General features: G+C 68.7%; 50 protein-coding genes, 2 tRNA genes, 1 pseudogene and 1 riboswitch. Of the genes and pseudogenes, 25 read left to right on the forward strand and 28 right to left on the reverse strand.

The annotated features are described in order from the left end of the window. The first annotated feature begins 87 nt into the window (after positions 1-87). The gene (locus AB0J09_RS07790; protein ID WP_360686985.1) at positions 88-399 is read left to right on the forward strand and encodes a gamma-glutamyl-gamma-aminobutyrate hydrolase family protein; all 312 of its coding nucleotides are present in this window, start codon (positions 88-90) and stop codon (positions 397-399) included. Positions 400-531: 132 nt separating this feature from the next. On the opposite strand, the gene pknB is transcribed toward AB0J09_RS07790, so the two are convergent. From pknB to AB0J09_RS07825, 7 genes are all read right to left on the reverse strand, one after another. Then, on the reverse strand, positions 532-2,385 hold the full coding sequence (pknB, locus tag AB0J09_RS07795; RefSeq protein WP_360686851.1) for a Stk1 family PASTA domain-containing Ser/Thr kinase: 1,854 nt from the start codon (positions 2,383-2,385) through the stop codon (positions 532-534). 83 nt (positions 2,386-2,468) lie between these two features. Continuing rightward, positions 2,469-3,821, reverse strand: coding sequence for a serine/threonine-protein kinase (locus AB0J09_RS07800; RefSeq protein ID WP_360686854.1), 1,353 nt, complete (start codon positions 3,819-3,821; stop codon positions 2,469-2,471). A gap of 21 nt (positions 3,822-3,842) precedes the next feature. Then, the gene (locus tag AB0J09_RS07805) at positions 3,843-5,303 is read right to left on the reverse strand and encodes a penicillin-binding protein 2 (RefSeq protein ID WP_360686857.1); all 1,461 of its coding nucleotides are present in this window, start codon (positions 5,301-5,303) and stop codon (positions 3,843-3,845) included. Next, entirely contained in the window at positions 5,300-6,718 is a 1,419-nt protein-coding gene (locus AB0J09_RS07810; protein ID WP_360686860.1) for an FtsW/RodA/SpoVE family cell cycle protein, read from the reverse strand. Before AB0J09_RS07810 ends, AB0J09_RS07805 begins: the two co-directional genes overlap by 4 nt. After that, positions 6,719-8,011 (reverse strand): Stp1/IreP family PP2C-type Ser/Thr phosphatase, encoded by a 1,293-nt coding sequence (locus tag AB0J09_RS07815; protein WP_360686863.1) that lies wholly within the window; start codon positions 8,009-8,011, stop codon positions 6,719-6,721. It abuts the gene before it with no gap. Then, positions 8,008-8,478, reverse strand: coding sequence for an FHA domain-containing protein (locus tag AB0J09_RS07820; RefSeq protein ID WP_355379658.1), 471 nt, complete (start codon positions 8,476-8,478; stop codon positions 8,008-8,010). The genes AB0J09_RS07815 and AB0J09_RS07820 overlap by 4 nt, the downstream gene beginning before the upstream one ends. Before the next feature lie 17 nt (positions 8,479-8,495). After that, a complete protein-coding gene (locus AB0J09_RS07825) occupies positions 8,496-9,236 on the reverse strand; it encodes a DUF3662 and FHA domain-containing protein (RefSeq protein ID WP_026214157.1) in 741 nt (246 codons plus the stop codon). 199 nt (positions 9,237-9,435) lie between these two features. Here AB0J09_RS07825 and AB0J09_RS07830 point away from each other — a divergent pair. Continuing rightward, positions 9,436-9,518 (forward strand) — tRNA-Leu (locus AB0J09_RS07830). Between the two features lie 474 nt (positions 9,519-9,992). Here the strand turns inward: AB0J09_RS07830 and AB0J09_RS07835 are convergent. Next, on the reverse strand, positions 9,993-11,012 hold the full coding sequence (locus AB0J09_RS07835; protein ID WP_360686867.1) for a hemolysin family protein: 1,020 nt from the start codon (positions 11,010-11,012) through the stop codon (positions 9,993-9,995). After that, the gene (locus AB0J09_RS07840; RefSeq protein ID WP_360686870.1) at positions 11,009-12,358 is read right to left on the reverse strand and encodes a hemolysin family protein; all 1,350 of its coding nucleotides are present in this window, start codon (positions 12,356-12,358) and stop codon (positions 11,009-11,011) included. Before AB0J09_RS07840 ends, AB0J09_RS07835 begins: the two co-directional genes overlap by 4 nt. Before the next feature lie 241 nt (positions 12,359-12,599). Between AB0J09_RS07840 and AB0J09_RS07845 the strand changes: the two genes are divergently transcribed. After that, positions 12,600-13,871 carry an LCP family protein gene (locus tag AB0J09_RS07845; RefSeq protein WP_360686872.1) on the forward strand — a complete coding sequence of 424 codons (1,272 nt, stop codon included), beginning with the start codon at positions 12,600-12,602 and terminating at the stop codon, positions 13,869-13,871. 75 nt (positions 13,872-13,946) lie between these two features. Here the strand turns inward: AB0J09_RS07845 and AB0J09_RS07850 are convergent, their stop codons facing one another. After that, positions 13,947-14,621, reverse strand: a complete 675-nt coding sequence (locus tag AB0J09_RS07850) for a GPP34 family phosphoprotein (RefSeq protein ID WP_360686875.1) — start codon at positions 14,619-14,621, stop codon at positions 13,947-13,949. A 23-nt stretch (positions 14,622-14,644) separates the two neighbouring features. Between AB0J09_RS07850 and AB0J09_RS07855 the strand changes: the two genes are divergently transcribed. Both AB0J09_RS07855 and AB0J09_RS07860 read left to right on the forward strand, forming a co-directional pair. Continuing rightward, positions 14,645-15,250, forward strand: a complete 606-nt coding sequence (locus AB0J09_RS07855; RefSeq protein ID WP_360686878.1) for a transcriptional regulator — start codon at positions 14,645-14,647, stop codon at positions 15,248-15,250. Between the two features lie 65 nt (positions 15,251-15,315). After that, positions 15,316-16,194, forward strand: a complete 879-nt coding sequence (locus AB0J09_RS07860) for a DNA-formamidopyrimidine glycosylase family protein (protein WP_360686880.1) — start codon at positions 15,316-15,318, stop codon at positions 16,192-16,194. Between the two features lie 207 nt (positions 16,195-16,401). On the opposite strand, the gene AB0J09_RS07865 is transcribed toward AB0J09_RS07860, so the two are convergent. Next, the gene (locus AB0J09_RS07865) at positions 16,402-17,820 is read right to left on the reverse strand and encodes an MFS transporter (RefSeq protein WP_360686883.1); all 1,419 of its coding nucleotides are present in this window, start codon (positions 17,818-17,820) and stop codon (positions 16,402-16,404) included. 76 nt (positions 17,821-17,896) lie between these two features. Between AB0J09_RS07865 and AB0J09_RS07870 the strand changes: the two genes are divergently transcribed. From AB0J09_RS07870 to AB0J09_RS07880, 3 genes are all read left to right on the forward strand, one after another. Beyond that, positions 17,897-18,331, forward strand: coding sequence for a helix-turn-helix domain-containing protein (locus tag AB0J09_RS07870; RefSeq protein ID WP_360686886.1), 435 nt, complete (start codon positions 17,897-17,899; stop codon positions 18,329-18,331). Beyond that, entirely contained in the window at positions 18,328-18,651 is a 324-nt protein-coding gene (locus tag AB0J09_RS07875; RefSeq protein WP_360686889.1) for a rhodanese-like domain-containing protein, read from the forward strand. Before AB0J09_RS07870 ends, AB0J09_RS07875 begins: the two co-directional genes overlap by 4 nt. Positions 18,652-18,725: 74 nt before the next feature. Then, positions 18,726-18,842: riboswitch (TPP riboswitch) on the forward strand. Continuing rightward, complete coding sequence (locus AB0J09_RS07880; protein ID WP_360686892.1) at positions 18,832-20,163, forward strand: cytosine permease; 1,332 nt, start codon at positions 18,832-18,834, stop codon at positions 20,161-20,163. It overlaps the preceding riboswitch by 11 nt. Here AB0J09_RS07880 and AB0J09_RS07885 read toward each other — a convergent pair. Then, positions 20,129-20,668 (reverse strand): methylated-DNA--[protein]-cysteine S-methyltransferase, encoded by a 540-nt coding sequence (locus tag AB0J09_RS07885; protein ID WP_360686895.1) that lies wholly within the window; start codon positions 20,666-20,668, stop codon positions 20,129-20,131. The genes AB0J09_RS07880 and AB0J09_RS07885 overlap by 35 nt on opposite strands. Positions 20,669-20,797: 129 nt before the next feature. Between AB0J09_RS07885 and AB0J09_RS07890 the strand changes: the two genes are divergently transcribed. After that, entirely contained in the window at positions 20,798-22,666 is a 1,869-nt protein-coding gene (locus AB0J09_RS07890; protein WP_360686898.1) for a PAS domain-containing sensor histidine kinase, read from the forward strand. Between the two features lie 142 nt (positions 22,667-22,808). Then, positions 22,809-23,240, forward strand: coding sequence for an ATP-binding protein (locus AB0J09_RS07895; RefSeq protein ID WP_360686901.1), 432 nt, complete (start codon positions 22,809-22,811; stop codon positions 23,238-23,240). Here the strand turns inward: AB0J09_RS07895 and yidC are convergent. The 3 genes from yidC to AB0J09_RS07910 all read right to left on the reverse strand — a co-directional run bounded on the left by yidC (position 23,224) and on the right by AB0J09_RS07910 (position 24,320). Further along, positions 23,224-23,865 carry a membrane protein insertase YidC gene (gene yidC / locus AB0J09_RS07900; protein ID WP_360686904.1) on the reverse strand — a complete coding sequence of 214 codons (642 nt, stop codon included), beginning with the start codon at positions 23,863-23,865 and terminating at the stop codon, positions 23,224-23,226. The genes AB0J09_RS07895 and yidC overlap by 17 nt on opposite strands. An 84-nt stretch (positions 23,866-23,949) precedes the next feature. Then, the gene (locus AB0J09_RS07905; protein ID WP_360686907.1) at positions 23,950-24,150 is read right to left on the reverse strand and encodes a DUF6412 domain-containing protein; all 201 of its coding nucleotides are present in this window, start codon (positions 24,148-24,150) and stop codon (positions 23,950-23,952) included. Continuing rightward, the gene (locus tag AB0J09_RS07910; RefSeq protein WP_360686910.1) at positions 24,147-24,320 is read right to left on the reverse strand and encodes a hypothetical protein; all 174 of its coding nucleotides are present in this window, start codon (positions 24,318-24,320) and stop codon (positions 24,147-24,149) included. The genes AB0J09_RS07905 and AB0J09_RS07910 overlap by 4 nt, the downstream gene beginning before the upstream one ends. 95 nt (positions 24,321-24,415) lie before the next feature. Between AB0J09_RS07910 and AB0J09_RS07915 the strand changes: the two genes are divergently transcribed. After that, entirely contained in the window at positions 24,416-25,114 is a 699-nt protein-coding gene (locus AB0J09_RS07915) for a response regulator transcription factor (protein WP_360686913.1), read from the forward strand. Next, on the forward strand, positions 25,114-26,226 hold the full coding sequence (locus AB0J09_RS07920; protein ID WP_360686916.1) for an ATP-binding protein: 1,113 nt from the start codon (positions 25,114-25,116) through the stop codon (positions 26,224-26,226). Before AB0J09_RS07915 ends, AB0J09_RS07920 begins: the two co-directional genes overlap by 1 nt. Positions 26,227-26,245: 19 nt before the next feature. On the opposite strand, the gene AB0J09_RS07925 is transcribed toward AB0J09_RS07920, so the two are convergent. Then, positions 26,246-26,560 (reverse strand): hypothetical protein, encoded by a 315-nt coding sequence (locus AB0J09_RS07925; RefSeq protein ID WP_360686919.1) that lies wholly within the window; start codon positions 26,558-26,560, stop codon positions 26,246-26,248. Positions 26,561-26,870: 310 nt separating this feature from the next. On the opposite strand from AB0J09_RS07925, the gene AB0J09_RS07930 reads away from it, so the two are divergent. From AB0J09_RS07930 to mptB, 3 genes and pseudogenes are all read left to right on the forward strand, one after another. After that, on the forward strand, positions 26,871-27,218 hold the full coding sequence (locus AB0J09_RS07930) for an STAS domain-containing protein (protein WP_360686921.1): 348 nt from the start codon (positions 26,871-26,873) through the stop codon (positions 27,216-27,218). Between the two features lie 360 nt (positions 27,219-27,578). Next, the gene (locus AB0J09_RS07935; RefSeq protein ID WP_360686924.1) at positions 27,579-28,313 is read left to right on the forward strand and encodes a glycosyltransferase; all 735 of its coding nucleotides are present in this window, start codon (positions 27,579-27,581) and stop codon (positions 28,311-28,313) included. A 572-nt stretch (positions 28,314-28,885) separates the two neighbouring features. Beyond that, positions 28,886-29,950: pseudogene (gene mptB, locus AB0J09_RS07940) on the forward strand (polyprenol phosphomannose-dependent alpha 1,6 mannosyltransferase MptB); the annotation flags it as partial. A gap of 331 nt (positions 29,951-30,281) precedes the next feature. On the opposite strand, the gene AB0J09_RS07945 reads toward mptB, so the two are convergent. Then, positions 30,282-32,558 (reverse strand): hypothetical protein, encoded by a 2,277-nt coding sequence (locus AB0J09_RS07945; RefSeq protein WP_360686927.1) that lies wholly within the window; start codon positions 32,556-32,558, stop codon positions 30,282-30,284. A 608-nt stretch (positions 32,559-33,166) separates the two neighbouring features. Between AB0J09_RS07945 and AB0J09_RS07950 the strand changes: the two genes are divergently transcribed. The 4 genes from AB0J09_RS07950 (at position 33,167) to serS (ending at position 37,142) form a co-directional block, all read left to right on the forward strand. Beyond that, positions 33,167-34,372 carry a glycosyltransferase 87 family protein gene (locus AB0J09_RS07950; protein WP_360686930.1) on the forward strand — a complete coding sequence of 402 codons (1,206 nt, stop codon included), beginning with the start codon at positions 33,167-33,169 and terminating at the stop codon, positions 34,370-34,372. A 22-nt stretch (positions 34,373-34,394) separates the two neighbouring features. Continuing rightward, positions 34,395-34,814, forward strand: coding sequence for a DUF4446 family protein (locus AB0J09_RS07955; protein WP_360686933.1), 420 nt, complete (start codon positions 34,395-34,397; stop codon positions 34,812-34,814). A 56-nt stretch (positions 34,815-34,870) separates the two neighbouring features. After that, a complete protein-coding gene (pheA, locus tag AB0J09_RS07960; RefSeq protein ID WP_360686936.1) occupies positions 34,871-35,791 on the forward strand; it encodes a prephenate dehydratase in 921 nt (306 codons plus the stop codon). An 88-nt stretch (positions 35,792-35,879) separates the two neighbouring features. After that, positions 35,880-37,142 (forward strand): serine--tRNA ligase, encoded by a 1,263-nt coding sequence (serS, locus tag AB0J09_RS07965; RefSeq protein ID WP_360686939.1) that lies wholly within the window; start codon positions 35,880-35,882, stop codon positions 37,140-37,142. Here serS and AB0J09_RS07970 read toward each other — a convergent pair. Then, complete coding sequence (locus AB0J09_RS07970; protein WP_360686942.1) at positions 37,106-38,494, reverse strand: hypothetical protein; 1,389 nt, start codon at positions 38,492-38,494, stop codon at positions 37,106-37,108. The two genes, serS and AB0J09_RS07970, sit on opposite strands and share 37 nt — an antisense overlap. 112 nt (positions 38,495-38,606) lie before the next feature. Continuing rightward, positions 38,607-38,810: a cold-shock protein gene (locus AB0J09_RS07975; RefSeq protein ID WP_043619750.1), complete on the reverse strand. Its 204-nt coding sequence runs from the start codon at positions 38,808-38,810 to the stop codon at positions 38,607-38,609. A 250-nt stretch (positions 38,811-39,060) separates the two neighbouring features. Between AB0J09_RS07975 and AB0J09_RS07980 the strand changes: the two genes are divergently transcribed. Further along, complete coding sequence (locus AB0J09_RS07980) at positions 39,061-39,831, forward strand: HAD family hydrolase (RefSeq protein ID WP_360686945.1); 771 nt, start codon at positions 39,061-39,063, stop codon at positions 39,829-39,831. A gap of 39 nt (positions 39,832-39,870) precedes the next feature. Here AB0J09_RS07980 and AB0J09_RS07985 read toward each other — a convergent pair whose 3' ends face one another. Together AB0J09_RS07985 and AB0J09_RS07990 are read right to left on the reverse strand one after the other, a co-directional pair. After that, positions 39,871-40,389: a bacterial proteasome activator family protein gene (locus AB0J09_RS07985; protein WP_360686948.1), complete on the reverse strand. Its 519-nt coding sequence runs from the start codon at positions 40,387-40,389 to the stop codon at positions 39,871-39,873. Positions 40,390-40,394: 5 nt separating this feature from the next. Next, entirely contained in the window at positions 40,395-41,351 is a 957-nt protein-coding gene (locus tag AB0J09_RS07990) for an NAD(P)H-quinone oxidoreductase (protein ID WP_360686950.1), read from the reverse strand. Positions 41,352-41,465: 114 nt separating this feature from the next. Between AB0J09_RS07990 and AB0J09_RS07995 the strand changes: the two genes are divergently transcribed. Beyond that, positions 41,466-43,475: an AAA family ATPase gene (locus tag AB0J09_RS07995; protein WP_360686953.1), complete on the forward strand. Its 2,010-nt coding sequence runs from the start codon at positions 41,466-41,468 to the stop codon at positions 43,473-43,475. A 1-nt stretch (position 43,476) separates the two neighbouring features. Here the strand turns inward: AB0J09_RS07995 and AB0J09_RS08000 are convergent. Next, positions 43,477-43,563, reverse strand: a tRNA-Ser gene (locus AB0J09_RS08000). 51 nt (positions 43,564-43,614) lie between these two features. Between AB0J09_RS08000 and AB0J09_RS08005 the strand changes: the two genes are divergently transcribed. Next, positions 43,615-43,941, forward strand: coding sequence for an STAS domain-containing protein (locus AB0J09_RS08005; protein WP_360686956.1), 327 nt, complete (start codon positions 43,615-43,617; stop codon positions 43,939-43,941). Positions 43,942-43,959: 18 nt separating this feature from the next. On the opposite strand, the gene AB0J09_RS08010 is transcribed toward AB0J09_RS08005, so the two are convergent. From AB0J09_RS08010 to AB0J09_RS08035, 6 genes are read right to left on the reverse strand one after another with little or no spacing between them, the layout of a single operon-like run. Next, the gene (locus AB0J09_RS08010; RefSeq protein ID WP_360686959.1) at positions 43,960-44,805 is read right to left on the reverse strand and encodes an NUDIX domain-containing protein; all 846 of its coding nucleotides are present in this window, start codon (positions 44,803-44,805) and stop codon (positions 43,960-43,962) included. A 12-nt stretch (positions 44,806-44,817) separates the two neighbouring features. Next, positions 44,818-45,561 (reverse strand): M15 family metallopeptidase, encoded by a 744-nt coding sequence (locus AB0J09_RS08015; protein WP_360686962.1) that lies wholly within the window; start codon positions 45,559-45,561, stop codon positions 44,818-44,820. A 5-nt stretch (positions 45,562-45,566) separates the two neighbouring features. Next, positions 45,567-46,046, reverse strand: coding sequence for a universal stress protein (locus AB0J09_RS08020; protein ID WP_360686965.1), 480 nt, complete (start codon positions 46,044-46,046; stop codon positions 45,567-45,569). Positions 46,047-46,059: 13 nt separating this feature from the next. Then, on the reverse strand, positions 46,060-46,296 hold the full coding sequence (locus AB0J09_RS08025) for a hypothetical protein (RefSeq protein ID WP_360686968.1): 237 nt from the start codon (positions 46,294-46,296) through the stop codon (positions 46,060-46,062). Next, positions 46,293-46,703, reverse strand: coding sequence for a hypothetical protein (locus tag AB0J09_RS08030; RefSeq protein ID WP_360686971.1), 411 nt, complete (start codon positions 46,701-46,703; stop codon positions 46,293-46,295). Before AB0J09_RS08030 ends, AB0J09_RS08025 begins: the two co-directional genes overlap by 4 nt. Then, on the reverse strand, positions 46,700-48,505 hold the full coding sequence (locus AB0J09_RS08035; RefSeq protein WP_360686973.1) for an MDR family MFS transporter: 1,806 nt from the start codon (positions 48,503-48,505) through the stop codon (positions 46,700-46,702). The genes AB0J09_RS08030 and AB0J09_RS08035 overlap by 4 nt, the downstream gene beginning before the upstream one ends. Positions 48,506-48,600: 95 nt before the next feature. On the opposite strand from AB0J09_RS08035, the gene AB0J09_RS08040 reads away from it, so the two are divergent. The 3 genes from AB0J09_RS08040 (at position 48,601) to AB0J09_RS08050 (ending at position 51,716) form a co-directional block, all read left to right on the forward strand. Beyond that, a complete protein-coding gene (locus AB0J09_RS08040; protein ID WP_360686976.1) occupies positions 48,601-49,170 on the forward strand; it encodes a TetR family transcriptional regulator in 570 nt (189 codons plus the stop codon). Between the two features lie 121 nt (positions 49,171-49,291). Next, on the forward strand, positions 49,292-50,632 hold the full coding sequence (locus AB0J09_RS08045; RefSeq protein ID WP_360686979.1) for a glycoside hydrolase family 6 protein: 1,341 nt from the start codon (positions 49,292-49,294) through the stop codon (positions 50,630-50,632). Between the two features lie 103 nt (positions 50,633-50,735). Continuing rightward, positions 50,736-51,716: an LLM class flavin-dependent oxidoreductase gene (locus tag AB0J09_RS08050; protein ID WP_360686982.1), complete on the forward strand. Its 981-nt coding sequence runs from the start codon at positions 50,736-50,738 to the stop codon at positions 51,714-51,716. The last annotated feature ends 28 nt before the right edge of the window (positions 51,717-51,744 follow it).

Raw genomic sequence — 51,744 nt, forward strand, 5'->3', positions numbered from 1 at the left:
CCGGCGGTGAGGCGGAGGTTGTAGAAGCCGGGCTTCAAGCCGCTGGTGCTGATCGAGCCCACCCCGGCTGTAACCGCATCCATCGCCGTGGCGTACGGTGCCACCGTGTCCCGCGCGCCCGAGCTCGTCCACGGCATGACCAGCGCCGTCGCTCACGACGGCAAGGGCGTGTTCGAGACGCTGCCCTCGCCCGTGCGGATGACCCGCTACCACTCGCTCGCCGTGCTGCCCGAGACCGTCCCCGAGGTGCTCGACGTGACCGCCCGCACCGAGGACGGCGTCATCATGGGCCTGCGCCACCGCGAGGCGCCCATTGAGGGCATCCAGTTCCATCCCGAGTCCGTGCTGTCGGAGCACGGTCACCGGCTGCTCCAGAATTGGCTGCGCGGAATCGTGTAACAAACGTCTTCCGCCGAGCGACTACCAAGTGAGCGTCCCCGCCGTTGCCCCCGAGCGGCGGGGGCGTTTTTTGTGTGCGCCGGCATCGAAAAGGGCCGCCCGGGAGCCGGGCGGCCCTTTTCGATGCCTCAGTTATCCTCCGAGACCGTTGTCGCCGATCGGGTTGTCGTCGGTCGGCTCGTCGGACGGGACGTCCGTCTGCCCGTCCGAGGGCAGCTCCGTCGGCTGGTCGTTGGGGGGCGGCTGCGTGTTCATGTCGGGACCGGTGGAGACCACGATCGTGATCGTCGTGCCCGGCGGCAGCTTGGTGCCCTCACCCGGGTTCTGCTGGATGACCGTGCCCTCGGGCTGGTCGCTCGGCTGCTCCGAGACCCTGGCCTTGAAGCCGGAGGCCTTGAGCTGGGAGGTCGCATCCTCGACGGTGAGCCCGATCACGCTGGGCACCTCTCCGAGCTCCTTGGGCACGTAGAGGGTGACCGCGCCGCCCTTCTCGATCTCCTCACCGGCCTTGGGGCTGGTGTCGATGACCGTGCCCTGCTTCTTGCTGGAGGTCCTGGTCTTGACCGTGCCGCGCAGCTTGGCGTCCTCCAGCATCTTCATGGCGTCCGCCTGCGGGAGGCCGATGAGGCCGTCGGGGACCTTGACCTTCGCCGGGCCCTTCGACACGTAGAGCTTGACGTTGGACTGCTTGTCGACCTTGGTGCCCTCGGGCGGATCAGTCTTGATCACGCTGCCCTTGTCGACGTCGTCGCTGTTTTCCTGCACGACCTCGACGTTGAGCTGGAGCCCCTTGAGCTGCTGCTCCGCGTACGCCCGCTCCTGGCTGGCCAGCGTCGGGATGGCGACCTGCGTGTCGGACGGCGCGCCCTTGGAGCTGAACACCACGTAGCCGACCGTGATGAAGGCGCCGATGATCAGCAATGGGACGATGATCCACAACGCGGTCTTGACGGCGTTGTTGCCGCCTCCGCCGCTCGCTCGGCGCCGTCCGCCGCGGCCACCGCCGCCGTCGCCGTCGCCGTACTCGTACGGGGGGACCGCGGTGGTGCGCTGCGTGGCCGGGCCCTGGGCCGCCTGGGTCGCCGTCATCATGCGCGTGCCCTGGCTGTGGTTGGTGGTCAGCGCCATCGTCTGGGCGTCGGTCGGCATCCCGGACATCGCCCGCTGGATGTCGGCCCGCATCTCGCCCGCGCTCTGGTAGCGGTGGGCCGGGTCCTTGGCCATGGCCTTGAGTACGATCGCGTCGGCCCACGGGGGGATGTCACGGTCGATCTGCGACGGCGGGATCGGCTCCTCGCGCACGTGCTGGTAGGCGATCGCGACGGGGGAGTCGCCAGTGAACGGCGGCTGCCCTGTCAGCAGCTCGTAGAGCACACAGCCGGTGGAGTAGATGTCGCTGCGCGCGTCGACCCGCTCGCCCCGCGCCTGCTCCGGCGACAGGTATTGAGCCGTGCCGATCACCTGCGCCGTCTGCGTCATCGTGGCCGCGGAGTCGGCCATCGCGCGCGCGATGCCGAAGTCCATCACCTTGACGTCGCCCGCCCGCGTGATCATCACGTTGGCCGGCTTGATGTCGCGGTGCACGATGCCGCCACGGTGGCTGTAGTCGAGCGCCCGCAGGATCCCGTCGACCAGCTCGACCGCGCGCTCCGGCAGCAGCCTCCTGTCCTGACGCAGCAGGTCACGCAGCGTCCGGCCGTCGACGTACTCCATCACGATGTACGGCACGGGCGCGCCGTCGGTGACGTCCTCGCCGGTGTCGTAGACGGCGACCACGGCCGGGTGGTTCAAGGACGCCGCGGACTGGGCCTCGCGGCGGAACCGGGCCTGGAAGGTGTGGTCTCGCGCTAGGTCGGACCGGAGGGTCTTGATCGCGACTATGCGGTCCAGCCGGATGTCTCGGGCACGATACACCTCGGCCATGCCGCCGCGCCCGACGACACCGTCGAGCTCGTAGCGACCTCCGAGTAGCCGAGGCTGAGTCATTTCCTGCACTGTCCCTTACCGTTCATCTTGGGTACCGGCCTGCTCGGGGGGCCGCCGGTGTCCATCATCGACCCCATAGCGCATCACGTCTCCTCTTTGGGCGGGTTTGTAGCACCCGGGTCCGGCGAGGCGGTGGGTGTCGGAGTTTTCTGTGTAGTGGTGGGCTTCGGGGTCGGTGTGGGCGTAGGGGTTCGGGTGGTCGGGGTCGGTTTCGGTGTCGGCTTCTTGGTAGGAGTTGCTGACTTGCTTACCGTAGCTGACCGCGAGGGTATAGGCCTCGGCGACTTGACCGGAACCACAGGAGGTCGCCTGGTGCGCTTCTTCTTCGGCGTGGGCGACGGCTGATCCGGCGTCTGCGCGGCCGATCTGGTCGGCTCCGCCACCTCCGGCGGCGTCTCTACGGATGGGCTGCTGGCGAACGTGATCGCGCTGAGCCCCACCGCGACCGCACAGCCGGCCGCGGCCGCCAGCGCGAACGCCCTCTTGCGACGTCTTCCCCCGGCCGGCTCCTGCAGCGTGGTGGCCTGGTCGAGGTGGTCCGTCTCCTGCCCGTCCTCCGTCGCGGGCTCGCGTACGCGGAAGCCTCCCGGGTCGGTGAGCATGCTGAGGTCGGCGCCCGGCTCGGCGACGCTGGCCAGCGACTCGCGCACCACGTAGGCCCGGTCGGCCACTTCCAGCGCCGTGGCGGGGCGGCGCGCGGGATCCTTGGCCAGCAGCGCCGTGACCAGCTCGCGCACCGGCGCGGGAACGTCCACGCCGAGCGGCGGCGGCAGCTCGTTGAGGTGCTGCAGCGCGATCGCCACCTGGCTGTCGCCGCGGAATGGCGCACGCCCGGCCAGGCACTCGTAGGCCACCACGCCCAGCGAGTAGAGGTCGGTGGCGGGCGTGAGCGGGAACCCCTGGGCCTGCTCAGGGCTGACGTACTGGGCCGTGCCCACCACGGTGCCCGTCTGTGTGACCGGCGCGGCCTCCAGGGCCCTGGCGATGCCGAAGTCCGTGACCTTGATGGCCCCTTCGGAGGTGACCAGCAGGTTGCCCGGCTTGATGTCGCGGTGGATGATCCCGGCGGAGTGCGCGACGTGCAGCGCCTTGGCCGTCTGGTGCACCACGTCGAGCGTCACCTCGAGCCCGATGGCGCCGTTGCGGGCCAGGATGGCCGACAGCGGCTCGCCGTGCACCAGCTCCATCACGAGATAGGCCAGATCGCTCTGCTCGCCGTAGTCGAAGATCTGCGCCACTCCCGGATCGGCCAGGGCCGCGGTGAGACGCGCCTCGTTCCTGAACCGCTCGCGGAAAGTGGGGTCCGCGTAGATGTGGCTACGCAGGATCTTCACCGCAACCTCGCGCCCGAGCAGCTCGTCACGGGCACGCCAGACCTCTCCCATACCGCCTGTGGCGATGCGGGAGAGCAGGAGGTAGCGGTTACGGAGCCGCATGACCCAGCAGGTTACCGTCGCTCACTTGTTCAGCACCGCCTCCAGCACAGCCTTTGCGATCGGCGCGGCGGTGTGGCCGCCGGTCGCCTCCGCGCCGACGTTGGCCGCACCGGACTCGACGATGACCGCGAGGGCCACCTTCGGGTCCTCGGCAGGCGCGAAGGAGATGAACCAGGCGTGCGGCGGCTGGCCGTCGGCAGTCTCCGCGGTGCCCGTCTTACCCGCTACTTGGACGCCTGGGACCTGCGCCAGGTTGGCGGTGCCGTTCTGGACGACGCTGACCATCATCTCACGCAGCTTGCCCGCCGTCTCGGAGCTGACCGCATCGGACAGCTGCTCGGGCTCGGCCTGCTTGATCGTGTCGCCCTTGGCGTCAGAGATCTTGTTGACCAGGTACGGCTTCATCACCTTGCCGTCATTGGCGATGCCCGCGGCGATCATGGCCATCTGCAGCGGCGTCATCCGGTTGCTGCGCTGCCCGATGGAGGCCATCGCCAGGGCCGCCTTGTCCTCCTCGGGGCCGAAGTCGCTGTTGGCCACCGACATCGGCACGGCGACCGGCTGGCCCATGCCGAACTTCTCGGTCTGCTCGTTCATCTTGTCGTAGCCCAGCTCCATGCCGATCTTGCCGAACGGCGTGTTGCAGGACTTCTCCAGCGCGTACGTCAGCGTGACCGAGCCGGAGCCGCAGGCCGCGCCGCCGTAGTTGGGCAGGCTGATGGTCGTGTTGGGCAGCGGCAGCCGCTGCGGCGCGTCCACGTTGGTCTGCGGCCCGCGCGAGGAGTCGTCCTCGAGGTAGGCCGCCGCGGTCACGACCTTGAACGTCGAGCCGGGCGGGTACGTCTGCTCGATCGTACGGTTGAGCAGCGGCTGGCTCTTGTCCTTGGCCAGCTCGTCGTAGCGCGGGAAGACCTTGCCCTTGTCGGTGCCGGACAGCTCGGTGGGGTCGTAGGTGGGCAGCGAGACCATCGCCAGGATCCCGCCCGTCTTCGGGTTGAGCGCGACGAGCGCGCCGCGCTTGCCGCTCTGCCGCAGCGCGTCGTAGGCCGCCTTCTGCGCCTTGGGGTTGATCGTGAGATCGACGTTGGCGCCCTTGGCCGGCTCGCCGGTGAACAGATCGATGCTCCGCCGCAGCAGCAGGTCGGCGCTGGAGCCGTCGAGCAGCTGGTTCTCGGACTTCTCGATCGCGCTCTCGCTCTCGGGCGAGAAGAAGCCGGTGACGTGCGCGTAGAGCTTGGCCTCCGGGTATTCCCTGACGAACTTGAACCGGGGGTCCTTGGTCTCGACGGACTGCGCGAGCACCTTGCCGCCCGCCGTGATGCGGCCGCGCTCGATGGCGTAGCGCTCGTAGAAGTTGCGGGTGTTACGAGCGTCCTTGCTCAGGCCCTCGGCCCGCACGGCCTGCAGGTAGTTCACGTTGATCATCAGGAGCGCGAACATGGCCAGGCAGGCCACGGCCACGCGCTTCAGAGTGCTGTTCATCGCTGGAACACCTGCGTCAGTCCTTCGTTCTGGATCGCCTGGGGCGGAGGTCGCCGTGCCGCGTCTGACATGCGTACCAATAGCGCGATAAGGATCCAGTTAGCCAGCAAAGCGGAGCCACCCTGGGACATGAACGGGGTGACCAGGCCGGTCAGAGGGATGAGGTTGGTCACGCCGCCGACGATGATGAAGACCTGCCAGGCCAGGATGAACGACAGCCCGCCCGCCAGGAGCTTGGAGAACGGGTCACGCGCCGCGAGCGACGTGCGCAGGCCGCGCTCGACCAGCAGGGCGTACATCATGATCAGCGCCATCAGGCCGGTCAGGCCCAGCTCCTCGCCCGTCGCGGCGAAGATGAAGTCGGAGAACGACAGCGGGATCAACTGGGGGTTGCCCTGGCCGAGCCCCGTACCCAGGATGCCGCCGGCGCCGAAGCCGAACAGGCCCTGCATGATCTGGTAGCTCTTGCCGCACATCGGGCTGCCTGCAGGCTTCTGCTCGCAGATGGGGTCGTTGCCGTAGTAGACCGGGTTGGTGGGATCGCCCCAGACGTCGAAGCGGGCACCCACGTGGTCGAAGATCTGCCCGGCGACGAAGGCGCCGCCGACGAAGAGCAGGATGCCGATCAGCACCCACGACGTGCGCTGCGTCGCGATGTAGAGCATCGCGATGAACGTGCCGAATATCAGCAGCGAGGTGCCCAGGTCCTTCTCGAAGACCAGGACGAGCAGGCTGAACCCCCAGGTGACGAGGACCGGGCCGAGGTCCCTGGCCCTGGGTAGGTCGATGAAGAGCAGCCGCCGCCCGGCCAGCGCCAGCACGTCGCGCTTGGCCACCAGATAGCCGGCGAAGAACACGACCAGCGCCAGCTTGGCGAACTCGCCCGGCTGGATGGAGAAGCCGCCGAGGCGGATCCAGATCTTGGCGCCCTGCACCTCGCTGAGGCTGCTGGGCAGCACCGCGGGGATGGCGAGCAGGACCAGGCCGACGGCGCCCGCGGTGTAGGTGAGGCGCTGGAGCATGCGGTGGTCGCGCAGCACGATCAGGGTGATCGAGAACATGACGACGCCGAGACCCGTCCACATGATCTGGTTGGCGGCGGACGCGCCGCCCATCTTGGCGGCCTCCAACCGGTAGATCATCACCAGGCCGAGACCGTTGATCAGGGTCACCAGCGGCAGGATCAAGGGGTCGGCCCAGGGGGCGAACTTGGCCAGCACGAGGTAGGCGGCCAGCATCAGACCGCCCAGCCCCAGGCCGTACGCCAGCATGCCCGCGGGGATCTTGCCGTCGACCGCCAGGCCCACGTTGGCGTAGGCCACCATGACGATCACCACCGCCAGGGCGAGCATGACGAGCTGAGCCACCCGGCGCTTGGCCGGCATCGGGACGGGGGAGACTGCGACTTCGCTCATTTACCGTTGCTTCGTCTTGGTCGCGCTCGCGGATGGCGAGGGCGACGAGCTGGCGGTCGTAGAGGGGGTGTCGCTGCTGTCCTTCTGGTCCTGGGCGAACTGCAAGGCGTTGATCTTCGTCATACCTTCGTCGACGGTGGTGACCGGAATGCCGCTCTTGATTCGCGCCTGGTCGGCCTCGGACAGCTGAGAGAGCTGCCGGCCCGTGGGCTTGCTGACCTCGAAGAGCTGGAACGGGCCCAGCTCTGTCTTGATCCCCTGGAACACGACCACTTCGTCGCCCCTAGCACCGACGAAGAACTGGTCCTGAGTCCACTGGTATCCGAAGTAGCCGCCGACGCCGACGGCGACCACGCCTACGCCAAGCACGGTGACCAGTACGGGCCACAGACGACGCCTGCGCCGGGGCGCCTCGGCGACCGGCTCATCGTAGTCGTCGTCGGTGAGCACCGGCTGGGGTGCGGTCACCGCGCCGGCTCGCCCCGGATGGGTGTCCTGCGGGTTACCGTGCAGCTGGTTCATGCCCGCGGCGCCGACGATGGCGGCCTCGGCGGGCACCTGTTGCCCATCGGTGATTTCCAGGACGTCGGCCAGCACACACGTGATGTTGTCGGGCCCGCCGCCTCTGTTGGCCAGGTCGATGAGCTGGCGCACGACCTCTTCCGGGTCGTCGATGTTGGTGAGCGTGGCGTGCAGCGTCTCCGCGCTCACCACGCCCGACAGGCCGTCGGAACACAGCAGGTAGCGGTCGCCCACCTGCGCCTCGCGGAGCGTGAGGTCGGGATCGACCTCCCCGCTGCCGTCCAGCGCCCGCAGCAGGATCGAGCGCTGCGGATGTGTGGCTGCCTCTTCCGGCGTGATGCGCCCGTCGTCGACGAGCTGCTGCACCAGCGTGTGGTCATGGGTGATCTGGTAGAGCTCCCCACGTCTGAGCAGGTAGGCGCGCGAGTCGCCGACGTGCACCAGAGCGACCTGGGTGCCGTGCCAGAGCATGGCCGTGAGAGTCGTGCCCATGCCTTTGAGGCTGGGATCCCGCCCCACCATTTCGTGCAGCCTGCGATTGGCGTCGCGTACCGCTGCCTCGATGGTGTTGAGCAGGTCACCCCCCTGTTGGGCCTCTTCCAGAGAGGCCATGGCGGCGATGGCGACTGAGCTCGCCACCTCGCCGTGTGCGTGCCCGCCCATGCCGTCTGCGACGGCGAGCAGGCGGCCGCTAGCGTACGCCGAGTCCTCGTTTCCTTCGCGGAGGAGGCCGACGTCCGAGCGGGCGGCGTAGCGGAGTGCGATGGTCATTTGCGCAATTCAATGACTGTCTTGCCGACGCGGATCGGAACACCGAGCGGCACCGGGGTCGGGCGGGTGACTTTCGAGCGGTCGAGATACGTGCCGTTGGTCGAACCGAGATCTTCCACGATCCACTGACCGTCCTGGGGGAAGAGCCGGGCATGCCGGCTGGAAGCGTAGTCGTCTGTGACTACCAGCGTGGCGTCATTGGCCCGGCCAATGGTGATGGGCGTCTCCGTGAGGTTAATGGTGGTGCCTTGCAGCGGGCCACCCGTAACTATGAGCTGGCGTGGCTCGCCCTTCTTACTCTTGGGCTTCGCCACGGGTTTGGCGGGTTTCACGCCTTTGCGTGGGCCCGCGGGAGCCGTACGTGACCCGAACAAGTCAGTCCGGATCACGCCGACTGCGGCAATGACGAAGAACCACAGCACCGCCAGGAAGGCGAGCCGGATCAGCAGCAGCGTGAGCTCGGACATGGACCGTTTGTCTACCCCTAATCGCGCCGGAACACCAGAGTCGTGCGTCCCAGCGTCACTCGCGTGCCGTTCTGGAGCTCGATCCTGCGTACCGGCTGGCCATTGACGAAAGTGCCGTTGGTGGACCCCAGGTCGACGAGAGCCACCGTCTGGCCCTCGACCCGCAGCTCCGCATGGTGCCGCGAGACGCCCGGATCGACCAGACGAAGATCGCAGTCGGTGCCCCTGCCGAGCAAGGTCACCGGTGTGGTGAGCTCGTAGGAACGGTCGCCCTGCGGGTCGTCCTGGGTGGAGACGAGCAGCCTCGGCCGCCCGTTGAACGCGTGCGGCCTCGACGGAGGCAGGTCGCTCGCCGGCTGGCGAATCTCGTCCTGCTCGACCGTCGCACCGCGGATGACGCCAGACCTGATGCGGAACAGTCCCACAGCCAGGTCGCCGGCGGTCTCGAAGCGGACCCGGACCGGTCCCACAAAGGAGTAGCCCTGCTCCTTGGCGTACTCCCTGGCGAGGTTGGCCAGTTCGTGGCTGATGCTGTCGGCGTAGACCTCAAGCCGTTCGCTGTCGGTCGTGGACAGTTCAACCACGAAGTCGTTGGGCACGAGCGTGCGACCTTGAGCGACGATCGCCGCACGCTCATCCATCTCCCGCTGAACCGCGCTGGCGACCTCGACCGGCTGAAGGTCAGATTTGAACGCCCGCGCAAAGGCTCCCTCCACCAAGCCTTCGAGCCTTCGCTCGAAGCGCTGAAGGACTCCCACCGGGTACCTCCCTTCCTCCGTGCATATGATCGCGGCCCCCAGACGCGTCCGGCGCCCGGTTCCCGCTCGTTCCACGTCACGGCGTCCCTGGCGCTCGTCGGCTGTCGCGCCCAGCTCCTCCGCTCCCGTGTCTTATGCGATCGTATCCGGGTTCAGTACCACTGGCTGTTCCGTGCTAGTGTTCTTTCCGCACCCACAAGGGCGGGTGGCGGAACGGCAGACGCGCACGGTTCAGGTCCGTGTGTCCGAAAGGACGTGAGGGTTCAAATCCCTCCTCGCCCACTCGGTGACTGGGGACTCTTGGTCGCAGGCCTTTCAGGCCCGCTCCCTCGGGTCCCCTCGTCATGTCTCCCGGGGGATGACCCCCGGACCCCCAGCGTTTCCCGGGGGAGTTCCCCCGGGACCCCCCTGTCCGGGAGGTTTCCTCCCGGGCCCTCTATCCATTTGTTGCTCGCCGTAGGCTTGTTGCTCGCCGTAGGCTTGCGCAGACCCACACTGGCGAAGTGTTTGCTGGATCGCAAGGGTTGGGGTCTCTCTTTTCAAGAACCTGTTGGTAACGGGCGTGCCTTCTTTGGAAGGTACGCCCGATTGGTTGCAGGGTGCTTTCTGGCTGCTTGATGGTGTGATTTAGACCATATTGTGATGCTGGCTCACCGAAGGACTGCTGACTGGTCGTCGCCTGCTGGGTGAGCGCCGGGCGTGCCGTTTTGGGTGGTACGCCCGGGGCTGCTTGGTTGCTTGTGAACTAGATCACAATTACGCTGCCAGGGTTCTGGTGTCCAGGAGTTCGCCCAGCAGGTCTGTCAGGGTCACCATTCCGATCACCTCTCCTGGCAGGTTCGTCACCAGGGCCAGGTGGGCTCTTGCCTCCTGCAACGCCGTCACCGCCTCTGGGACCTGGGTTGTGCAGGGCAGTGTCGGTACGGGTCTGCAGAGTTCTTCTGCGCTGCGCGTCGGCTGTAGGAGGGCGTCTCGGGCGTGTAGGGCGCCCTTCACGTTTTCCGGGGTGCCCACCAGGAGCCGGAGGTGGCCGCTCTTGGCGGCGGCCTCTCTGATTTCCGCGGCGTCCGCCGACGGCGGGACCATTACCGCCTTGCCGATGGGGACCATCAGGCGTTCTATGCCCTCGTCGTCCAGTCTCAGGGCTCTGGTGAGGAGGTCGTGCTCCTCTCGGTCCAGGAGGCCCATCCTGCCTGACTCGCCCACCAGCATGGCCAACTGGCGGGGGGTTCTGGTGGTCGCCAGCTCGTTCCTCGGCTCGACTCCGAACAGGCGGAGGATGAGGTTCGTGACGCCGTTCAGGGCCGACAGCAGCGGGCGCATCAGCCAGGTGAAGGCGCGGAACGGCAGGGTCAGCAGCATGACCGAGCGCTCCGGGTGGGTCAGGGCCCAGGACTTGGGGGCCATTTCGCCCACCACCATGTGGAGGAAGGTCACCAGGGCCAGGGCGATTGTCAGCGCGATGGGCAGGCGGAAGCCCTCCGGGACGCCCAGGGCGGCGAAGAGGGGTTCCAGAGTGTGTTCTATCGCCGGCTCCGTCACCTGGCCCAGGCCCAGCGTGCACAGGGTGATGCCCAGCTGGGCGCCGGCGAGCATCAGCGAGAGTTGTTTGCCGCCGCCTATGGCGGAACTCGCCGTCAGCCTTATCAGGCGGTTGTTGTTGCGGGAGGCGATCTCCTCCAGACGGTGGCGCCTCGAGGAGACGAAGGCGAACTCCGCCGCCACGAACAACGCGTTGAAGGCCAGCAGCGCCAGGCTGAGGATGAGCAGGGTCATCGTGCCGCCTCCGCGTGCTTGACCGGCGACAGGCGGACCCACTCGGGCACCCTGCGATTGAGGGACATGACCGTCAGCTCCGCCAGGGGTGTCTCTTCGTTCTCCGCGAACGGGTCGGTGTCCGGCTCGATCGGGACCGTCACGGTGTCGCCCTCGTTGGGCATCCTGCCCAGCTTCGCGAGGACCAGGCCCGCGAGCGTGTCGTAGTCGTCGCTCTCCGGGAGAGCCACGCCGGTGGCGCGCTCCACCTCGTCCAGCCTCAGCGTGCCCGGCACCTCCCAGACGCCGCCCGGCTGCTCGACCGCGCCGGCGGGCTCCGGGTCGTTCTCATCGACCAGCTCGCCGACCAGTTCCTCCGCCAGGTCCTCCACCGTGATCACGCCGGCCAGGCCGCCGTACTCGTCGATGACGCAGGTGATGTCGTCCTTGGCCGCGCGCATCCTGTCCAGTACGGCCGGTATCGGCACCGAGTCAGGGATGAGCAGCGCCGGGCGGGTGATGGCGGCGATCTCGCCCTCCTCCAGGCCCGATGAGAGGAGCTCGCGTACGCCTGTCACGCCCACCACGTCGCCGTCCTCGTTGATGACGGGGTAGCGGGAGTGGCCGCACTTGCGCATGATCTCGATGAGGTCCTCGATCGGCTGGTCCGCGCGGAGCACCACGACGCGGGGGCGCGGGACCATGATTTCTTCCGCGGTCCTGTCACCGAACTCCAGGGCCCGCTCCAGGAGGTCCGAGAGCCTCGGCGGCAGCTCGCCGGCCCTTGTGGACTCCTCGATGATGCGGGAGAGCTCCTCCGGCGTGGCGCCGTGCTCAACCTCCTCGACCGGCTCGATGCCCACGCGTCTGAGCAGACCGGTCGCCGCCGAGTCGAAGAACTTGACCACCGGGCCCACCACCGCCAGGTAGACCAGCGTCGAGCTCGCCAGGAACTTGGCCACCGGCTCCGGCCTGGCTATGCCCAGGTTCTTGGGCGCGAGCTCGCCCAGGACCATCTGGACAACGGTCGCCACGAAGACGCCGATGGCGACCGAGAGGCCGGTGACCACGGTGTCGGGCATCCCGCTGTCTCCCAGCCACGGCCGTACGATCGTGGCGATGGCGGGCTCGGCCAGGAAACCGACCAGCAGCGCTGTGACGGTGATGCCGAGCTGGGCGCCGGAGAGCATGAAGGAGAGGCGCGACGTGACCTGGAGCGCCTTGTCGGCGGCTTGGTCGCCCGCCGCTGCCTGCTCGCGTAGGAGGGCGCGGTCGGCGGCTACGAAGGCGAACTCCTGGGCGACGAAGTAGCCGGTCGCCGCCGTGAGGAGGAAGAGGGCCAGCAGGCCCAGATAAGCACTCACCATGGTGAGCTCTCAGAGGAACCCGTGCCACAGCACGGGCGAAGACTCCACGGGTCCGGAGCGGACACGATCATCCCTTCGATAGAGGTCGTCCATAACCGTAACGATGCTGTTGGCATCTATGTTTCCGGAGTGACTCTTCGCTCGTTCCGCGTACTTTTACGTGGGAAAACCTTGGCGGAAAGTCTTCACTGGTGCGGGGTTCGACGTAGCGTCTATGACAAACCGAAGGGAAGAAGGCAAAGTGTCTGAGGACGACCGGACGCGGGCCATGCGCTCACCAGGCGACGGCCGCCCGCTGCCACCGAGGCCCGATGACGGCCTGCGCTCCGGGGGCGCGCCGGCCCATGAGGTCCCGTTCGGGGGGCCGGGCGCGCCAACGCACAAGCTCCCCGCGGCCTCGCAGACTCCCGAGCCGGGGCCACGTACCGTTTCCCCGGAAGAGCCGCCCAGGGGCGGCTCGCGCGTGTACGGCAGGGCGCGCTCCGGGAACAGTCCGGTCCGGCCGCTGCGTCACTCGAAGGGCGGCGAGCCTTCCGATCCCACGAGGCCGCGCAGGCGGCTGTCCGGCAGGACCATCCTGAAGATAGTCGCCGGGCTGCTGGTGGTCCTGCTCGTGGCGGCCGTGGGCCTGTTCTTCTGGATCAACTCCCGGATCACGGGCATCGACGGCGTGCTCGCCGATTACCCGGGCCGTATCGCCGACACTCCCGGCACCAACTGGCTGCTCGTCGGCTCCGACAGCCGCAAGGGCCTGTCGGCCGCCGAGCGGAAGAAGTTGGCCACAGGTAAGGCCGTCGGGCAGCGTACGGACTCGATGATGCTGCTGCACATTCCCGACACCGGTGACAAGCCGACGCTGGTGAGCCTGCCGCGCGACTCGGCGGTCACCATCCCCGGCAAGGGCCGCGACAAGCTCAACGCCGCCTACAACGGCGGGCCGCAGTTGCTGGTCCGCACCGTGGAGTCGGTCACCGGAGTGCGGATCGACCACTACATGGAGATCGGGTTCGCCGGGTTCGTGGACATCGTGGACGCCATCGGCGGGGTCGAGATCAACGTACGGGCCGCCGTGGACGACCCGAAGGCCGGGCTCAAGCTGAAGAAGGGCACACAGGTGCTCAACGGCGCCCAGGCCCTGGGTTACGTGCGGACCCGCAAGGGTGGCGCGCTGCCCGACTTCGAGCGGACCAAGCGGCAGCGGCAGTTCCTGGGCGCGGTCGTGAAGAAGGCGGCCAGTCCCGGGGTGCTGATCAACCCGTTCACGTCGATCCCGCTGGCGATGAGCGCCACCGACGCGGTCGCGGTCGACTCCGGGACCGGGGCGTTCGACATGTTGTCGCTGGGGCTGGCGATGGGCGACAGCCCGGTGACGACGGTGGTGCCGTTCGGCGGGAACGAGACCGTTCCGAGCGGCGGCACGGCGGTCAAGTGGGACCGCACCAAGGCCCTGGCCCTCTTCGACGCACTGAAGAACGACAAGCCGGTCCCCCGGAACGTCGTCGACGCCAACTGACCGGTTCTCCCGGCCGTGCTCCCCTGGCCGGCCGCCGCCTCGTGCTGGGGGCGGCAGGCCGGCTCGGGGCGGGGCTCAGGAGGGGAAGACGCCTGTCACAGTGCCTGTCGCGGTGGCTGTGGTGGCCATGATGACGGCGGCCGCGGCGGCGGTCGCGGCCGCCTGGATGGAGATGACCGTCCTGGCGACCGCGTCACCGGCCCAGGCGCCCGTCACGATCTCGTTGATGCGCTGCTCGCTCGCCTCCGGAAAGACCCGGCGGTCGAGCTTGGCCGCGTGCGCGATCGCGATCAGGGCGGCCGTACGGGCGTCCGGGTCCGCGCCCGCCAGGACGCTGTGCACCCGATCCCTGACCTCCCCCTCCACGCTCGGGTCGGCCTCGGGCCAGCGTGTCGTGGTGAAGATGATCGCCTTTTCCCGCTGCTCCGACAGCACACCCGACTCCGCCAGCCTGGAGAGCAGGCGCCCGCGCAGCTCGGCGGAGCGTAGCTGCTGGATCCACCAGACCGGCTTTCCGCCAGTGCTCTCCGAGGCGATGCGGGCCAGTACGGCGTCCAGTTCGGCGTCGCCGAGCGGGGACGCGTCCTTGAGCGTCACCTTCTCGTCCGACAGTTCCACCCGTCCGCGGATGGCCAGTTCGGCGAGGACGGCGCCGGCGAGCGCGGGGTCCAGTTGGGTCCAGGTGATCAGGGGCATGCCGTCTTCGCTGTAGGCGAGCAGGAGGACTTCCTCAGCGATCGTCACAGTCATGCCTCGACACTAACCTCCCAACCATGACCATCTCGGAGAAGCTGCACGCCATTGGCCGCCCGCTGCTCCAGGCGCAGCTCGAGCACCCCACCGTGGCCGGCATCGGGCGTGGCGACCTGCCGGAGCCGGTGTTCAGGTCGTGGCTGGAGCAGGACTACCTGTTCCTGCTCGACTACGTACGGGTCTTCGCGCGGCTGGCCTGGCAGGCTCCCGACGAGCATCTGGGTGATCTGGTGGACCTGGCGCACACCACGTACCACGACGAGCTGAGCCTGCACAGGTCGATGTCGGCGGAGTTCGGGGCCGATCTGGAGGGGGCGGTGAAGGGGCCGGCGTGTGCGGCGTACACGGCGTTCCTGCTGGAGTCGGCGGCCTCCTATGGGGAGGGACTGGCCGCGCTTTATCCGTGTATGTGGGGATATTCGAGTCTTGGGCGGATATTGGCGGAGGATCCGCCTGCTGAGCCGAGATATCGGGCCTGGGTGGACACGTACGCGGATCCGGGGTTCGAGGCGCTGACCGTGCGGATCGCGCAGATGATCGACGAGGCGGCGCCGGATCCGGCGCGGGCGGAGGCGCTGTTCGCCGAGGGGATGGCGCACGAGCTGGCCTTCTGGGACGTGCCGTAGCCGTGCTCACCTGACACGGTTTCCACAGGCTGTGGACAGTTCGGTGTGCGCCGTACCCTGGTGGCATGCCGGAACTTCCCGAAGTGGAGTCTCTCACCCACTTCCTGCGCGAGCGGGCGGTGGGCCGTACGGTCCTGGGGGTCGACGTGGTGGCCATCCAGGCGCTCAAGACGTTCGATCCGCCCGTGACCGCGCTCGGAGGGCTGACCGTCACCAGCGTGTCGCGGCACGGCAAGTTCCTCGACCTCGACTGCGACGGCCTCCACCTGGTCATCCACCTGGCCAGGGCGGGGTGGCTGCGCTGGCGCGACGACCTCTCGGGCGCGAAGCCCGTGCGGCCGGGCAAGGGGCCGCTCGCGGTACGGGTCCGGCTGGCACCCGACGAGGAGGGGCTGGCGCCCGGGTTCGAGCTGACGGAGGCGGGGACGCAGAAGCGCCTCGCCGTCTACGTCACGAAAAATCCCGAAGACATCCCCGGCGTCGCCTCCCTCGGCCCCGACCCCCTCGACGAGTCCTTCACCGTGGACGCGCTCAAGCGCATCGTGAGCGGCAACCGCACCCAGATCAAGGGGCTGCTGCGCGACCAGAAGATCATCGCGGGCATCGGGAACGCGTACTCGGACGAGGTGCTGCACGCGGCCAGAATGTCCCCGTTCAAGATCGCCTCGTCGCTGACGGACGCGCAGATCGCCGACCTGCACGAGGCCATCGTGACCACGTTGGGGGAGGCGGTGGAGCGGGCGCACGGGCTGGCGGCCAAGGACCTCAAGGCGGAGAAGAAGTCCGGGCTGCGCGTCCACAACCGGACAGGACAGCCGTGCGACGTGTGCGGCGACACGATCCGCGAGGTGTCCTTCGCCGACTCGTCCCTGCAGTACTGCCCCACCTGCCAGACCGGCGGCAAGCCGCTCGCCGACCGGCGCCTCTCTCGGTTGCTTAAATGATCTTTTACGGCCGAGTCGGCTAAACCCCAACCGCCAGCACCGCCCATCGTCCCGCCGACGTGGCGCGCCCCCACGAGCGTGCCTTCACGGGCGGTGCCTTCACGGGCGGTGCGCTCCCGACCAGCGGTTGCGCCCCACGAGCTGGCGCCCACGAGTCGGCGCACCCCCACGAGCCGGTGCGTCCCATGGTCGGCCTGAGTGGGTGGGTCAGGCGTCGATCGGCACCCGGTCTGCCTTCCGCGTCCCCATGTGCTTGCGGAGGCCGTAGGCCGCCACCACCGCGGCCAGCAGGGTGGCCGTCACCGGGACCGCCAGGGCCGTGCGTAGCGCCGTGAGGCCCGACTCCGCCGTTGTCTCGTCGCCCAGGGCCGCCACGTTGACCGCCGTCACCATCGACAGGCCCAGGGCGGCGCCGAACTGGAACGACGTGTTGATGAGGCCGCTCGCGAGCCCCTGCTCCTCCGGTGCGATCCCGTCCGTGGCCACGATCGTGAGGGGGCCGTAGACGAAGGCGAACATCAGGCCGATCAGCAGCATCGAGGGCAGCATGGCCGCATACGTCCAGTCGAGTCCCACCCCGAGGAAGAGCGCGTATGCCAGCAGCCCCGACAGCAGGCCGCCCAGGACGACCTTGGCGTTGCCGTACCGGTTGACCAGCCACGGCGTGAGCGTCGGGGCGAGGACCACGTCGGCGGCGGCCGCCAGCAGGGCCAGGCCCGTCTGGATGGTGGACCAGCCGCGCAGCTCCTGCAGATACAGCGTGACCAGGAACTGGAAGCCGAAGAACGACGCCGTGAGCAGGGCGGCCGTGACGTTCGCCCGTACCAGGGCGCCCGACCTGAGTATGCCGAGGCGGACCAGGGGGCGGGTGGAGCGGCGTTCGACGGCGACGAAGACCCCGAGGAGCGCCAGGCCCCCGAGGAAGGTGGCCGCCGTCAGCGGCCAGTTGTCGGACGGGTGCTCGAGGCGTACCACCCCGTAGACCAGGAGCATCATCGCGCCCGTGACGCTCAGAGCGCCGGCCGCGTCGAAGCCGCCGCCGCGGGGCCCGGAAGGAAGGGGGTCGGAAGGAGAGCCCTTGAGCAGGGGGATCGCGGCGAGGAGGATCACCAGCGACAGCAGGACGGGCGCGAAGAAGACCCAGCGCCAGCCGAACGCGGTCAGCAGGCCGCCGATCACCAGCCCGAGCGCGAAGCCGCCCGCGGCCGTGCCGGCGTAGATGAGCAGGGCCCGGTTCCGCTGCGGGCCCTCGGGGAAGGTCGTGGTGAGCAGGGACAGCCCGGCGGGGGTCATGAACGCGGCGGCCACTCCCGTGACGAACCTGGCCACCAGCAGCACCCACCCCTCATGAGCGAATCCGCCGAGCCCGGAGAAGGCCAGGAACACCCCCAGCCAGATCAGGAACATCCGCCGCCGGCCCAGCAGGTCCGCCGCCCGGCCGCCGAGCAGCATGAAGCCGCCGTAGCCGAGCACGTACGCGCTCACGACCCCGCTCAGCACGCCGGTGGACAGTCCCAGGTCGGCCCTGATGGACGGGAGAGCGACGTTGAGCATGGCCACGTCGATGCCCTCGAGAAAGATGGCTCCGCATAGAACGATCAGCACGCCCCAAGAGCGAGCAGGCATAACAAACTCCCGGTTACTTCTAGGCATATCGGTTCTCTCTTGTAACCGGACACATCATCGGCGACCATGAAATGTCATGGAAGAAGGCACTTTGGAATCACTCGGTTACTGCGACAGCACCGTGGAAGACGACTACGACGTACGCCAGTGGGACACGCGTGAGGACTGCGAGGTCCGGCAGATACTCGACCGCATCGCGGACAAGTGGTCGCTGCTCGTGATCGCCCTGCTCGACTGCCAGACCCTGCGTTTCACCCAGCTCCGCCGCGAGATCGACGGTGTCAGCCAGCGCATGCTCAGCGTGACCCTGCGCCAGCTCGAGCGCGACGGTCTGGTCAGCCGCACGGTCCATCCCGTCGTGCCGCCCAGGGTGGACTACGCGCTGACGCCGCTCGGCCGTACCCTCCACCAGACCATCAAGGCGCTGGTCACGTGGACGGAGGAGCACCAGCAGGAGATCGCCACGGCGCGTGCCGCCTACGACGCGCGGCGCGAGATGATGGAGTCATGACCGTTCCTGAGATCGAAGCCAGTGCCGTTCCCGACGACGCCTACCTGCTCGACGTCCGAGAGCAGGATGAGTGGGTCGCCGGGCACGCGCCGGAGGCAGTCCACATCCCCATGACCCAGATCCAAGGGCGGGTCGACGAGGTGCCCGGTGACCGGACGGTCTACGTCGTCTGCCGGGTCGGCGGCCGATCCTTGCAGGTCGCGGCCTGGCTCAACCAGCTCGGACGCGACGCGGTCAACGTCGGTGGCGGCATGCAGTCGTGGGAGTACGCGCGTCGCCCGATGGTCAGCGAGACCGGTCAAACGCCCGTCGTGGCATAAAAAGTTCCAAAAGCACGCGTAAAGCCTCCCTGTGGCGTTTCTGCCGCCACTAGGGCATGATGAGGGCGCTAACTTCAGATCGTCGCGGGAGCTCGGGGTTCGCCGGGCTGAGAGGGCAGCAAGAGATCCGCTGCCGACCGCCTGAACCTGTCCGGGTAATGCCGGCGTAGGGAGTGTGCGATGACGCATGTCGCCAACGAGGTTCCCCTGACTCTCGAGGGCAGGCCGCCCAAGACCCTTGGCGTGCTCGACCAGGGTGCGCTCTGGGCGAACCTCGGGGTCAGCCTCCTGGGCTTCTCCGGAGCGCTGCTCCTGCTCGATCCGCTCGGCAACGCCCCGCTCAGCCTGGCCGCCGCGCTGGCGGCCGTCGTGGTGGGCAGCCTGATCGGCACGGCCATGGTCGGCCTGTCCGCCGTCCCGGGCACGCGGACGGGGCAGCCCGCGATGGTGCTGCTGCGTGGGCTGTTCGGGGCGAGGATCTCGTACGTGCCCACGGTCCTGAACATCGTGCAGATGATCGGCTGGGGCGCGTTCGAGCTGTGGGTCATCGCCAAGGCGGCCAGCGCGATCTTCGGGGCGGTGCCGTACCAGGTGTGGGTGATCGTGGCGGGAGCGCTGACCACCGCGCTCACGATCTGGCCGCTCGGGTCGGTGCGGATCCTGCGGCGGTACGTCACCGTCGGCGTGATCGTGTCGCTGCTGTGGTTCGCCTGGTTCTTCCTGACCCGGGCCCCCGCGCACACCGGCGGGTCCTGGACGGCGTTCGCCCCGGCCGTTGACTACGTGATCGCGCTGTCGGTGTCGTGGGTGCCGATGGCGGCGGACTTCGCCCGGCACTCCAGGTCGGGCAGGGCCGCGTTCACCGGCGTGGTCGGCGGCTACACGCTGGCGCAGGTGGCCTGCCTGGGGCTCGGCGTGTACGCGGTGGCCATGGCGGGGGCGGACGTGGTGCAGGCCGATGGGACGTCGGTGTTCGGCCCGTTCGTCGCCGTGCCGTTGGGCGCGCTGTTCTTCGCGATCCTGGTGCTGCGCGAGACCGACCAGTCGTTCGCCAACGTCTACTCCACCACGGTCTCGCTGCAGAACCTGATGCCGCGCGTGGACCGGCGCATTCTCTCCACCGCCATCGGCGTGCTGACCGTCGCGATCGCCCTGTTCGTGGACGTCAACTCGTACGGGGCGTTCCTGGGGGTGATCGGGGCGGTGTTCGTGCCGATGTTCGCGGTGCTGGCCGTGGACTACTTCGTGCTGGGCGGCTCGCGCGACTGGAACACCGCGGAGAACGCGCCCTCGCGCTGGTCGAGGCTGGTGCCGTGGGCCCTCGGCTTCGTGGCGTACTGGCTGACGACCTCCACGCCCACGGTCCCGCAGTGGGACGCCATCTGGCAGTCGGTCCGCGAGGCCATCGGCTTCACCCGGCAGTCGTGGATGAACGGCGCGCTCGGCGCGGCCATCGTGGCCGCGCTGGTGACGCTGCTCATCGGCTCGCTGGGGCGCGCTTCTCGACGTTGAGCAGGTGCTGCTTGGCCGCGGGGCCGCCCGCGTAGTCGCCGAGCCCGCCGTCCTCGCGCACCACCCGGTGGCACGGCACGATCACGCAGACGGGGTTGGAGGCCAGCGCGTTGCCGATCGCCCGCAGCGCGCGCGGCCTGCCTATGCTCGCGCCGATCGCCTCCAGCGTCGTCGTCGTGCCGTACGGGACCGCCATCGTCTTCTGCAGCACCGTGCGGGCGAACGACGTGGCCAGCGTCAGGTTCACCGGCGTGGCGAACGCGCGCAGGCGGCCCGAGAAGTAAGCGTCCAGCTCCCTGCGCACCGGGTCGAGCCGGCGCGCGTCCGGCCCGATGAACGTGCCCACATGCCTCGTGATCAGCTCGAACACATTGTTCTCAGGCTCGAAGCTGCACGCCACGATGCCCTTGCCCGTCACCGCGAGCACCAGCCTGCCGACGGCGCCGTCATAGGTGCCGAAGGCGATGTCAGGGGGTGTCTCACCTCGATAGGTGTTGGAGGTCACGCGCAACAAGGCATCGAGATCACCACTCGACATGGCACCCACCCTCCCCACCCACCGAGAATCGCCGTGACCGCAGCGTATCGGACGGATCGCCCGACGCACTCACCCTGCCACGGGCACTATGGAGGAGTGGGGGACGAATGGGCCGGGAGTGACGATGAGATAGCTCGTGCTGCGCTCGCCTGTTCGCCCAACGCCGTCATGGTCGTCGACCGGGATCAGAGTGTGCTGGTCTGGAACGAAGCGGCCGAGCGGCTGTTCGGGTGGACGGCGGAGGAGATGCTCGGGCGCCGGGCGCCGATCGTGCCTGGTGAGCTCACCGCCGAGCACAACGCCGTGCTCGAACGCGTACGCACCGGAGGCCAGGTCTCGGTCCGCACCAAGCGTTTACGCAACGACGGGACCGTCCTCGACGTGCGGGTCGACATCAGCGCGCTGCGCCTGGGCAGCTCCGTGGCCGGGTACGTCTGCGTGCACCATCTCGCGCGGGCCGACGAGTTGGCCAGGAACCGCATGGCCCGCAGGGCACAGTTGGTGCGCAGGCTGACCGACGTGGTCGGCGACATCAACTCCGAGCTGGAGCTCTCCGCCGTGCTCGACCGGATCTCGGCCAGCCTCACCGAGCTCACGGGGGCGGACGCGGGCGGGTTCGTGCTGATCGAGGGCGATCGGCTACGCCTGGTCAGCACGTACCAGCTGCCGGACGCCATCAGAGGCACCACCACGGACCTGCGCACGAGCCTCGTGGACAAGCTCTTACGCACCGGCAAGACCGTTCTGCTGCAGTCGAACGGGCTGGACGACCTGGTGTGGGCGCGGCTGAACGGCCTGCACACGATCGCGCTCGGCCTGGCCGCCGTCGGCGGGCGCCCGTACGGGGCCCTGTACGCGCTGTTCGCCGAGAGCACGCCAGGACACCTCGAACTGGAGCTGCTGGAACTGCTGGCCGGGCACGCGGGCATCGCCGTCGGCAACGCGGTCGCCTACCAGGAGGCGATCCGGCAGCGGGCGCACGAGCAGGCCGTCTTCGACGCCAGTGCCGACGGCATCGCGGTGCTCGACGCGGCCGGCCGCGTGGTGCGGTGGAACCCGGCCGCCGCCGAGCTCACCGCGTTCTCCGCCGAGGCCGTCATCGGCGGGCCGCCGCCGTTCCCGCTGCCCAAACCGGGCGAGAAGGTCACGTTCCAGATGGAGACCGGGCGGTGGCTCGACGTCGTGAGCGCGCGGGTCGAGGAGACCGGCGAGGTGGTCATCGACTTCCGTGACGTGACCACGGCCAAGGAGCTCGAGGAGGCCAAGGACCTGTTCCTCGCCACGACCAGCCACGAGCTGCGTACGCCGATCACGATCGTGCGCGGGTTCGCGAGCACGCTCGACAGGCGCTGGGACAAGATGAGCGACCCCGAGCGCCGCTCGGCCGTCCACACGATCGCCGAGCGGGCCAGGTCGCTGGGTGACCTCATGGACCACCTGCTGCTCGGCGCCAGAGCGGGGGCGGACGAGCTGAAGGTGCGGATCGAGGCGTTCGACCTGGCCGAGCGGATCGACGCGGCCACCCTGGGGCTGCCCGCGCTGTCGGACAAGCACCGGGTCGAGGTGGTCATCGCCGACGGGCTGCCGACCGTGCTGGGTGATGCGCTGGCCACGGACATCGTTCTTGGGCAGCTGCTGGAGAACGCGTTCAAGTACTCGCCCAAGGGCGGATTGATCAGCGTGGCGGCCTGGCCAGAGGACGACAACGTCGTCGTGGTCGTGGATGACGAAGGGGTGGGGATCGCGCCGCCTGACCGGGAGCGGATCTTTGAGAGGTTTGTCCAGGTGGACAGCGGCGACCGGAGAAGGTTTGGTGGAGTAGGGCTCGGTCTTTACATCGTCCGCAGCCTCGCGAGGGCCCAGGGGGGAGATGTGAGCGCCCACCCGCGACCTGGAGGAGGGACGAGAATGCGGCTCCTGCTACGAGCTGTTTCCCCTATCGGATCCGACACACCGATGCGGTAACGAGGTGGTCACAGTTGCGCTGATCTATCGTCCAATGTGCACAAGCTGTGATCGAGATGCGGTTTCTGGGATCGAGTAACGGGGCATTTCGGTCGTACCGGGGAGTGTTCCCGTGGGGGGCACAGGGAACGGGGAGGTGGGTGTGTCAAGCGTGGTGCTGCTGCCGTACGCGCCGTCCAGCGTCGCCGTTGCCCGCCAGCGCCTGAGCACTGAGCTGCAGGACAGCGGGGTTTTTTCGACGGCGATCGACGACGCCGTGCTGGTGGTGAGCGAGCTGCTGAGCAACGCGCTTAGGCACGCGCACCCCCTGCCGTCGGGCATGGTGAGGGTGGCCTGGCTGCGGAGTGACGATCACATCGAGGTGGCGGTGAGCGACGGGGGCGCGGCGACCGAGCCGCGGGCCGGCCGCCCGACCCTCTCCTCGCTCGGGGGCCGGGGGCTCGGCATCGTGGAGTACGTGGCTGAGAGCTGGGGGGTCCGGCACGACGGCGACACGACAACGGTGTGGGCCATCCTGCCCGCCCCTCATGTGTCGATGAACGGGCAGGTCAAGACCCTCAAAGAGGCCGGGTAGCGAGCACTGCCCGTTCGCCCGCGGCCCACGCCGTGGAGACGAGCAGGTAGAGCGCGGCCGCGAGCGGGAGCACCAGCGCGGCGAGCACGGAGCCGTACGGCATCAACGGCAGGACCTTCCTCAGCAGCTCCGGTTGGTCCTCCGCCACCTCGATACTCCTGGCGGAGAGCCACGCCACCGCCGCGACCAGCACGATGACCAGAACAAAGACCAAAACCGGCGTGCTGGCCAGACCGTAATGAGCCACCACGCCAGCCACCTGCTGGCCCAGTGGAGCCCCGAACAGGTCATGGCCGACCAGCGCGCTCGGATGCGTGGCCACCCGGTACATCAGCCACATGAACGGCAGCTGCGCCAGCATGGGCAGGTATCCGGCGAACGGCGAGGTGCCTTCCTTGGCGAAGAGCGCGGACGTCTCCCTGGACAGGCGCTCAGGGTTGCGCGCGTGGCGTTTTTGCAGCTCGCGCAGCTTGGGGGCGAGCCGTGCGCGGATCTTCATCGCGCGGTCCCTGCGTACGTTGAGCGGTAGCAGCATGAGCCGTACGGCTAGCGTGAACAGCACGATTCCGAGCGCGGCGCTGCCCCCGGACATGTTGACGACTAACGTGACAAGAGAATCGATCATGAGCCCTACTTCGAGTATCCGAGTGGATCAGGGCTCACCCGTCTCGTTCGAGGAGCCCCGCTTGATGGTTGAAGCGGGGCATGCTCAAGGAGCTCGTGGACGCGAGCGGCCTGCCGCGTCCGGGTCACGCTGGCGCTGGAAGGCCGTGCGGCGCGCGTAGGTCAGCGGAAAGCTCGGCGACTCCCCACTGAGAACGGGCAGCAACATGGCTGCCCACGTGGCCAGCAGCAGGATCGCCACCATGGTGATCCCGACCAGCCACGGGTCGAACAGGAAGGACGTCAACTCGATCGCGAGGACTTGCCCACCACGGTCACCGCGATGAATACCAGCAAGGCGACCACGCCGATGATCAGGGCGACCTTGAGCAGGCCCATCACCATCGGCAGCAGGAAGTTGAACAGCACGAAGAGACCCAGCAGGGTCCCTATGACGAGCATCACGACTCTACCCATGCAGCCCACCGTACGTCCTCCGGCCATGATCCGCGAGGCTTACGAACCAATGACGTGCATGACACTTCCCCGCGCGCCAGCCGTACCGTGAAAGCGTGAACACCCGCATCCTGGTCGTCGATGATGATCCGACCGTTTCCGAGGTCGTCGCGCGGTATCTGGAACGTGACGGGCACGAGGTCGAATGCGTCGGCGACGGCGTGGAGGCGCTGCGCAGGGCGCTGGCCAATCCGCCGGACCTCATGGTGCTCGACCTGATGCTGCCCAAGATCGACGGGCTGCAGGTGTGCAGGAAGCTCAGGGAGCGCTGGCCCGTACCGGTGATCATGTTGACCGCGCTCGGCGAGGAGATCGACCGGGTGGTCGGGCTGGAGACGGGGGCCGACGACTACGTGACCAAGCCGTTCAGCCCGCGCGAGCTGGCGCTGCGCGTGCAGTCCGTGCTGCGGCGGGCCCGTGGCGCGTCCGTGACCGGTGGGACCGGCGTGCTGCGGGACGAGGACCTGGTGGTGGACGTGGGAGCTCATGAGGTACGGCTGCGCGGGGACGAGGTGATGCTGACGGCTCGGGAGTTCGATCTGCTGGCCTACCTCATGCGCAATCCTCGGCAGGCCTTCAGCCGCTCCGCGCTGCTCAACCAGGTGTGGGGGTGGTCGTTCGGCGACTCCTCCACCGTGACCGTGCACGTACGGCGGCTGCGGGAGAAGATCGAGGCAGATCCGACCGAGCCGCGGAGGATCGTCACGGTGTGGGGGGTCGGGTACCGGTACGAGCCGCTGGAGGGCGGTTCCTGATGGTGCGGGCCAGCGAGCTGCTCACGGTCGTGGCCGTCACCGCGGGGCTCGGCCTGGTGATCGCGCTGCTCGGCATCTGGGTGATGGGGCGGCTGCGCACCAGGTCCATCGGGGTGATGCTGGCCGTGGTCGTGGTGGTCGCCGTGGCTGCGACGCTGGCCGGGGTCGTGGCCATCATCATGAAGATGATCATCGGGGGCCCCGTCAAGGACTTCGTGCTGAGCGTGGTGGCCGTGGGCGGGCTGGTCGGGCTCGGGGTGGCGTTCGTGCTGGCCAGGCGGGTGGTGCGGGAGAGCAGGAGGCTGGTGTCCGCCGTGCGGGCCGTGCCGTTCGCGGCGCCGCAGGGGCTGCCGGCCGAGCTCCAGACGATCGCGAACACCCTGGAGGAGGCGTACGCGCGGGAGCGGGCACTCGAGGGGGCGCGGCGGGAGCTCGTCGCGTGGGTGAGCCACGACCTGCGTACGCCGCTGGCCGGGATGCGGGCCATGGCCGAGGCGCTGGAGGACGGGGTGGTGTCGGACCCGCCGACGGTCGCTCGCTACCACGGGCAGATCAAGCTTGAGGTGGAGCGGCTCTCGGCGATGGTGGACGACCTGTTCGAGCTGTCGCGGATCCACGCGGGGGCGCTGCGGCTCTCGCGGTCGCGCATCGGCCTTGCCGACCTCGTGGCCGACACGCTCGCCGGGGCCGAGCCGCTCGCCAGGGCCAAGGGCGTGGTTCTCACGGCGGAGGCTTCGGCATCCGTGCCGGTGGAGGCCGACGCCGGGGCGTTGGGGAGGGCGCTGCGGAATCTCGTGGTCAACGCCATCCGGCACACGCCATCGGACCAGACCGTAGTGCTGCGGGCGGGGGTGGATGACGAGGGAATGGCTTGTTTGTCGGTTACGGATTGTTGTGGGGGGATTCCTGAGGAAGACCTGCCTCGGGTGTTCGAGGTGGCCTTCCGGGGAGAGGCTGCTCGTACCCCTGCCGCGGGCGGTGGGGCAGGGCTGGGACTGGCCATCGCGCAGGGGATCGTGGAGGCGCACGACGGGGTGATCGGGGTGGTCAACGACGGCCCGGGTTGCCGGTTCGAGATCCGGCTTCCGCTGGTCGGCGGTTTCGGCGGCTGACCTCCTGGATCTCCCCGTCTCAGGCGCTCTCGGGGAGTGCCGTCTCTGGTGGTGTGGATTCGGGTGGTGGTGCTTCTGCTGCTTCCCTGGCTCCGAACGACTCCGACATTGCTCGAAATGTCGGGCAAGGCCAGCGCCACATGCAGCTCCGGCACCGCAGGATCGGGTGGGCGGCGTCGCTGGTGATGCCTCCCGCGTCCCTCGGCTGATGGAGATCCAGCAGCCTCAGCCCGAGCTCCAAGAACCTGAGCAGATCAGTGCGGGCACCCGCCACGAAGTCGAGGTCCTCGATCGCGAGCCGGGTGCGGATGGGGACGTAGCCTTCGCGGTTCACCAGGCTGCGGAGGCGTTCTGCTTCTTCATGCCATGACGTGGCCTTCTCTGTGCGGATGAGGATGGTCTCCAGGCGCTCCCGGAGTCCTTGACGCTGAGGATCTTCAGGTTTGTCTGCTTTCATCGACGCGGGGCCCGCCGGCCGTGCCCCAGCCCCTCCTTCTCCATGAGGTCGCGCTGGTTCTGGTATCACGTTGTCAAGCTTCGCGTACTCTCCGTTTCCATGGAGCCCAAACGGAGGACAAAAACCTGTGGTTCCCCTATCGGCGTGAGAACGTGACCGGAAGCCTCCGCGCCGCTAGCCTGCCCATGTGGAGCTCAAGGTCTCGACTCGATCACATGCCGGGTCAGCACTCGTTGCCATCACCGGAGAAATCGACCTCTACACGGCGCCTCACCTGCAGACCGAGTTCACTCGGCTGCTGAAGGAGGGGCCCAGCCGGGTGGTCATCGACATGTCCGCCGTGGATTTCTGTGACTCCACGGGGATGAACGTGCTGTTGTCGGCACTCAAACGGATGAAGGAGCAGGGAGGGGCGCTCGAAGTTGCGGCCCCGCGTCCTGCCGTACGGAAGATTCTGCAGGTCACCGGGCTCGACTCGGTGTTCACCGTGCACGATGAGGTGCCGCAGGAGTTCCTCATAACCGAGGGATCATGACATTATCCGTGCGCGTCCGCCTGCGCGGACTCGTGTCGGCGCGGCCTCCGGTCGGCGGCGTGCCGCGTTGAAGTGCGGATGTCGGCTACGGTGGCGATGGTGACCTGGACAGGGCCATCGGCACCGGTCGGCCCGCGCTCGGGACGCCGGCGGCGGCGCTCGGATGAGGGCCGTGCTCGGGGTGATGGCTGCGCTCGGGCCGTCAGTGGCGCTCGGGTGGGTCCGCACTTGGGATGCCGGTGGCGCTCGGGTGGGGGCCGCGCTCAGGCCGTCAGTGGCGCTCGGGTGGGTCCGCGCTCGGATGTCGGCCATTTTGCTCGCCCGGCCTCGGGAGGGTGTCGTGTACGGAGGTGATGCTCGATGAGTAGTGACGGCGACACAGCGGTCGTCATACCGGCCGTCAACGAAGCCGATCGCATCGCGGCCACCGTCACGGCAGCCGCGAACCTGCCCGGCGTGGATCTGGTCGTGGTCGTGGACGACGGCTCGACGGACCAGACCGGCAGGGTGGCGCGCGCGGCGGGAGCCCGGGTGGTGCGCCACAGCCGCAACAAGGGCAAGGCCGCCGCGATGGAGACGGGAGCGGAGGCAGTCCGCCTCCTGGACGAGGGCCGCAGCCCTCGCCACCTCCTCTTCCTGGACGCCGACCTGGGCGAAACGGCCCGCGCCGCCGCACCTCTCATCGAGCCCGTACGCGCGTCCAAGGCCGACATGACAATCGCGGTCTTCGCGACGAGGGTGAAGCTGGGCGGCCACGGCTTAGTCGTACGCCTGTCGAAAGAGGGCATCCGCCGAGCCACCGGCTTCGAGCCCGTCCAGCCTCTCAACGGCCAGCGCTGCCTCACCAGAGCCGCCTTCGAAGCGGCGCGTCCGCTGGCGCACGGGTTCGGGGTGGAGACGGCGCTGACGATCGACCTGTTGCGCAAGGGGTTCCGGGTCGTGGAGGTCGAGGTCGAGATGGCCCACCGTGCCACGGGGACGGACTGGCGGGCACAGCTCCATCGAGCCAGGCAACTCCGGGACGTGGCGCGAGCCCTGGCCACCAGGGAGCCGCTTATCGCCCAAAATCTCGACAAACTTCGGCTCAATCGCTGACCATCTCCACCTATTGGACATCGAGTTGATCAGCCGACTGGGAAATGTGGGGCGGCTTCGTTCCCAGTGGTCGTTCCCTATGCCGGGCGGCGTCGCTTCCGGCCGCACCTCGGACCGGGCGGTTTCACTTCCGGGACCGTGTCGTGGAGCCACTGTGCTCGGGCTCCACGACACCCAGTTCGAGCGCCGACGGACGTCATGCTGCCGGCGCCAGGCGCAATCACGGCCGTCCTCAGCGGCCACCCCGGCTTGCGCCTCAGGCTCGACGATTTGCCGCAATCCCCAGGTCAGGGTCGGTGATCCTCAGCTCGGGCAGCCTCTGCGGTCCCAAGCTTGAAATCCACGATCGGGCAGCTCGGGCTCCGTGATCCACAGAGGCCATGGCCCGATCCGAGTTATCCACAGGAATGCCTCGCCCGTCCGAAGCCGCCTTGCGAGTGTGCTGGAATTTGCCGGTGACTTCGGAGAAGCGGCACGAAAAGGCACGCGGCCGGCTCGCGGGGCCGGCCACGGCGGCGATCGGCGCCTCGATCCTGCTGACGATCACCATAGGCCTCCTGGGCCCGTCGCCGATGGTCCCCGCCCTGACCGGCCCGAGCTGGCACCCGCCGTACTCTCTTGACGTCCACCCCGAGCCTCACCTGGTGGTGGCCCTTGCCGCGGTCGCGCTCATCCTGGGCGGCCTCGGCCTCCTGACAGCCCTCGCCCTGGTCCGCCACCCCACCGCGTCCCTCCACTCGCGGGACGGCGAGGCAGGCACCCGAAGGGCTCGCCTGCCATTGCCCAGCGCCCGCATCCTCGTGCTCACGGGCTGCGTGACCGCGGCAATCCTCGCGTTCCTGCCTCCTTCCGGCTCCGGCGACCACCTCAACTACGCCGCCTACGGTCGCATGGTGACGCTTGGCCTGAGCCCGTACACCCATGGCGCGGTCGACCTGCCGGGCGACCCCATCGCCGACGCGGTCGAGGATCCGTGGCGCGAGGAGCCCAGCGTGTACGGCCCCGTGGCAACGGCCCTGCAAGCGGTGGCGAGCTGGATCGGCGGCGACTCACTCCGCCTGACGATATTTGTGCTGGCACTGTTCAACGCCGCCGCATTCATCGTGACGGGCCTCCTCATCGACCGTTTCACCCGAGACGATCCCACCAGGCGGCTGAGGGCCGCTCTCCTGTGGACGGCCAACCCACTCCTGCTCTACCAGCTGGTGGCGGGCATGCATGTGGACACCCTCGCCATCGCCTGCATGGTCGCCGCGCTCCTGGCCAGAAGCCGCCCCATGGGCTCCGGTGTCCTGCTCGGGCTGGGCGTGGCGATCAAGGTCAACGCCGGCCTGGTGGCGCTCGGGCCGGCCTGGGAGCTACGGCGACGACCCGCCCGCCTGGCCCTCATGGCGGCGTGCGCGCTCGTGGTGGTGGTCGCCGGATACGCGATCGTCGGTCCAGAGGCGATCGCCCCGATGACACGCACCAGCAAGTCGATCTCCCACGTCTCGTTCTGGAAACTCGTCCAGGGCTGGCTCCAGGCCATCGTGGGCACCGGCAGCGCTTACCGGGCGGAAATCCAGATCGGCTCCCTCCTCGTCCTCATGCTCACCGCCTGGTCCCTGCTCCGCCTGGCCTCCCGCTCCAGCCGGTCAAGCCGGCTCTCAGCGAGCGGACGCCGAAGCCGAGACATCGCGCGCCTGGCGAAGGACGACGACACGTCGAATGGGGTGAGTCTGGGGACCTCGCCTGGAGCCGGTGGGCTTGAGGCACCGGTTGTGGCGGTGGGGCTGGTGGTGGCGTACCTGTTCGCCACGCCGTACATCCTGCCCTGGTACGACGGCCTGGCGCTCGGCTTGCTGGCGCTGGTGGCGGCCTCCGCGGTGGACGGGTTCGTGGTCGCGCACCTGCTGGTCCTGTCGCTCGCGTACCTCCCTGCGAGGGTGGTGGGGCAGCCACAGGACCTCGAGTGGCTGATGACCGTGCTCAGGCCTCAGCTCGCGTGGGCGCTGCTTGCCCTGACGGCGGCGCTGATCCTGTGGGCTTGGCGAGCTGCAGGGCGCGAACGCAGGCCGCCAGCGTCAGCGGCACGGCCACCGTCAGGGCCATAGCGGGGATGGCGATGCCGGAGTCGTTCATCAGGAAGCCGACGAAGGCACACGTGAGAGCGCCGAAAAGACCTGCCCGGAGCGTCGGAGCCAGGTGGTACGCCTGGCCGAGGGCCGAGGCGCCCCAGCGCGAGGGGCGGGCGAGCACCAGGAAGAGGAAGGCCAGCGCGACCAGCGAGAGGAGGGTCAGTGACCAGTTTCCGATGGTTACGCCGATCATGGCACTGAACTTGCGCCCGACGACTGTCCACGCCTGGCCGTCGATGATCTGCTGCACGAAGTTGCCCAGGTGGGTCCGCTGGTCATCGGGACGCAGCCAGTCGATGACGGAAAGGGTGCCCACCAGCACGGCTCCCATCAGGCCGACGAGCAGCAGCCTCAGCAGGGACACACGCTTGCCGGAAAGCAGTATGAGGAAGACCGCCAAGCCGATCACGAACGCCGGCACACCGCCGAAGTCCGCCCCCCACGAAGGCCACCCGTCCGCGAAGACCGCGACCCCTCCGTACACCGCGCACACCCCGACGACCACGACCCTGGACACACCCCTGCCGAGCAACCACTGGGCCACCCCGGCCAGCCCGAGGATGGTGCCTGTGGCGTAGACGGCGAAGGCGATGTTGCTGAAGCCGTAGAAGCGTCCTCCGGTGACGGGCTCGTAGCCGGTCACGGCGTTCACCTGGAGCTTGGAGCCCGTCATGACGTCGATGAGGAGGGCCAGGGAGGTCACGGCGGCGACCACGGTGAGCGGGCCCAGCACGTGAGCCCGCCAGGGCCCGGCGAAGGCCAGGGCGGTGACCAGACCGGCGATGGCCAGGATCGTCACAATCACCGACAGCATCGGCACCGGCAGCGTCCACCACGGCACCAGCTGGGCCAGGAACGTGGAGACGGCGATGGCCCCGCTGATCACCGCGACGATCTGGACGGCTTTGAGGAGCTTTGAGGCGCTCGCGATGCCGGCGGACGAGGGGGCGGCGGTTGTGGTGCTGGTGTTGTCGTCGGGTGAGGCGGCGGGAGTTGTGGTGCCCGCGAAGTCGGCCGGTGAGGGGGCCGGGGCAGAGGTGCCCGCGAAGTCGGCTGATGAAGGGGTGCGGGTGGTGCCGGTGGCACCCTCGGAGGTGTTGGACGTGAGGGTTGAACGGTTGGGGGAGCGGCGGCGGCGGAGGGCCAGGGCGGCGAAGGCGTAGAAGAGGAGCTGAACCGTCACCAGGACGGTGAAGAACGGGCCGCGTACCTCCCGGAGCACCTGGCTGGCCAGGTCGCCGTCCGCCAGCTCCGTCACCGTGTCGGCCGGTGTGGCAGAGGTGGTGCCGTTGGGCTGCCAGGCGCGGCCGACCACCTGGCGCGGGGCGGGGAGGCCGAGGAGGTGGATGGTGGTGGCGGTGAGGTCGGTGATCGTGACCAGGGTGTCTTGGCGGGTGGACGTGGCGGTCAGGTAGCCGTGGCCGTACGGCTGGCCGTTCGGGGACTTGGCGATCGCCACGTGGAGGTGGGCGTTCGGGGACACGTCCGAGACGCCTGCCACGAGGACGGTGGTGTCGGCGGGCAGCTTGGCGATCAGGGTGCCGAGCTGGCGGTCTGCGCGGGTCGCAGCCTCCTGGCGGGCTGCGGTCGGCAGTTGGGTGGGGACGCCGTACTCGTCCAAGGGCTGCTTGGTCCAGGCGGTGGCCAGGTCGGCGACCTCCATGATGATCAGGTTGTACGGGGTCAGGTCGCCGACGGCGTCGGGGGTGGGAGCGTATTTGGCGATATTTCCGGACTTATCGGCCGCAGCGAGGGCGGCGCCGGGGCCTACGGCGGCGACCTTGCCTCCGTTGTCCGTCACCAGCTGGCCCAGGGTGCCGAGCTGGGCGTCGTATCCGGTTTCGGATTGGTACGCGGTCAGGGCCTGCCAGTCCGGGATCTTGGCGGCTTCTCCTGTGAGTTGTGGGGCGGGCGCTTGAGGGCAGCCCTTGCCCGCCGTGCCCGCCCGCTGGCCTGCTGAGATGGTCAGCCAGCCCGCTGTGGGGCAGGTGGTGCCGCGGTCCGGGGGCGGTACGGCACGCGTCGAGAGGGAGCCTGAGGTGCCCTGGCTGACGAGTGACCACAGGTTGGGGGTTCGCGACGGGTCCAGGTCGCTCCATTCGAGGCCTGGTACGCCGATGAGGGCCACCCGCGCCGCCTGAACGGCCTGCTCTTGGGCGGTCGGCGTGGATCGTCCTCCGGCGGCTGGTCGCGTGCTGGCAGCTGGTGCGCCGGTCTGGAGGGTGGCCTTTGTGGCTGCTCTGGTCGATGTGGTGAGGGATGTCGTGGCGGCCGCCGGCGATGGGATGAGGCACATCGTGGCGGTCATGCTGAGGATGAGCGCGGCGAGGGTCCGCCCGCTCGACCATGCGACGAGGGTCCGTCTGCCTCGAGTGGCGAGGGCCTGCCAGCCTGCCGGAGCGGCGCTGGCTCCCGTGCTCCCCTGAGCGGCGAGGGCGTGCTTCGGAGTTGGCGCCGCGAGAGCCGGCTCGGGGGTTGGCGTGGCGAGGGCCGATCTGAGGGTTGGCGTGCTGGGGGTCGGCTTGAGCGGGGGGACCGGGGCAGGGCCGGTGGGCGCCGGTGTCGCTGCGGTGCCTTCAGGGGCCGATGTTGCGCAAGGTGTGTCTGTTGCCGTGAAAGGGGCAGACGCATGCCGTTCGTCGTGCTCGCCGTACCGGCTGGGCATGGCATGTGGCATTTACAGAACCCCCAGTGATTGCCCCTCGATCAACAACAGCCACGGTAACGTGCCACATCGTGACAAGTGGCGAGGTGCAGGTGATACGGCGGCAGTGGTGGGCGTGGGCGGTCGTGGTGCTCGTGGTCGCCGCGGCCGTGGCGCCCTTGGTGCACATGTGGCTCACCAATCCCGACGATCAACGCCTGGTCGACCTCGACGTTTACCGTACCGGCGGGCAGATGCTGCTCGAGGGCCGGTCAGTGTACGACTACGTCACACCCGCACCGCAGCTGTTGCCTTTCACCTATCCTCCCATCGCGGCGATGCTGGCCGTGGCGCTGGCGAAGATGTCCTGGGGGACCGCCCAGTGGGTCTGGACGGCCGGGATCTTCGTGGCGCTGGCCGTGACCGTGGGGTTCGCGTTCAGAGAGGTCCTGCGGAGAGAGGCGCTGCGGCAGTACGTGCCGTGGGTGTTCGCGCTGCTCATGGTGGCCTGCGCGTACCTGATGCCGATCAGGGACCAGGTGCGGTTCGGTCAGGTGGACATCCTGCTGGTCGCGTTGTGCCTGGCCGACTGCGTGGCCAGAAAGCCCTGGTGGCCTCGTGGGTTCCTGATCGGGTTGGCCACAGCCGTGAAGCTCACGCCGGGTGTCTTCCTGATCTACCTGCTCGTCACGCGGCAGTGGCGGACGTTCTTCATGGCGGCTTTCACGACGGCGGTGCTGACGTTGCTGCCGTTCGCGGTGATCCCGCGGGACGCGGCCGGCTTCTGGTTCTCGGCGCTGCTCGATCCCGGACGTGTCGGCGCGAACGCGGCCACCACCAACCAGTCGATCCGCGGCATGTTGCTCCGGCTCTACATGCCCGATCTGGCGACGTCCCTGATCTGGATCGTGGTGGTGGCCGTGGTCGCGTGGTACGGGTTCCGCGGCGCGCGGGACGCGTACAAGGCGAACGACCACATGACCGCGGTCGCGCTGGTCGGGCTGATGGCCGTGCTGCTCTCCCCGGTCGCCTGGATCCACCATCTGGCCTGGGTGGTCGTGGTGCTCGGCGCGATCGTGGGGGACGGGCGCGATCCGGTCAGGCTGAGGGTGGCGGCGGGCGTTTGGCTGTACTACGTGGTGCCCGTCCCCTGGTGGGGGGTCTCGCTGAAGGCGGCCGACATCCCGGGGGTCAGCCTGGTGCTGGGGAAGATCGTCCAGAACGGGTTCGGGCTGGGGGCGCTGGCTCTCGTGTGGATGTTGGTGTCCTGGTTGCCGAAACGGCGTGAGATCACATGACCGAACCATTACTCTCTGTGCCGTGCTCGTTACCACATGGATGATCGTGGGCGTCGTCGCCGGGGTGAGTGGCGTCTTCATCGGGTATAGGGCGCTCCAGCAGGCCAGAGCGCTCGTGGAGGACTGCCGGCGGATGCTCTCCCGGCAGATCAGCGACGGCATGGGGGATCTCAAGGCCATCAGGGACGTGGCCGTCTGCCGGTACGACGCGCTCTCCGAGATGACCGGGCGGCTGTCGTTCTCGGTGGCGATGATCAACGGGCTCGGTGACGGCATCGTGCTGACCTCGATCAACGGGCGGAGTGAGACACGTACGTACATCCGGCCCGTGGTGGGCGGGAAAGGGCGGGAGCCCCTGTCGCCGGAGGAGGAAGAGGCGGTACGGGCGGCCAGGCTGGGGCTCGGGCCGATGATCCCGTCCCGGGCTTCGGAGCCGCTGTAGACACGCTCCGCGCCGAAAGGGCACATGGGCGGTCCACCTGCGGATACTCTTGATACATGCCCAGACTCGCCTATCTCGGACCGGAAGGGACCTTCACCGAAGAGGCCCTGCGGCTCCTCGACCCGACGGCCGAGCGTCTGCCCTGCGCGACCGTGAGCGCCGCGCTCACCGCCGCCCGCGCCGGCGACGCCGACGGCGCCGTCGTGCCGCTGGAAAACTCCATCGAGGGTGCGATCACCACGACACTCGACGAGTTCGCCTGGGGCGAGCCGTTGCTGATCACGGCCGAGCTGCTGCTGCCGGTGCAGTTCTCGCTGCTGGCCAGGCCCGGCACCGAGATCCCTCACATCAAGCGGGTCTACACGCATCCCGCGGCGATCACCCAGTGCCGCGCCTTCGTCGCGCGTGAGCTGCCCGAAGCCGTCGTGGTGGCCGCTCCTTCGACCGCGGCGGCGGCCCAGGAGGTCTCGCTGCCCAGCTCGCCGTACGACGCCGCCATCGCCGCCCGCATCGCCGGAGAGCACTACGGGCTGGTGCAGCTCGTCGCCGACATCGGCGACAGGTCCGACACCGTGACCAGGTTCATCAAGGTGAGCCGCCCGGGCACACTGCCCGAGCCGACCGGTTCCGACCGCACCACGCTGGTCGTCTTCCTCGCCGACGACCACCCGGGCGCGCTGCTGGAGATGCTGACGGAGTTCTCCGTGCGCGGGGTCAACCTGACGCGCATCGAGTCGCGGCCGACCGGCGACGGCATCGGGCGCTACTTCTTCCACTTCGACTTCGAGGGCCACATCGCCGACGCCAGGGTCGGGGAGGCCATCGCCGGGCTGCACCGCATCTGCGGTGAGGTGCGCTTCCTCGGCAGCTACCCGCGGGCCGACGGGATCGCGCCGCAGATCAAGCGGGGCACGTCCGATCCCGAGTTCGCCGAGGCGGGAGACTGGCTCGCGCGCATCCGCACAGGCAAGGTCTGAGGCGCTGCGGGGCGCGCTCCCAGGCAAGAGCGCGTGTACGCGGTAATCCGGGGGCGAGTTGCTGCCGCGCGCCGGTAGCCTTTGGCTTGTGATTGACCTGCGTACCCTTCGTGAGGATCCCGACCGGCTACGGGCGTCGCAGCGTGCCCGCGGTGAGGACGACTCCGTCGTCGACACGCTGCTCGAGCTCGACGAGCGCCGTCGATCCGCGCTGACCTCGTTCGAGTCCATACGCGCCGAGCAGAAGAGCATGGGCAAGTCGGTCTCCAAGGCGCAGGGCGAGGAGAAGGCCGCGCTGCTCCAGCGCGCCAAGGATCTCGCGAGCCAGGTCAAGGCGGCCGAGGCGGAGGCGGAGAAGCTCGGGGCCGAGCTCGACGAGCTCCTTCAGGCGGTGCCCAACATCGTCGAGGAGGGTGCGCCGGAGGGCGGAGAGGACGACTATGTCGTGCTCGAGACGTACGGCGAGCCTCGGGTGTTCGACTTCGAGCCCAAGGACCACCTGGAGCTGGGCGAGGCGCTCGGCGCCATCGACATGGAGCGGGGCGCCAAGGTGTCCGGCTCGCGGTTCTTCTTCCTCAGGGGTGTCGGCGCCCGCCTGCAGCTCGGCCTGCTCAACATGGCCATGCAGCAGGCCATCGAGGCCGGGTTCACGCCGATGATCACGCCGGTGCTCGTCAAGCCGGAGACCATGCAGGGCACCGGCTTCCACGTGGCCCACGACAAGGAGATCTACCGCCTCCCCGAGGACGACCTCTACCTCGTCGGCACGTCGGAGGTGTCCATGGCCGGCTACCACGCCCAGGAGATCCTCGACGGCGGCGAGCTGCCGCTGCGCTACGCGGGCTGGTCGTCGTGCTTCCGCCGCGAGGCCGGCTCGTACGGCAAGGACACCAGGGGCATCATCCGGGTCCACCAGTTCGACAAGGTCGAGATGTTCTCGTACGTGCGTCCCGAGGACGCCCACGAGGAGCACCTGCGCCTGCTCGCCTGGGAGAAGGAGATGCTGGCCAAGATCGAGGTGCCGTACCGGATCATCGACACGGCGGCGGGCGATCTCGGCATGTCGGCGGCCCGCAAGTTCGACTGCGAGGCGTGGATCCCCACCCAGGGCCGTTACCGCGAGCTGACCTCGACCTCCAACTGCACGGAGTTCCAGGCACGCCGGCTCGCCGTCCGCTACCGCGACAAGGACGGCAAGCCGCAGCACGTGGCCACACTCAACGGCACGCTGGCCACCACGCGCTGGATCGTCGCGATCCTGGAGAACCACCAGCAGGCCGACGGCTCGGTGGTGGTTCCCAAGGCGCTGCGGCCCTACGTGGGCCTCGACGTGCTGGAGCCGTCCAAGTAAGCCCGGCGGGCGTCGTTCCTGACGAGGACGGCGCCCCCGAGCACCACGAGACCGGTCAGCAGCACGGCCAGCGCGACAGCCACCCAGTACGCGTCCGGGGTGCCCTGTGACCAGCCGTAGAAGGGCGTGTAGACGCCCGCGTATACGAGTGGTGCGGCCAGCGCTCCGACGGCGACGGGAACAGGTCGCGCCCGGCCCGCGAAGGTCAGCACGAAGCACACCACGCCGCCTGTCAGGGCCGCGATCATGCCGATGAGGGTCAGGACGGGCGCCATGTCCACGTCGGAATCCATCGACCACGTCGCCGTCCAGCCGGTGAGCGCGGTGAGCACGCCCAGGGAGGCGGCAGCCGCGAAGCCCATATATGCGCGGTTGAACTTGCCCAGCCCCGCTCCGACGCCGCCGAACAGCATGCACGCGGCCAGGAAGAGCGCGACGTTGCGCTCCGGGGAAAGGTCCACCGCGTCGATCTCCGGCGAGCCCGGCCAGCCGACTCGCCGCCATTCGCCGGACACGTCGCGGACCAGGATGCCGTCCACGCCGTTCGCGACGACCACGACGTGCCCGCCCGGACGGGCCTGCACGGCCAGCGCCATCGAGGCTCGCCCGTCCCTCCGCGAGTACCGCCTGTTGAGCCGCTCGTAGTCATCCCCGGCCAACGCCCACGACGGGCCCCACGTCTTGCCGCCGTTGTCGGACTGCTCGATGGCCATCCTGTTGGGCACCACTCGATAGCACCGCGTGGCGTGCATGGGCACGCAGGCGGCGCTCTGGAGGGGCCTCTTCTCTTGCGACCAGGCGTCGCTCTCCGACCAGGTGACCCCGCCGTCCTCGGAGATCCGTGCGAAGCCGTCCCGCACGTGGACGATGATCCGGTCTCCGTCCACCTCGACGGAACCGGCAGTGGGCATGGGCGCGGCCGATGTGGCGGTTACGGCGAGCACGGCCAGCGGCATCGTGACGATGACCCGCCACTGGGCGGAGTCCGACTCCAGGCTGCGGCGCCGTACCCACCAGGCCAGGGCGAGCGCGGGCAGGGCGAGGAGGTCCGTGGGATCGGCCAGGACGCGCGATGGGCCCGCCACGAGGGTCCAAGCATGGGAAGCCAGCTCAGCGCCCGTCTCCGTGGCCTTCACGAGCGTGAAGAGCACCCCGGTCAGTACGGTCGCCGCCAGGTCGGCCCGTCGCCAGAAGAGCAACGCCACCAGCGCGGGAGCCACGACGAGTCCCGCGACGTCGCTGAGCTTGCCCGTGACGAACCCGGGCCAGGCCTGCTTGAGCAGGTGGTCGTTGACCAAGAGCACGAAAACCCCGGCAACGGTCACGGGGTGACATAACCAGGCGTACCTCATGTAGAGGTGGATGGCCGGAAAGCGGAGAAGGTTCGCGGCCGTGACCAACCTGGAACAAGCAAAAGACCGAGGCCCGCTGGAAGCGAACCCCGGTCTGTCTCGCTGCTACAGGTCAGATGGCTCGGACCTGAGAGGCCTGCGGCCCCTTCTGGCCCTGCGTGATCTCGAACTCGACCCGCTGGCCGTCTTCAAGGCTGCGGTAGCCGTTGCCGACGATCTCGGAGAAGTGCACGAACACGTCCGGCGCACCGCCGTCCGGGGCGATGAAGCCGAAGCCCTTCTCGGCGTTGAACCACTTGACGGTTCCCTGAGCCATAAAAGCTCTCCCTCAGGATGTGAATCTATGGGACCCACACCTCGTGGGTCCCGGTGTGTCGTACAGCAAGCACCCGGGGTGGCTCAGACAAAGTCATGCTGGTTTTCACTACGGGATCAGCTAATACAACGCCATCACATCTAACACCATTCTGGCGCGTTGGTGTTCCCCTACCTACGAAGATTTCTGCCACGCGACATCACCAGGCAAACTGGAACCTGTTATGCAGAGCCTTCCCACACCCCGTCTAGTGGCCACCGACCTCGACGGAACCGCGTTGCGCACCGACGGAACCGTGTCTCCCCGCACGGTCACAGCCTTCGGCAAAGTCGAGGAATCGGGAGCCGTGCTCGTGTTCGTGACGGGGCGCCCGCCCCGGTGGATGGGCGAGGTCGCGGGTGCCGTACGTCACCACGGGCTCGCGATCTGTGCGAACGGAGCACTGATCTACGATCTCCATACCGAACGGATAGTTGAATCTCACCTGATCGCGGTGGACGTGCTTGCGGAAGTCGTCGATCAGCTAAGAGCGAACGTGTCCGATCTCGTATTTTCGGTCGAGTATGAAGTGGGTTTTGCGCATGAGTCCGATTTCCTGCTCGGCGGCTTGGACAAGCAGGCTCGAGCGGTACGCGTCGACTCCGTGACCACGCGTCCATGCGCGAAGTTGCTGGCTCTGCACCCCGCCATGGACGTGGACGAGCTACAGGCCACCGTGCACGAGCTGGTGGGCCATCTGGTGACCGCGACCCACTCCAGTCGCAGGGGCCTGATCGAGATGAGCGCTCAGGGCGTGACGAAGGCGTCGGCCCTGGCGGCGCTCGCCGCGCAGCACCAGATCAAGCCTTCCGAGGCGATCGCGTTCGGTGACATGCCGAACGACCTGCCCATGCTGAGCTGGGCAGGCAGGTCGTACGCGGTCGCGAACGCGCATCCGGCCGTGCTGGCGGCGGTCGATCACGTGACCGCGGCCAACGACGACGACGGCGTCGCGCAGGTGATCGAGCGCCTCTACGGATAGCTGCGTTCGGCGACTATCCCGCAGCAGGCGCGTGCGCCGCTACAGGTAGGGGCCCGAGCCGCCGGGCGGCCGGTGCTGCTGGTCGTCGCCCTGCGGCACGCCGGGCAGCGCCCTGCGCATCTGCTCCAACTGGGCACGGGCGGCCATCTGCTGCGCGAACAGCGTGGTCTGGATGCCGTGGAACAACCCTTCGAGCCAACCGACCAGCTGGGCGTGCGCGATCCGCAGCTCCGCCTCGCTCGGCGGCGCGCCGTTCTCCTCGGTGAACGGCAGCGACAGGCGCTCCAGCTCGTCGACCAACTCCGGCGCCAGACCGTCCTCGAGCTCCTTGATGGAGGACTCGTGGATCTCCTTCAACCGCTTGCGGCTGGCCTCATCGAGGGGAGCCGCCCGGACCTCGTCGAGGAGCTGCCTGATCATGCTGCCGATGCGCATCACCTTGGCGGGCTGCTCGACCAGGTTCGTGACCGATCGATCATCTTCACCGCTATCGCCCTGGCCTTGGAAGTCAGGGCCCACCACCACGATGTGGGGGGTGTTGTTGTCCTCAGCATTCATAACACTCACCGTACTAGCAGGATCTTGCCGACGTGCTCCCCCGAATCCAACATTCGGTGCGCTTCGGCGGCGTCTGACATCGGCACTCTCGCGTGCACCACAGGACGCACCGCCCCCGCGCTGACGAGGGGCCATACGTTGTCCACGAGACTACGCACGATGACGCCCTTCTCGTCCACGGGACGCGAGCGGAGCGTAGTGCCGTGGACGGCGGCGCGCTTGGCGAGCAGGGCCCCCAGGTCGATCTCGGCCTTGCGACCGCCCTGCAGCCCGATGATCACCAGCCGCCCGCCGGTGCGGAGCGCCCGGACGTTTCCTGCGAGGTATTTGGCGCCCATGATGTCGAGGATCACGTCCGCGCGTACCTTGTCGGCGAAGTCTTCCTCGCGGTAGTTGATGACCTCGTCCGCCCCGAGCTGCCTGACGCGCTCGCCCTTGTCCGCCGTGCCGACGGTCGCGACGACGTACGAGCCGAGCGCCTTGGCCAGCTGCACCGCGAACGTGCCGATCCCGCTGGCGCCGCCGTGCACCAGGAGCGTCTCGCCCTTGCGCAGCCGCCCGACCATGAAGACGTTGGACCACACCGTGCACGCCACCTCCGGCAGCGCGGCGGCCTCCACCAGCGGCACCCCATCAGGCACCGGCATGACCTGCTGCCAGGGCACGGCTACGCGCTCAGCGTAACCGCCGCCTGCCAGCAGGGCGCAGACCTCGTCACCCGGCTTGAAGTGCTCGACGTCCGCGCCGACCTCGGCCACCACGCCGGAGACCTCCAGCCCCGGGTACGGCGGCGCGCCGGGCGGCGGATCGTAAAATCCCTGTCTCTGCATGACATCGGCCCGGTTCACCGCCGAAGCGGCCACATCGATGAGCACGTCACCACGCTCGACACGCGGCTCCGGCACCTCTCGCCACACCAATACCTCGGGTCCGCCCGGCTCGGCGATCTCAATGGCTCGCATGCGAACTACGGTAGCTGGGCAAAGAAGTTGTGGGTTGCCGGGCTCCGCGGTAGCCCATGGCGTTAACCTGCAAGGTATTTGCTGCCCCTTTAGACCCACCCGAGGGGGAACACGGTGGCAAGACACGATCGCGAGGAATCGCTAGAGGAACAGCTGGCCTGGCTCGACGCGATCAAGGAGACGGAGGAGGCCCCCGTCCCGGTCACCGCCTCGACAGCTGTTGCTGACGAGGCGGTCGCCTCGCCGTACCCCCAGGACCCGTGGAGGCTCGTCCCCGCGCAGCACGACACGCCGACGCCGCCATTGTTCCGCGCGGCCGTCGACTCCGTGTACGGCGCCGCGGCGGCCGAGGACCTCCCTGAGGGCGAGACCGAGGCGGCTGAGTGGCTCGGCGAGGCCAGCACGCCCACGAAGGAGCCGGCGACTTTGCCGCCCAGCGTGGACGACGACCCGTTCCACGCTCCGCTGAAGCCGTTGCCGCGTCCTGACGACACCGACACGTACACGCTGTCGTTCACCCCGCCCGAGACCTCTGAGCAGGCCCCCGGCGAGGAGGATGCCACCTGGTCGACGGTGCCCGAGTGGGCGCGCGCGCCCGAGCCGGTCACCGAGGAGCCGGAGGCGTCCTCCGCCGAAGACGAATCCGCCGAGGAGGAGGACGACGAGGAGGACGCCTGGGCGGAGACCTCTCCGAAGAACGAGCGGCCGCAGTGGCCGGAGCCGTCGGACACCCTTCCGACGATCCAGCCTCCTCAGTGGACGGAGCGGGACACCTCGCAGGGGGACGAGCGCCCCCAGCACACCGAGCCCGAGGAACGGCCTTCATGGACCGAGCCGGAGGCGCCGTCATGGGCGGAGCCGGCCAAGTCGGAGGGGCCGTCGTGGGCGGAGTCGTCCAAGCACGAGACACTGTCGTGGGCGGAGTCCAAGCAGGAGGCGCCGTCGTGGGCCGACCCGCTCCAGCAGGAGCGTCCTTCGCTGGAGGAGCCTCCCCACCAGCTTGAGCGTCCTCACGAGCCCGAGCATCTCCAGCCGCCCGAGCGTCCTCATCAGCAGGAACGCCCGCAGTGGACCGAGCAGCACGAGTGGCGCCCCGCGGAGCGGGAGATCCCGCCGCCCACGCAGCGGCGCCGTCACCCGGCCCCGGTCCCGGTGTTCACGGCCCCGCCGCGGCCCCCGGTCACCGGACGTCCGACCGCGGACAGCCTGGACCCGGAGTCCCTGCTACGCGGCCGGCGTAACGCCCCCTCCAAGGGCTGGCGCCGCATCGTCTACAAGGCGTCCGGAGGCTGGATCAAGCCGGGCGAGCCCCCGGAGGTACGCCGTCGGCGCGAGCTGGTGACCAGGGCCCGCACGCCGGTCACCGCCGGTCATCACCGCGTGGCCGTGCTGAGCCTGAAGGGCGGCGTGGGCAAGACCACGACCACGGTCGGTCTCGGCGCCACCCTGGCCCAGATGCGCGGCGACCGCGTCATCGCCGTGGACGCCAACCCCGACAGAGGCACCCTGTCCGACAAGCTCGTCCTGGAGACCTCGGCCACCGTGCGCGACCTGCTCAACGAGCGTGACCAGGTCAAGCGCTACGTCGACATCAGGGCGTTCACCTCGCAGGCGCCCTCGCGGCTTGAGGTGCTCGCCTCCGACCGCGACCCGTCGGTCTCCGAGGCGTTCAGCGCGGCCGACTACCAGGCCGTCTCCCAGGTGCTGGAGAACTTCTACTCGATCTGCATCACCGACTGCGGCACAGGCCTGCTCCACTCCGCGATGGGCGGCGTGCTCGGGCTGGCCGACCAGATCGTGCTGGTCAGCTCCCCGTCCGTGGACGGCGCCAGGGCGGCCTCGGCGACGCTCGACTGGCTGGAGGCGCACCACTACGGCGACCTGGTGAAGAACGCGACCGTGGTGCTGTGCAGCGTCCGGCCGCGCTCGAAGTCCGCGGTCGACATCAAAAAGCTGGAGGCCCATTTCGCCGCCAGGTGCCGCGCGGTGATCCGCGTGCCGTACGACCCGCATCTGGAGGAGGGCGCGGAGATCGACCTGGACCGGCTCCAGGAGCCGGCCAGGGACGCCTATCTGCAGCTCGCCGCCTATGTGGGCGACGGCTTCGCGGGGACCCGCGAGTGAGCGGAGGGTGTGGGATTCGAACCCACGAGGCCATCGCTGACCTGGCCGCTTTCAAGGCGGCTGCACTCGTCCACTATGCGAACCCTCCTGTGCGGAAACCACGATAGCGGCTGCAGTGGCAGCGGTGTACGTTCAGGAGGTGGCGGATCTCAACGTTGAGGTGGAGCGCGGCGACACGGCGGCGCTCGTGCGCCTCGACGGTGACCTGGACAAACTCACCGCCCCGCAGCTCAGGGAGTGCCTGGTCAGGCTCCTCGCCGAGGGGCGTGTGAGGGTCGTCATCGACACGAGGGAGCTGGAGTTCTGCGATTCCAGCGGCCTGTGGGCGCTGGTGGAGCACCAGCGCCGGGTCGCCGCGCAGGCCGGATCGTTACGCCTGGTCGGTGTGCACGGGGTGCTGCAGCGCGTGCTCGACGTGACGGGACTCAAGGCTGCCTTCGACGACGTGCTCCGCGCGGAACTGTGAGGCTCGCTGAGCCCCCGGTCACTCGTCGAGTTGTGACAGCAGCCACTTCGGGCCGACGGTCTCGGCGCCCAGCTCGTGCACCCGTTCCCGGAGCCCGCGATCCGCGGTGACGACGAGCACGCGTTCCCACGGTTTGGCCTGCCGCACCACGTCCACGATCGCGTCGTCCCCGCTCCCCGTGGCCGCGACCACCTGAATCCCCGGCACAGCAGGCACGCTCCTGGCCGCGCCCTCCACGACCGCCACGACGCGCGGATACCACTGCGCCAGGACGGGGTGCGCCAGCCGCAGCTTCGACACGGCCTCGACCAACCGCGTCGCGGCACCGAGCCGGTCCTTCCACCAGCCGTGCTCGGCCCGCGCGCCCACGATGTTGGCCACGTCGAGCACGATGGTCTCCGGCCGGATCTCTCCCTGGATCTCGTCCCAGGTCGCGGCGAAGCCGGGATGCAGCCGCCTGTCGGTGACCTCCGGCAGCCGCAGCCAGCGCAGCTCGCTGCTCTCGCCGTTGGCGGGCGCCGCGGCCACCATCTCGGCCGACTCGGCGATCACCGTCTCGAACGCCCACCCGCCGTGATCGTCGAGGTAGACGCCCTGCACCCGCAGCCCGTCGTCGGCGAGTGCCGCCTCTTCCATGGCCTCGCGCAGCGCGCTGGTGACGGCGTCCTCGTGGCTGTCGCGCGCCCCGCCCGGCAGCCCCCACGTGCCGCCGTGATGGCTCCACCAGGAGCGCTTCTGCATGAGCACGTACGGCACACCGAGGTCGTCATGGTGCACGACGAGGAGCCCGGAGGCACCGTGCACTCCCCAGTGCCTGTGGCCTTGGGAGCACTCGGTCCAGCCGTCACCGTCCTTAGCCACCATGGAGTGATTCTCTCAGCCTCCGCCCTTGCTGAAATGCTGTAGGTCCTTGGCGCCCGACCAATAGCCGCCCCACTCCCAGCCGACCTGGGCGAAGGCCTTTACCACCTTGTCACCAGGGTTTATTACGCCCTTCCCCCTCATAGGGCGCTTGGTGAACTTCCTGGACGCTTTGTGCGCCGTTTCGCCACTTGCAGTTATGTATGGGTTAACAAGGGGATTGATGTCTATTGCTTCCCCGTACGCGTGCTTGGACCAGTGAGTGGACCCGGTCGCCTGGCGGCAGTTGAACGCCGAGGTGTTGTTGGCTTCGATCGAGGCGAAGTCGTCGGCCTTGAACGCGTCCACCAGCTTCATCTGCTGGATCGGCCAGCGCCAGTTGTAGAGCTTCCTGAAGACGGTCACGATGTCGTCGGTGACCGTCTTCCGCACCACCAGCTCCCCGGTGTGCGGCTTGTTGTCGAAGCCCCAGTACGTCATCGTGATCAGCCGCAGGTCGCTGTAGTTGACCGGGCAGCCGGGACGCCACGAATACGGCAGGCGGTCGCGGGAGACCTTCGCGACCTTCGCATTGAATGACGGCGGAGCCGTCGAACCGGGCGCGGGCGTGGCCGAGCCGGCCATCTGTTGCGCGGGAGCGGGCAGCGTGGAAGATGAGCCTGTTGTGGCAGGCGCCCGCATCCCGCACGAAACGGAGGCGAGCACCAGGAACGCCATGGCGGCAGCACGTTTCATCACGCCACCATATGCGACGTTCAAGCAGCTCAAGGCACTATTAGCACAGTATGGCGAGCCCTTTTCGCAAGCCCGACCGCCACCGAACCGTGCCAATTCGAGCGCGAGCGCCCCACCACGATGGCGTCGGCCATGTGCGCGCTGGCCAGCGTCTCCAGCTCGCGCGCCGCGTCACCGCGCACGCTGACGAACTGCCATGGCACGCCCGCGCCCTTCAACTCGTCCCGCAGATCCTCACCCAGATCGGCCGCCGCGTCGGGGATGATCGGCGACCCGGCGAAGAACCACAGCGCTGCGCTGTTGAGGGATTCCACGAAAGCGATGAGCAGGGAGGCGTTGTCTCTCCGGGCGAGCCCGGCCGCGTACGCGAGCGCGTTGCGGCTCGGGCCCGATCCGTCGAAGCCGACCACGAGCAGGCCGGCGCCGTCCTTGCCGATTTCGAACTGCCCCGCTGGGAGCTTGCCAGTCAGATGCTGCTCCCACGCGGGGTCTGTGTCACCGCCGAACACGGCACTTCTCGCGTCAGGCGTCGGCGTGCTTGCCGCGGCGGGCCAGGTCACGCAGGGCGTCGGCCGCGTAGATCACGAGAGACACGAACGAGATCGCGGCGATCGAGCCGCCGAGCCACAGGTCGTTGATCGTCGCGTCCACGTAGGTCGCGCCCCTCGCCTGGTAGCCGACCGCGAACGGCGCGGCGACCAGCCACAGGCCGCCCAGGAACAGCAGAACGAGGGCGGAAACGCCCAGTTTCGCCTTCATCGGTTCTCCTCCACTCCGACCAGGGAAGCCTTGCCGTTCCGGCGGTGCTCACCTGAGTTGCTGAGGTCCTGGCGCAGCGCCTCGACGAGCGGTGCAAGCAGGCTCGCCAGCTCGGCCGACGACGCCTGGGGCGCCGGCACGGGCTCGGGCTCCGGCTCGGCCTGGCGCTGACGTACGACCACCAGGCCCCGCACCACGAGCTCCTCGTAGATGGCCGCCACGAAGCAGATCGCGCCGATCAGGCCCACGACGGCCACGCCTAGGCCGCTGAAGAACTCGGATTGGGTGGCGTTCGTCCAGTCGGCGTTCTCCGGCTGGGTGCCGAGCGCGAAGGGCGAGATCATCAGCCACAGCCCGGCCAGCACGGCCAGGGCAGCCGCGACGGTGCCCACGAACTTGCGAATCATTGTGAGATTCCTCCTGTTACGAGGTCTTTCTGCGGGGGCGCGGCCTGGGCGATCAGGGTGCGTGAGGTGGGCCGCAGCACGCTGTGTGCGACCGACCTGGCCCGCTCGCGTTCCGTGCGGTCGTCCGGCGGTGCCATCTGGGCGACCGCGGTGAGCAGCGCGGAGCGTTCGCCGTTCGCCCGCTCGATGCGCTGGGCGATGAGCTCGAGCAGCAGCCCGGCAAGGACGAGGTCGTCCTTGCTGAGCGGCTTCGACGCCGGGGGCGGCGTCGAAGAACCGCGCAGCGGCAGCTCCTTGAGGAAGATCGTGGCCACGAACCCGATCAGCGCGATGGGCACGCCCACCATGAACACGGTCTCCAGACCCCGCGTGAACGCTTCCAGAACGATGTGCTTGATCGGCCCGGGAAGCTGCTGGATCGCTCCCGGGCTGCCGAGCTTGACGTCCCCGCCGCCGGGCAGCGCGATGTGCGCGGCCCGGAGCATGTCGGCCATCTCGTCCTTGAGCCGGTTCGTCAGGATTGCGCCGAACGCCGCCACGCCGATGGCGCCGCCCAGCGAGCGGAAGAACGACACGCCCGACGTGGTCGAGGCCATGTCACGCAGCTCCGAGCCGTTCTGGGCGGCCAGGATGAGCATCTGCATGGACAGGCCGAGCCCGATGCCCAGCACCGCCACGTCGAAGCCGATGAGCCACTGGCTGGAGTCGACGTGCAGCTTGGACAGCATGAACAGCCCGAGGGCCACGATCAGCAGGCCCGCGACCGGGAAGATCTTCCACCGGCCGGTCTGGGTGACGATCTTGCCGGAGATCACGCCGGACAGGAACAGCGCCACCACCATGGGCAGCGTCATCAGGCCGGACTCGGTCGGGCTGAGGCCCTTGACGATCTGCAGATACTGCGGCAGGTAGATCATCGCGCCGAACATCGACATGCCGACGAACAGCGAGGCGATGCTGGTGAGCACGAACGTGCGGTTGCGGAACAGCCGCGGCGGCAGGATCGGGTTACGCGCTGTCCGCTCCGCCACCACCGCCAGGGCCACCATGAGCAGGCAGAGCGCCGCCAGGAAGTACGTCCAGAACGAGTTCCACTCGAACTCGACGCCGCCGAGCGTCAGCAGCAGCATGAGCGAGCTCGCACTGGCCGTGATCGTGGTCGCGCCCCAAATGTCGATAGAGGTGCTCCGCTTGACCTTCGGCAGCTTCAGCACCTTCTGGATCACGATGAAGGACACCACCGCGAAGGGCACCACGACGTAGAAGCACCAGCGCCAGCCGAGCCAGTCGGTGTCCACCAGGAACCCGCCGAGCAAAGGCCCCGCGACCGTGGAGATCCCGAAGACCGCACCCATGTAGCCGGAGTAACGGCCGCGCTCGCGGGGCGAGACGATGTCCCCCAAGATCACCTGCGCGAGTGCCGACAAACCACCCACGCCAAGGCCCTGTACGGCCCGCGCCGCGATGAGCTGCCCAATGTCCTGGGACAGACCAGCCACCAGAGAGGCCGCCACGAACAGCCCCAAGGCGGTCTGGAAAAGAAGCTTGCGCCCGAACAGGTCTGACAGCTTGCCCCACAACGGCGTGGAGACCGTCATCGTCAGCATGGTCGCAGAAGCGACCCACGAGTACTGGTTCTGACCGCCCAGTTCCCCCACGATCGTCGGCAGTGCCGTACCCACCACCGAAGTCGAGATCATCGACGTGAGCATCGCGAGCATGAGCCCGGACATGACCTCGAGGATTTCGCGGTGGGTGTACTGCCGCCTCGCGGGGGGTGCGGCCTGAGCCTGCGCTACCACTACACCACATCCCCTTACTACAGCTTTACTCGAATGAGTATACGCGCGTTTACTAGCCGCGCGGCAAGTGGGGGGTCGTTGAGTAGAGTGCGGGCATGGACGCCCAGGTGACGGACGCCAGGCCACGCGACCGCGAGGCCACCCGCGAGCGGATCTTGCGTGCGGCTCGCACGTTGTTCGGCGAGCATGGGTACGAGCGGGTGACCGTTCGGATGATCGCCGCGGCCGCGGACGCCAACATCGCCCTGGTGGGGCGCTATTTCGGGTCCAAGGCCGGCCTGTTCGGCGCGGTCCTGGACGGCGAGCCTGGCTTCAGAGACCTGTTCGGCGGCGACGCCGAGAGCCTGCCGCGGCGGCTGGCCGAATACGCGGCCGAACGCATGGAGCACCCGCCGGACAGCCCCATCCTGCGCACCTTGGAGCGCTCGGCCGGCCACCCCGAAGTCCAGGCGGTCGCTCAGGAACGTCTGCGCACGGCCGTGCTCAACCCGTTGGAGGAACGTCTCGCCGGCCCGGACGCGCACGCCAGGGCGCGCATGGCCACGGCGGTCTTTCTCGGCATCGGCGCCATGCGCCGCCGCCTCGGCCCCGAGACGCCCACCCCGGCCGACGTCGACCGCCTGACCGCGGTCTTCGAGGCGTGCTTGAAAGTTTCACCTACCTAGGCGGCCCTGGCCTGGGCATATGCCGTTGGCAGCGATCGGATGTCTTTGAGCGGGCAGTGACGGCTGCCTACGATCCGGATGCCGGTGGGAGCGCTCCCACATGACGGACGGAGTGAATTTCATGTCTCGCAGAAGGCCCGTTCTGGCGGTGCTCCTCGCGACGGCCGCCATGGCCGTGGCGGGGTCGGTCGTCCTCTCCTCGACCACCGCCGCGGCCGCCGACTCCGCTTTCTACGTGGATCCGCAGACCAACGCGGTCAAGTGGGTCGCCGCGAACCCCAGCGACAGCCGTACCCCGGTGATCAGGGACCGCATCGCCGCCGTGCCCCAGGGCAGGTGGTTCGCCACGTACAACCCCTCCACCGTACGGAGCCAGGTCGACGCGTACGTCGGCGCGGCCGCGGCGGCAGGCAAGATCCCCATCCTGGCCGTGTACGAGATGCCGAACCGCGACTGCGGCGGAGCCAGCGCGGGCGGGGCGCCGGACCACGCGTCGTACCGGGCCTGGATCGACCAGATCGCGGCCGGTCTCGGCGGCCGGCCCGCCACGATCGTGCTGGAGCCGGACGCGCTGGCCATCATGACGAACTGCATGAGCTCCGCGCAGCAGGCGGAGGTCAAGGCGTCCATGGCCTACGCGGGCAAGAAGCTCAAGGGCACGTCGTCACAGGTGAAGGTGTACTTCGACATCGGGCACGACGCGTGGCTGTCCGCCTCGGAGGCTGCCTCGAGGCTGGCCGGGGCCGACGTGGCCAACAGCGCCGACGGCATCGCGCTCAACACCTCCAATTACCGGTCCACGCCCGGGCTGGTGTCGTACGCGAAGAGCGTCATCGCGGCGACCGGCGTGTCCAAGCTGAAGGCGGTCATCGACACCAGCCGCAACGGCAACGGGCCACAGGGCAGTGAGTGGTGCGACCCGGCGGGCCGTGCGACCGGGACCTGGAGCACCACCAACACGGGTGACTCGGCGATCGACGCCTACCTCTGGGTCAAGCCGCCGGGAGAGTCCGACGGGTGCATCGCGACGGCGGGGCAGTTCGTACCGCAGCGCGCGTACGACCTCGCCATGGCCGCCCCACCGCCCACCGGGACCCCGACCGTGACCCCCACGGTGACCCCGACGGTCACTCCCACTGTGACGCCGACCACGGGCCCCTCGGGCTGCGCGGCGACGTACAAGGTGACGAGCCAGTGGCAGGGCAGCTTCCAGGGTGAGGTGACCGTGAAGAACACGGGCTCGTCCCCCATCTCCGGCTGGAAGGTCGGCTGGACGTTCCCGAACGGGCAGACGATCTCGCAGCTCTGGAACGGCAACCTCTCGGGCAGCGGCACCGTCACCGTCACGAACCTCAACTGGAACGGCGCGCTGACGGCCGGCGCGACCACCACGTTCGGCTTCGTGGCCAGTTGGAGCAGTCAGAACGGCATCCCGTCGCCGGTGACCTGCACGGCGTCCTGAAAACCGATGGGCCCCGGTCAAGGGGCCCATCGGTGAAATAACCGCGCCTTGGCGGCTGTTGCACTGTGCCAGGTCACACCCGCTCGGCGAAAGGCGCGTACTCATGGCTCTGCCGCTGTCCATCCTTGATCTGGCGATGATCGGCGAGGGCGAGACGGCGGCCGACAGCTTCGCCGCCAGCGTGGCCCTGGCCCAGCGGGCCGAGGAACTGGGCTACCAGCGGGTCTGGTACGCCGAGCACCACAACATGGACAGCATCGCCTCATCGGCGACCAGCGTGCTCATCGCCCATGTCGCCGCCCATACCCGGACGATCCGCCTCGGGGCGGGCGGCGTCATGCTCCCGAACCACTCCCCGCTGACCATCGCCGAGCAGTTCGGCACCCTCGAAACCCTGCATCCCGGACGCATCGACCTCGGCCTCGGCCGGGCGCCGGGCAGCGACCAGCAGACCATGCGCGCCCTGCGGCGCACCCCGTCGTCCGCCGACTCGTTCCCGCAGGACGTTCTGGAGCTCCAGGGGTACCTCGCGGGCGAGTCCCGGATCCCGGGCGTGGACGCCACACCTGGGAAGGGCACGAACGTACCCCTGTACATCCTGGGCTCCTCCTTGTTCGGGGCCCAGCTCGCCGCCGCGCTGGGGCTCCCGTACGCGTTCGCCTCCCACTTCGCGCCCACCGCGCTGGAGGAGGCCGTGGCGCTCTACCGGCGCGACTTCAAGCCGTCCGCGCAGCTCGACCGGCCGTACGTCATCGCCGCGCTCAACGTGATCGCGGCGGAGACGTCACAGGAGGCGCAGGAGCAGTTCCTGGCCTCGAAGCGGCAGAGGGTGACCAGGTTCCTGGGGCGGGGGCGCACGTTCACGACGGAGGAGGCCGACATGATCCTCGAGTCTCCGGCTGGGCAGCAGATCGTGCAGATGGCCAAATACTCTGCCGTCGGGGATCCGGCCGAGGTCAAGGACTATGTCGACCGGTTCGCCGAGCACGCCGGGGCCGACGAGCTGATCGTCGCCTTCTCCGCGCCCGACAGGAAGGCGGGGCTGCGCTCGGCCGAGCTGCTGGCGGAGGCACACGGGCTCTGATCAGTCCGCCACGAGGCGGCTCCGGCGG

Source organism: Nonomuraea sp. NPDC049784, from assembly GCF_040659615.1.
Taxonomy (GTDB): domain Bacteria; phylum Actinomycetota; class Actinomycetes; order Streptosporangiales; family Streptosporangiaceae; genus Nonomuraea.

Coding starts and splice junctions, on each gene's coding strand:
- pknB (WP_360686851.1), bottom strand. CDS start 2,385: ATGACTCAGCCTCGGCTACTCGGAGGTCGCTACGAGCTCGACGGTGTC.
- AB0J09_RS07800 (WP_360686854.1), bottom strand. CDS start 3,821: ATGCGGCTCCGTAACCGCTACCTCCTGCTCTCCCGCATCGCCACAGGC.
- AB0J09_RS07805 (WP_360686857.1), bottom strand. CDS start 5,303: ATGAACAGCACTCTGAAGCGCGTGGCCGTGGCCTGCCTGGCCATGTTC.
- AB0J09_RS07810 (WP_360686860.1), bottom strand. CDS start 6,718: ATGAGCGAAGTCGCAGTCTCCCCCGTCCCGATGCCGGCCAAGCGCCGG.
- AB0J09_RS07815 (WP_360686863.1), bottom strand. CDS start 8,011: ATGACCATCGCACTCCGCTACGCCGCCCGCTCGGACGTCGGCCTCCTC.
- AB0J09_RS07820 (WP_355379658.1), bottom strand. CDS start 8,478: ATGTCCGAGCTCACGCTGCTGCTGATCCGGCTCGCCTTCCTGGCGGTG.
- AB0J09_RS07835 (WP_360686867.1), bottom strand. CDS start 11,012: ATGACCCTGCTCATCCTCAGCCTGGCGCTGCTGGCCTTCAACGCGTTG.
- AB0J09_RS07840 (WP_360686870.1), bottom strand. CDS start 12,358: ATGGTGAGTGCTTATCTGGGCCTGCTGGCCCTCTTCCTCCTCACGGCG.
- AB0J09_RS07850 (WP_360686875.1), bottom strand. CDS start 14,621: ATGACTGTGACGATCGCTGAGGAAGTCCTCCTGCTCGCCTACAGCGAA.
- AB0J09_RS07855 (WP_360686878.1), top strand. CDS start 14,645: ATGACCATCTCGGAGAAGCTGCACGCCATTGGCCGCCCGCTGCTCCAG.
- AB0J09_RS07860 (WP_360686880.1), top strand. CDS start 15,316: ATGCCGGAACTTCCCGAAGTGGAGTCTCTCACCCACTTCCTGCGCGAG.
- AB0J09_RS07865 (WP_360686883.1), bottom strand. CDS start 17,820: ATGCCTGCTCGCTCTTGGGGCGTGCTGATCGTTCTATGCGGAGCCATC.
- AB0J09_RS07870 (WP_360686886.1), top strand. CDS start 17,897: ATGGAAGAAGGCACTTTGGAATCACTCGGTTACTGCGACAGCACCGTG.
- AB0J09_RS07875 (WP_360686889.1), top strand. CDS start 18,328: ATGACCGTTCCTGAGATCGAAGCCAGTGCCGTTCCCGACGACGCCTAC.
- AB0J09_RS07880 (WP_360686892.1), top strand. CDS start 18,832: ATGACGCATGTCGCCAACGAGGTTCCCCTGACTCTCGAGGGCAGGCCG.
- yidC (WP_360686904.1), bottom strand. CDS start 23,865: ATGATCGATTCTCTTGTCACGTTAGTCGTCAACATGTCCGGGGGCAGC.
- AB0J09_RS07910 (WP_360686910.1), bottom strand. CDS start 24,320: ATGGGTAGAGTCGTGATGCTCGTCATAGGGACCCTGCTGGGTCTCTTC.
- AB0J09_RS07920 (WP_360686916.1), top strand. CDS start 25,114: ATGGTGCGGGCCAGCGAGCTGCTCACGGTCGTGGCCGTCACCGCGGGG.
- AB0J09_RS07935 (WP_360686924.1), top strand. CDS start 27,579: ATGAGTAGTGACGGCGACACAGCGGTCGTCATACCGGCCGTCAACGAA.
- pheA (WP_360686936.1), top strand. CDS start 34,871: ATGCCCAGACTCGCCTATCTCGGACCGGAAGGGACCTTCACCGAAGAG.
- AB0J09_RS07970 (WP_360686942.1), bottom strand. CDS start 38,494: ATGAGGTACGCCTGGTTATGTCACCCCGTGACCGTTGCCGGGGTTTTC.
- AB0J09_RS07975 (WP_043619750.1), bottom strand. CDS start 38,810: ATGGCTCAGGGAACCGTCAAGTGGTTCAACGCCGAGAAGGGCTTCGGC.
- AB0J09_RS07985 (WP_360686948.1), bottom strand. CDS start 40,389: ATGAATGCTGAGGACAACAACACCCCCCACATCGTGGTGGTGGGCCCT.
- AB0J09_RS07990 (WP_360686950.1), bottom strand. CDS start 41,351: ATGCGAGCCATTGAGATCGCCGAGCCGGGCGGACCCGAGGTATTGGTG.
- AB0J09_RS08010 (WP_360686959.1), bottom strand. CDS start 44,805: ATGGTGGCTAAGGACGGTGACGGCTGGACCGAGTGCTCCCAAGGCCAC.
- AB0J09_RS08025 (WP_360686968.1), bottom strand. CDS start 46,296: ATGAAGGCGAAACTGGGCGTTTCCGCCCTCGTTCTGCTGTTCCTGGGC.
- AB0J09_RS08030 (WP_360686971.1), bottom strand. CDS start 46,703: ATGATTCGCAAGTTCGTGGGCACCGTCGCGGCTGCCCTGGCCGTGCTG.
- AB0J09_RS08040 (WP_360686976.1), top strand. CDS start 48,601: ATGGACGCCCAGGTGACGGACGCCAGGCCACGCGACCGCGAGGCCACC.
- AB0J09_RS08045 (WP_360686979.1), top strand. CDS start 49,292: ATGTCTCGCAGAAGGCCCGTTCTGGCGGTGCTCCTCGCGACGGCCGCC.
- AB0J09_RS08050 (WP_360686982.1), top strand. CDS start 50,736: ATGGCTCTGCCGCTGTCCATCCTTGATCTGGCGATGATCGGCGAGGGC.